Below are 44912 nucleotides of genomic sequence, written 5' to 3' on the forward strand. Positions count from 1 at the left end.
TTTCAAATTTATTAAAAATGTTTGTGTTTTTACCCTGTTAAAAAAAATTTTAAAAATTTTATATGTAGAGTTGAGATATACAAATAAAAAATAGATGGTTGTTATTTTCTTTCTTTCTAGCTTTATTTAGATAATATTTCAAATTTATTAAAAATGTTTCTATTTTTACCCTGTTATTTGTAAAAAAATTTAAAATTGTCATATCTTCAAAAATATCAATAAAAATAGTTGATAAATAATGACAATAACATACATAAAATTAAAATAAATTTAATTGCTATCCACATTAAAAAAAATAATTGTCCGCTGTTAAATTTTTATAAAAAAAATTTTAAAAATTTTATACGTAGAGTTGAGATATACAAATAAAAAATAGATGGTTGTTATTTTCTTTCTTTCTAGCTTTATTTAGATAATATTTCAAATTTATTAAAAATGTTTGTGTTTTTACCCTGTTAAAAAAATTTTAAAATTTTATATGTAGAGTTGAGATATACAAATTTTTACCCTGTTAAAAAAAATTTTAAAAATTTTATACGTAGAGTTGAGATATACAAATGAAAAATAGATGGTTGTTATTTTCTTTCTTTCTAGCTTTATTTAGGTAATATTTCAAATTTATTAAAAATGTTTGTGTTTTTACCCTGTTAAAAAAAATTTTAAAAATTTTATACGTAGAGTTGAGATATACAAATAAAAAATAGATGGTTGTTATTTTCTTGCTTTCTAGCTTTATTTAGATAATATTTCAAATTTATTAAAAATGTTTGTGTTTTTACCCTGTTAAAAAAAATTTTAAAAATTTTATATGTAGAGTTGAGATATACAAATGAAAAATAGATGGTTGTTATTTTCTTTCTTTCTAGCTTTATTTAGATAATATTTCAAATTTATTAAAAATGTTTCTATTTTTACCTTGTTAAAAAATTTTCAAATTTTTATATGTAGAGTTGAGATATACAAATGAAAAATAGATGGTTGTTATTTTCTTTCTTTCTAGCTTTATTTAGATAATATTTCAAATTTATTAAAAATGTTTCTATTTTTACCCTGTTAAAAAAAATTTTAAAAATTTTATATGTAGAGTTGAGATATACAAATAAAAAATAGATGGTTGTTATTTTCTTTCTTTCTAGCTTTATTTAGATAATATTTCAAATTTATTAAAAATGTTTGTGTTTTTACCCTGTTAAAAAAAATTTTAAAAATTTTATACGTAGAGTTGAGATATACAAATAAAAAATAGATGGTTGTTATTTTCTTGCTTTCTAGCTTTATTTAGATAATATTTCAAATTTATTAAAAATGTTTCTGTTTTTACCCTGTTAAAAAAATTTTTAAAAATTTTATATGTAGAGTTGAGATATACAAATAAAAAATAGATGGTTGTTATTTTCTTGCTTTCTAGCTTTATTTAGATAATATTTCAAATTTATTAAAAATGTTTCTATTTTTACCCTGTTAAAAAAAATTTTAAAAATTTTATATGTAGAGTTGAGATATACAAATAAAAAATAGATGGTTGTTATTTTCTTTCTTTCTAGCTTTATTTAGATAATATTTCAAATTTATTAAAAATGTTTCTGTTTTTACCCTGTTAAAAAAATTTTTAAAAATTTTATATGTAGAGTCGAGATATACAAATGAAAAATAGATGGTTGTTATTTTCTTTCTTTCTAGCTTTATTTAGATAATATTTCAAATTTATTAAAAATGTTTCTGTTTTTACCCTGTTAAAAAAAATTTTAAAAATTTTATATGTAGAGTTGAGATATACAAATGAAAAATAGATGGTTGTTATTTTCTTTCTTTCTAGCTTTATTTAGGTAATATTTCAAATTAATTAAAAATGTTTGTATTTTTACCCTATTACTTGTAAAAAAATTTTAAAGTTCTCATATCTTCAAAAATATCAATAAAAATAATCAATAAATAATCATAGGTTCACTGGTTATGTAGATTTTTAAATTATATGTATATTTTTTATAGATAAAAACTTTAAAATAACGGTATGTATTTTTATGTAACAACATTTGAATGACACTACTCAATATTATTGTTTTAAATATTCTTATTTGAATAGAAATTGTTATTTAGAAATTAAAAAAATTGAGGTAAGAGTATATTGAAGAGATAAAAACTTTAAAATAATGGTATGTATTTTTATGTAACAACATTTGAATGACACTACTCAATATTATTGTTTTAAATAGTGTTATTTGAATAGAAATTGTTATTTAGAAATTAAAAAAATTGAGGTAAGAGTATATTGAAGAGATAAAAACTTTAAAATAATGGTATGTATTTTTATGTAACAACATTTGAATGACACTACTCAATATTATTGTTTTAAATAGTGTTATTTGAATAGAAATTGTTATTTAGAAATTAAAAAAATTGAGGTAAGAGTATATTGAAGAGACAAAAACTTTAAAATAACGGTATGTATTTTTATGTAACAACATTTGAATGACACTACTCAATATTATTGTTTTAAATATTCTTATTTGAATAGAAATTGTTATTTAGAAATTAAAAAAATTGAGGTAAGAGTATATTGAAGAGATAAAAACTTTAAAATAATGGTATGTATTTTTATGTAACAACATTTGAATGACACTACTCAATATTATTGTTTTAAATATTGTTATTTGAATAGAAATTGTTATTTAGAAATTAAAAAATTGAGGTAAGAGTATATTGAAGAGATAAAAACTTTAAAATAACGGTATGTATTTTTATGTAACAACATTTGAATGACACTACTCAATATTATTGTTTTAAATATTGTTATTTGAATAGAAATTGTTATTTAGAAATTAAAAAAATTGAGGTAAGAGTATATTTGAAGAGATAAAAACTTTAAAATAATGGTATGTATTTTTATGTAACAACATTTGAATGACACTACTCAATATTATTGTTTTAAATAGTGTTATTTGAATAGAAATTGTTATTTAGAAATTAAAAAAATTGAGGTAAGAGTATATTGAAGAGATAAAAACTTTAAAATAATGGTATGTATTTTTATGTAACAACATTTGAATGACACTACTCAATATTATTGTTTTAAATATTGTTATTTGAATAGAAATTGTTATTTAGAAATTAAAAAAATTGAGGTAAGAGTATATTGAAGAGATAAAAACTTTAAAATAATGGTATGTATTTTTATGTAACAACATTTGAATGACACTACTCAATATTATTGTTTTAAATAGTGTTATTTGCATAAAAATTGTTATTTAGAAATCACAACATATTGAAATAGTTTGAACATTTGATAATTCCATGAAAAGTTTTAAGCACTAATTTTTACCGTATAAATTTTGAATATCGTTACCAAATCGAAAAATTGTTGTTATTAAAATGATGCACAAGTGTCATAGGTTCACTGGCTATGTAGATTTTTAAATTATATGTATATTTTTATACGTATAAAATTTTCACTGTTAAAATAAATCAATTATTTTGTATGCGTATACTTATATACATTGAATATAAAATTCATTATTCTGACGCACATAAAATGAACTTTTATTTGAGAGATATTTGATTTCGATTCAAAAAATATGGGAGAAGCGGGAGTGCCAATAGCTATTCTGGATAATTGTGTTGTCAACATGAAATTTATTATTTATTAGTTCAATGATAGGATAATAATTGTGATATAATAACACTTATTATATATTATTCCATCAAAAGTTTTAAGCACTCATTTTTTGCGAAAAAAAATCGTATACCCTTATCTAATCAAAAAAATTTTTATGCCACAATGATGCCAACACTCTATAGGCTCACCACTAGTGTAGTTTTTAAATTTTGGCAACTCCCAATATTTTTACTGTCAAAATAAATCAATTTTTTTGTATGTGTATCATTGCGAACAACTTATAAAAAAAGCATTATCTTGAAGCCCACAACATGCGCTTTCACTTTATGGATATTTTAAAAATGTAAAATAGAAGGCGTCAGACATCACTGAAAATTTCTAATGAGGATGTTTTTATAATCAATATGAAATTTGGTATTTATTATTGATATAATATTAATCGCAACATATTGAAATCGTTTGAACATTTGATAATTCCATGAAAAGTTTTAAGCACTAATTTTTACCATATAAAATTTGAATATCACCTTCAAATCGAAAAATTGTTGTTGTTAAAATGATGCACAAGTGTTATAGGTTCACTGGCTATGTAGATTTTTAAATTATATGTATATTTTTTATACATATAAATTTTCACTGTTAAAATAAATCAATTATTTTGTATCTATATACTTATATACATTGAATATAAAATTCATTATTCTGACGCACATAAAATGGACTCTTATTTGAGAGATATTTGATTTCGATTCAAAAAATATGAGAGAAGCGGGAGTGCCAATAGCTATGCTGTATAATTGTGTTGTCAACATGAAATTTATGATTTAATAGTTTAATGATAGGGTAATAATTGTGATATAATAACAGTTATTATATATTATTCCATCAAAAGTTTTAAGCACTCATTTTTTGCGAAAAAAAATTTTGTAGCCTTATCTAATCAAAAAAATTTTTATGCCACAATGATACTGGTACTCTATAGACTCACCACTAGTGTAGTTTTTAAATTTTGGCAACTCCCAATATTTTTACTGTCAAAATAAATCAATTTTTTTGTATGTGTATCATTGCAAACAACTTATAAAAAAAGCATTATCTTGAAGCCCACAATATGCGCTTTCACTTTATGGATATTTCAAAAATGTAAAATAGAAGGCGTCAGACATCGCTGAAAATTTCTAATGAGTATGTTTCTATAATCAATATGAAATTTGATATTTATTATTGATATAATATTAATCGCAACATATTGAAATCGTTTGAACATTTGATAATTCCATGAAAAGTTTTAAGCACTAATTTTTACCATATAAAATTTGAATATCGTTACCAAATCGAAAAATTGTTGTTATTAAAATGATGCACAAGTATCATAGGTTCACTGGCTATGTAGATTTTTAAATTATATGTATATTTTTATACGTATAAAATTTTCACTGTTAAAATAAATCAATTATTTTGTATGCGTATACTTATATATATTGAATATAAAATTCATTATTCTGACGCACATAAAATGAACTTTTATTTGAGCGATATTTGATTTCGATTCAAAAAATATGAGAGAAGCGGGAGTGCCAATAGCTATGCTGTATAATTGTGTTGTCAACATGAAATTTATTATTTAATAGTCCAATGATAGGATAATAGTTGTGATATAATAACAGTTATTATATATTATTCCATCAAAAGTTTTAAGCACTCATTTTTTGCGAAAAAAAATCGTGTACCCTTATCTAATCAAAAAAATTTTTATGCCACAATGATGCCAACACTCTATAAACTCACCACTAGTGTAGTTTTTAAATTTTGGCAACTCCCGATATTTTTACTGTCAAAATAAATCAATTTTTTTGTATGTGTATCATTACGAACAACTTATAAAAAAAGCATTATCTTGAAGCCCACAACATGCGCTTTCACTTTATGGATATTTTAAAAATGTAAAATAGAAGGCGTCAGACATCGCTGAAAATTTCTAATGAGGATGTTTTTATAATCAATATGAAATTTGGTATTTATTATTGATAGAATAGTAATCGCAACATATTGAAATCGTTTGAACATTTGATAATTCCATGAAAAGTTTTAAGCACTAATTTTTACCGTATAAAATTTGAATATCGTTACCAAATCGAAAAATTGTTGTTGTTAAAATGATGCACAAGTGTCATAGGTTCACTGGCTATGTAGATTTTTAAATTATATGTATATTTTTTATACATATAAATTTTCACTGTTAAAATAAATCAATTATTTTGTATGCGTATACTTATATACATTGAATATAAAATTCATTATTCTGACGCACATAAAATGAACTTTTATTTGAGAGATATTTGATTTCGATTCAAAAAATATGGGAGAAGCGGAGTGCCAATAGCTATTCTGGATAATTGTGTTGTCAACATGAAATTTATTATTTATTAGTTCAATGATAGGATAATAATTGTGATATAATAACACTTATTATATATTATTCCATCAAAAGTTTTAAGCACTCATTTTTTGCGAAAAAAAATCGTATACCCTTATCTAATCAAAAAAATTTTTATGCCACAATGATGCCAACACTCTATAGGCTCACCACTAGTGTAGTTTTTAAATTTTGAGAACTCCCAATATTTTTACTGTCAAAATAAATCAATTTTTTTGTATGTGTATCATTGCAAACAACTTATAAAAAAAGCATTATCTTGAAGCCCACAACATGTGCTTTCACTTTATGGATATTTCAAAAATGTAAAATAGAAGGCGTCAGACATCGCTGAAAATTTCTAATGAGGATGTTTTTATAATCAATATGAAATTTGGTATTTATTATTGATAGAATAGTAATCGCAACATATTGAAATCGTTTGAACATTTGATAATTCCATGAAAAGTTTTAAGCACTAATTTTTACCATATAAAATTTGAATAGCACCTTCAAATCGAAAAATTGTTGTTGTTAAAATGATGCACAAGTGTTATAGGTTCACTGGCTATGTAGATTTTTAAATTATATGTATATTTTTTATACATATAAATTTTCACTGTTAAAATAAATCGATTATTTTGTATCTATATACTTATATACATTGAATATAAAATTCATTATTCTGACGCACATAAAATGGACTTTTATTTGAGAGATATTTGATTTCGATTCAAAAAATATGAGAGAAGCGGGAGTGCCAATAGCTATGCTGTATAATTGTGTTGTCAACATGAAATTTATGATTTATTAGTTCAATGATAGGATAATAGTTGTGATATAATTATAGTTATTATATATTATTCCATCAAAAGTTTTAAGCACTCATTTTTTGCGAAAAAAAATTTTGTAGCCTTATCTAATCAAAAAAATTTTTATGCCACAATGATACTGGTACTCTATAGACTCACCACTAGTGTAGTTTTTAAATTTTGGCAACTCCCAATATTTTTACTGTCAAAATAAATCAATTTTTTGTATGTGTATCATTGCGAACAACTTATAAAAAAAGCATTATCTTGAAGCCCACAACATGCGCTTTTACTTTATGGATATTTTAAAAATGTAAAATAGAAGGCGTCAGACATCGCTGAAAATTTCTATTGAGGATGTTTCTATAATCAATATGAAATTTGGTATTTATTATTGATATAATATTAATCGCAACATATTGAAATCGTTTGAACATTTGATAATTCCATAAAAAGTTTTAAGCACTAATTTTTACCATATAAAATTTGAATAGCACCTTCAAATCGAAAAATTGTTGTTATTAAAATGATGCACAAGTATCATAGGTTCACTGGCTATGTAGATTTTTAAATTATATGTATATTTTTTATACATATAAATTTTCACTGTCAAAATAAATCAATTATTTTGTATGCGTATACTTATATACATTGAATATAAAATTCATTATTCTGACGCACATAAAATGAACTTTTATTTGAGCGATATTTGATTTCGATTCAAAAAATATGAGAGAAGCGGGAGTGCCAATAGTTATGCTGTATAATTGTGTTGTCAACATGAAATTTATGATTTAATAGTTTAATGATAGGATAATAGTTGTGATATAATAACAGTTATTATATATTATTCCATCAAAAGTTTTAAGCACTCATTTTTTGCGAAAAAAAATTTTGTAGCCTTATCTAATCAAAAAAATTTTTATGCCACAATGATACTGGTACTATATAGGCTCACCACTAGTGTAGTTTTTAAATTTTGGCAACTCCCAATATTTTTACTGTCAAAATAAATCAATTTTTTTGTATGTGTATCATTACGAACAACTTATAAAAAAAGCATTATCTTGAAGCCCACAACATGCGCTTTCACTTTATGGATATTTTAAAAATGTAAAATAGAAGGCGTCAGACATCGCTGAAAATTTCTATTGAGGATGTTTCTATAATCAATATGAAATTTAATATTTATTAGTGATAGAATAGTAATCGCAACATATTGAAATCGTTTGAATATTTGATAATTCCATAAAAAGTTTTAAGCACTAATTTTTACCATATAAATTTTGAATATCGTTACCAAATCGAAAAATTGTTGTTATTAAAATGATGCACAAGTGTCATAGGTTCACTGGCTATGTAGATTTTTAAATTATATGTATATTTTTTATACATATAAATTTTCACTGTTAAAATAAATCAATTATTTTGTATGCATATACTTATATACATTGAATATAAAATTCATTATTCTGACGTACATAAAATGAACTTTTATTTGAGCGATATTTGATTTCGATTCAAAAAATATGAGAGAAGCGGGAGTGCCAACAGCTATGTAGGATAATTGTGTTGTCAACATGAAATTTATTATTTATTAGTTTAATGATAGGATAATAGTTGTGATATAATAACAGTTATTATATATTATTCCATCAAAAGTTTTAAGCACTCATTTTTTGCGAAAAAAAATCGTGTACCCTTATCTAATCAAAAAAATTTTTATGCCACAATGACGCCAACACTCTATAGACCCACCACTAGTGTAGTTTTTAAATTTTGGCAACTCCCAATATTTTTACTGTCAAAATAAATCAATTTTTTTGTATGTGTATCATTGCGAACAACTTATAAAAAAAAGCATTATCTTGAAGCCCACAACATGCGCTTTCACTTTATGGATATTTTAAAAATGTAAAATAGAAGGCGTCAGACATCACTGAAAATTTCTAATGAGGATGTTTTTATAATCAATATGAAATTTAATATTTATTAGTGATATAATAGTAATCGCAACATATTGAAATCGTTTGAACATTTGATAATTCCATGAAAAGTTTTAAGCACTAATTTTTACCATATAAAATTTGAATAGCACCTTCAAATCAAAAAATTGTTGTTGTTAAAATGATTCACAAGTGTCATAGGTTCACTGGCTATGTAGATTTTTAAATTATATGTATATTTTTTATACATATAAATTTTCACTGTTAAAATAAATCGATTATTTTGTATCTATATACTTATATACATTGAATATAAAATTCATTATTCTGACGCACATAAAATGAACTTTTATTTGAGCGATATTTGATTTCGATTCAAAAATATGAGAGAAGCGGGGAGTGCCAATAGCTATGCTGTATAATTGTGTTGTCAACATGAAATTTATGATTTATTAGTTCAATGATAGGATAATAATTGTGATATAATAACAGTTATTATATATTATTCCATCAAAAGTTTTAAGCACTCATTTTTGCGAAAAAATTTTGTAGCCTTATCTAATCAAAAATTTTTATGCCACAATGATACTGGTACTATATAGGCTCACCACTAGTGTAGTTTTTAAATTTTGGCAACTCCCAATATTTTTACTGTCAAAATAAATCAATTTTTTTGTATGTGTATCATTGCGAACAACTTATAAAAAAAGCATTATCTTGAAGCCCACAACATGCGCTTTCACTTTATGGATATTTTAAAAATGTAAAATAGAAGGCGTCAGACATCGCTGAAAATTTCTATTGAGGATGTTTCTATAATCAATATGAAATTTGATATTTATTATTGATATAATATTAATCGCAACATATTGAAATCGTTTGAACATTTAATAATTCCATAAAAAGTTTTAAGCACTAATTTTTACCGTATAAAATTTGAATATCGTTACCAAATCAAAAAATTGTTGTTATTAAAATGATGCACAAGTGTCATAGGTTCACTGGCTATGTAGATTTTTAAATTATATGTATATTTTTATACGTATAAAATTTTCACTGTTAAAATAAATCAATTATTTTGTATGCGTATACTTATATACATTGAATATAAAATTCATTATTCTGACGCACATAAAATGAACTTTTATTTGAGCGATATTTGATTTCGATTCAAAAAATATGAGAGAAGCGGGAGTGCCAATATCTATGCTGTATAATTGTGTTGTCAACATGAAATTTATGATTTATTAGTTCAATGATAGGATAATAGTTGTGATATAATAACAGTTATTATATATTATTCCAGCAAAAGTTTTAAGCACTCATTTTTTGCGAAAAAAAAATTTTGTAGCCTTATCTAATCAAAAAAATTTTTATGCCACAATGATACTGGTACTCTATAGACTCACCACTAGTGTAGTTTTTAAATTTTGGCAACTCCCAATATTTTTACTGTCAAAATAAATCAATTTTTTTGTATGTGTATCATTACGAACAACTTATAAAAAAAGCATTATCTTGAAGCCCACAACATGCGCTTTCACTTTATGGATATTTCAAAAATGTAAAATAGAAGGCGTCAGACATCGCTGAAAATTTCTATTGAGGATGTTTCTATAATCAATATGAAATTTAATATTTATTAGTGATAGAATAGTAATCGCAACATATTGAAATCGTTTGAACATTTGATAATTCCATAAAAAGTTTTAAGCACTAATTTTTACCATATAAAATTTGAATATCGTTACCAAATCGAAAAATTATTGTTATTAAAATGATGCACAAGTGTTATAGGTTCACTGGCTATGTAGATTTTTAAATTATATGTATATTTTTTATACATATAAATTTTCACTGTTAAAATAAATCAATTATTTTGTATCTATATACTTATATACATTGAATATAAAATTCATTATTCTGACGTACATAAAATGAACTTTTATTTGAGCGATATTTGATTTCGATTCAAAAAATATGAGAGAAGCGGGGGTGCCAACAGCTATGTAGGATAATTGTGTTGTCAACATGAAATTTATTATTTATTAGTTTAATGATAGGATAATAGTTGTGATATAATAACAGTTATTATATATTATTCCATCAAAAGTTTTAAGCACTCATTTTTTGCGAAAAAATCGTGTACCCTTATCTAATCATTTTTTTGTATGTGTATCATTGCGAACAACTTATAAAAAAAGCATTATCTTGAAGCCCACAACATGCGCTTTCACTTTATGGATATTTTAAAAATGTAAAATAGAAGGCGTCAGACATCGCTGAAAATTTCTAATGAGGATGTTTTTATAATCAATATGAAATTTGATATTTATTATTGATATAATATTAATCGCAACATATTGAAATCGTTTGAACATTTGATAATTCCATGAAAAGTTTTAAGCACTAATTTTTACCATATAAAATTTGAATATCGTTACCAAATCAAAAAATTGTTGTTATTAAAATGATGCACAAGTGTCATAGGTTCACTGGCTATGTAGATTTTTAAATTATATGTATATTTTTATACGTATAAAATTTTCACTGTTAAAATAAATCAATTATTTTGTATGCGTATACTTATATACATTGAATATAAAATTCATTATTCTGACGCACATAAAATGAACTTTTATTTGAGCGATATTTGATTTCGATTCAAAAAATATGAGAGAAGCGGGAGTGCCAATAGCTATGCTGTATAATTGTGTTGTCAACATGAAATTTATGATTTATTAGTTCAATGATAGGATAATAATTGTGATATAATAACAGTTATTATATATTATTCCATCAAAAGTTTTAAGCACTCATTTTTTGCGAAAAAAAATTTTGTAGCCTTATCTAATCAAAAAAATTTTTATGCCACAATGATACTGGTACTATATAGGCTCACCACTAGTGTAGTTTTTAAATTTTGGCAACTCCCAATATTTTTACTGTCAAAATAAATCAATTTTTTTGTATGTGTATCATTGCGAACAACTTATAAAAAAGCATTATCTTGAAGCCCACAACATGCGCTTTCACTTTATGGATATTTTAAAAATGTAAAATAGAAGGCGTCAGACATCGCTGAAAATTTCTATTGAGGATGTTTCTATAATCAATATGAAATTTAATATTTATTATTGATATAATATTAATCGCAACATATTGAAATCGTTTGAACATTTGATAATTCCATGAAAAGTTTTAAGCACTAATTTTTACCATATAAATTTTGAATATCGTTACCAAATCGAAAAATTATTGTTATTAAAATGATGCACAAATGTCATAAGTTCACTGGCTATGTAGATTTTTAAATTATATGTATATTTTTTATACATATAAATTTTCACTGTTAAAATAAATCAATTATTTTGTATGCGTATACTTATATACATTGAATATAAAATTCATTATTCTGACGCACATAAAATGGACTTTTATTTGAGCGATATTTGATTTCGATTCAAAAAATATGGGAGAAGCGGGAGTGCCAACAGCTATGTAGGATAATTGTGTTGTCAACATGAAATTTATGATTTAATAGTTTAATGATAGGATAATAGTTGTGATATAATAACAGTTATTATATATTATTCTAGCAAAAGTTTTAAGCACTCATTTTTTGCGAAAAAAAATCGTATACCCTTATCTAATCAAAAAAAATTTTATGCCACAATGATACTGGTACTATATAGGCTCACCACTAGTGTAGTTTTTAAATTTTGGCAACTCCCAATATTTTTACTGTCAAAATAAATCAATTTTTTTGTATGTGTATCATTGCGAACAACTTATAAAAAAGCATTATCTTGAAGCCCACAATATGCGCTTTCACTTTATGGATATTTTAAAAATGTAAAATAGAAGGCGTCAGACATCACTGAAAATTTCTAATGAGGATGTTTTTATAATCAATATGAAATTTGGTATTTATTATTGATATAATATTAATCGCAACATATTGAAATCGTTTGAACATTTGATAATTCCATGAAAAGTTTTAAGCACTAATTTTTACCATATAAAATTTGAATATCGTTACCAAATCAAAAAATTATTGTTATTAAAATGATGCACAAGTGTCATAGGTTCACTGGCTATGTAGATTTTTAAATTATATGTATATTTTTTATACATATAAATTTTCACTGTTAAAATAAATCAATTATTTTGTATGCGTATACTTATATACATTGAATATAAAATTCATTATTCTGACGCACATAAAATGAACTTTTATTTGAGAGATATTTGATTTCGATTCAAAAAATATGAGAGAAGCGGGGGTTCCAACAACTATGCTGTATAATTGTGTTGTCAACATGAAATTTATTATTTATTAGTTCAATGATAGGATAATAATTGTGATATAATAACAGTTATTATATATTATTCCATCAAAAGTTTTAAGCACTCATTTTTTGCGAAAAAAAATCGTATACCCTTATCTAATCAAAAAAATTTTTATGCCACAATGATACTGGTACTATATAGGCTCACCACTAGTGTAGTTTTTAAATTTTGGCAACTCCCGATATTTTTACTGTCAAAATAAATCAATTTTTTTGTATGTGTATCATTGCGAACAACTTATAAAAAAAGCATTATCTTGAAGCCCACAACATGCGCTTTCACTTTATGGATATTTCAAAAATGTAAAATAGAAGGCGTCAGACATCGCTGAAAATTTCTATTGAGGATGTTTTTATAATCAATATGAAATTTAATATTTATTAGTGATAGAATAGTAATCGCAACATATTGAAATCGTTTGAACATTTGATAATTCCATAAAAAGTTTTAAGCACTAATTTTTACCATATAAAATTTGAATATCGTTACCAAATCAAAAAATTGTTGTTATTAAAATGATGCACAAGTGTCATAGGTTCACTGGCTATGTAGATTTTTAAATTATATGTATATTTTTTATACATATAAATTTTCACTGTCAAAATAAATCAATTATTTTGTATGCGTATACTTATATACATTGAATATAAAATTCATTATTCTGACGCACATAAAATGAACTTTTATTTGAGAGATATTTGATTTCGATTCAAAAAATATGCGACAAGCGGGGGTTCCAACAGCTATGCTGTATAATTGTGTTGTCAATATGAAATTTATGATTTATTAGTTCAATGATAGGATAATAGTTGTGATATAATAACAGTTATTATATATTATTCTACCAAAAGTTTTAAGCACTCATTTTTTGCGAAAAAAAATCGTATACCCTTATCTAATCAAAAAAATTTTTGTGCCACAATGATACTGGTACTCTATAGACCCACCACTAGTGTAGTTTTTAAATTTTGGCAACTCCCGATATTTTTACTGTCAAAATAAATCAATTTTTTTGTATGTGTATCATTGCGAACAACTTATAAAAAAAGCATTATCTTGAAGCCCACAACATGCGCTTTCACTTTATGGATATTTCAAAAATGTAAAATAGAAGGCGTCAGACATCGCTGAAAATTTCTATTGAGGATGTTTCTATAATCAATATGAAAATTAATATTTATTAGTGATAGAATAGTAATCGCAACATATTGAAATCGTTTGAACATTTGATAATTCCATAAAAAGTTTTAAGCACTAATTTTTACCATATAAAATTTGAATAGCACCTTCAAATCAAAAAATTGTTGTTATTAAAATGATGCACAAGTGTCATAGGTTCACTGGCTATGTAGATTTTTAAATTATATGTATATTTTTTATACATATAAATTTTCACTGTTAAAATAAATCAATTATTTTGTATGCGTATACTTATATACATTGAATATAAAATTCATTATTCTGACGCACATAAAATGAACTTTTATTTGAGAGATATTTGATTTCGATTCAAAAAATATGAGAGAAGCGGGAGTGCCAATAGATATGCTGTATAATTGTGTTGTCAACATGAAATTTATGATTTATTAGTTCAATGATAGGATAATAATTGTGATATAATAACAGTTATTATATATTATTCCATCAAAAGTTTTAAGCACTCATTTTTTGCGAAAAAAAATCGTGTACCCTTATCTAATCAAAAAAATTTTTATGCCACAATGATACTGGTACTCTATAGACTCACCACTAGTGTAGTTTTTAAATTTTGAGAACTCCCAATATTTTTACTGTCAAAATAAATCAATTTTTTTGTATGTGTATCATTGCGAACAACTTATAAAAAAAGCATTATCTTGAAGCCCACAACATGCGCTTTCACTTTATGGATATTTTAAAAATGTAAAATAGAAGGCGTCAGACATCACTGAAAATTTCTAATGAGGATGTTTTTATAATCAATATGAAATTTAATATTTATTAGTGATATAATAGTAATCGCAACATATTGAAATCGTTTGAACATTTGATAATTCCATGAAAAGTTTTAAGCACTAATTTTTACCATATAAAATTTGAATATCGTTACCAAATCGAAAAATTGTTGTTGTTAAAATGATGCACAAGTGTTATAGGTTCACTGGCTATGTAGATTTTTAAATTATATGTATATTTTTTATACATATAAATTTTCACTGTTAAAATAAATCAATTATTTTGTATCTATATACTTATATACATTGAATATAAAATTCATTATTCTGACGCACATAAAATGAACTTTTATTTGAGCGATATTTGATTTCGATTCAAAAAATATGAGAGAAGCGGGAGTGCCAATAGCTATGCTGTATAATTGTGTTGTCAACATGAAATTTATGATTTAATAGTCCAATGATAGGATAATAGTTGTGATATAATAACAGTTATTATATATTATTCCATCAAAAGTTTTAAGCACTCATTTTTTGCGAAAAAAAATTTTGTAGCCTTATCTAATCAAAAAAATTTTTATGCCACAATGATGCCAACACTCTATAGGCTCACCACTAGTGTAGTTTTTAAATTTTGAGAACTCCCAATATTTTTACTGTCAAAATAAATCAATTTTTTTGTATGTGTATCATTGCGAACAACTTATAAAAAAAGCATTATCTTGAAGCCCACAACATGCGCTTTCACTTTATGGATATTTCAAAATGTAAAATAGAAGGCGTCAGACATCGCTGAAAATTTCTATTGAGGATGTTTCTATAATCAATATGAAAATTAATATTTATTAGTGATAGAATAGTAATCGCAACATATTGAAATCGTTTGAACATTTGATAATTCCATGAAAAGTTTTAAGCACTAATTTTTGCCATATAAAATTTGAATATCGTTACCAAATCGAAAAATTGTTGTTTTTAAAATGATGCACAAGTATCATAGGTTCACTGGCTATGTAGATTTTTAAATTATATGTATATTTTTATACGTAATAATTTTTCACTGTTAAAATAAATCAATTATTTTGTATGCGTATACTTATATACATTGAATATAAAATTCATTATTCTGACGCACATAAAATGAACTTTTATTTGAGCGATATTTGATTTCGATTCAAAAAATATGAGAGAAGCGGGAGTTCCAACAGCTATGCTGTATAATTGTGTTGTCAACATGAAATTTATTATTTAATAGTTCAATGATAGGGTAATAATTGTGATATAATAACAGTTATTACATATTATTCCATCAAAAGTTTTAAGCACTCATTTTTTGCGAAAAAAAATCGTATAGCCTTATCTAATCAAAAAAATTTTTATGCCACAATGATACTGGTACTCTATAGACTCACCACTAGTGTAGTTTTTAAATTTTGGCAACTCCCAATATTTTTACTGTCAAAATAAATCAATTTTTTTTGTATGTGTATCATTGCGAACAACTTATAAAAAAAGCATTATCTTGAAGCCCACAACATGCGCTTTCACTTTATGGATATTTTAAAAATGTAAAATAGAAGGCGTCAGACATCGCTGAAAATTTCTAATGATGATGTTTCTATAATCAATATGAAATTTAATATTTATTATTGATAGAATAGTAATCGCAACATATTGAAATCGTTTGAACATTTGATAATTCCATGAAAAGTTTTAAGCACTAATTTTACCGTATAAAATTTGAATATCGTTACCAAATCAAAAAATTATTGTTATTAAAATGATGCACAAGTATCATAGGTTCACTGGCTATGTAGATTTTTAAATTATATGTATATTTTTTATACATATAAATTTTCACTGTTAAAATAAATCAATTATTTTGTATGCGTATACTTATATACATTGAATATAAAATTCATTATTCTGACGCACATAAAATGGACTTTTATTTGAGAGATATTTGATTTCGATTCAAAAAATATGAGAGAAGCGGGAGTGCCAATAGCTATGCTGTATAATTGTGTTGTCAACATGAAATTTATGATTTAATAGTTCAATGATAGGATAATAATTGTGATATAATAACACTTATTATATATTATTCCATCAAAAGTTTTAAGCACTCATTTTTTGCGAAAAAAAATCGTATACCCTTATCTAATCAAAAAAATTTTTATGCCACAATGATACTGGTACTCTATAGACTCACCACTAGTGTAGTTTTTAAATTTTGAGAACTCCCAATATTTTTACTGTCAAAATAAATCAATTTTTTTTGTGTATCATTGCAAACAACTTATAAAAAAAGCATTATCTTGAAGCCCACAACATGCGCTTTCACTTTATGGATATTTTAAAAATGTAAAATAGAAGGCGTCAGACATCGCTGAAAATTTCTATTGAGGATGTTTCTATAATCAATATGAAAATTAATATTTATTAGTGATAGAATAGTAATCGCAACATATTGAAATCGTTTGAACATTTGATAATTCCATGAAAAGTTTTAAACTTCATTTTTTTAAAAAAAAATGGAGGCAATATAATCGTCCAAAATTAATAAAATTGGTATCATTAGGATGCCAACACTCTAATTAACTTGAATAAATTGGTTTTCATACTGTCATTACTACCAAAAAATAGGTCATTTTGGAATTGTTATTTTTAGCTGTAAATATTTTTAAATTTGTATATGCTACTAACAGCTAAAACGCTATGGTCTATTGATAATGTGGTATTAATCGGCACCACCAGTTATGATCCTATAAAAAGTTTTGGATTTTGAAAAAATCATTTTTGAAAAATGGAGGTAATATAGTTGTCCAAAATTAATAAAATTAGTATCATTAGAATGGCAACACTCTAATTAACTTGAATAAATTGGTTTAGGCGCCGCCATTGCTACCAAAAAATAGGTCATTTTTTACTCGCTTAATTTCATGTATAAATATTTTTTAAAAATATACATGCTTGTGACCCGTAAACCTCTATAGTGTAGTGATAATCTAGTATTAACATGTAGTAACAGATATAATCCTATGAAAAGTTTTGGATTTTGAAAAAATCATTTTTTGAAAAATGGAGGCAATATAATCGTCCAAAATCAATAAAATTGGTATCATTAGAATGCCAACACTCTAATTAACTTGAATAAATTGGTTTAGGCGCGGCCATTGCTACCAAAAAATAGGTCATTTTTTACTCGATTAATTTCATGTATAAATATTTTTTAAAAATACACATGCTTGTGACCCGTAAACCTCTATAGTGTAGTGATAATCTAGTATTAACATGTAGTAACAGATATAATCCTATAAAAAGTTTTGGATTTTGAAAAAATCATTTTTGAAAAATGGAGGCAATATAATTGTCCAAAATCAATAAAATTGGTATCATTAGAATGCCAACACTCTAATTGACTTGAATAAATTGGTTTAGGCGCCGCCATCGCTAACAGAAAAATATTTTTACCGGAAAATGCTATATTTTGCTATAAATATTTTTAAATTTGCACATGCTGCTAACAGCTAAAACGCTATGGTCTAGTGATAATGTGGTATTAATTGGCACCACCAGTTATGACGCTATAAAAAATTTTGGATTTTGAAAAAATTATTTTTGAAAAATGGAGGTAATATAGTTGTCCAAAATCAATAAAATTGGTACCATTAGAATGGCAACACTCTAATTAACTTGAATAAATTGGTTTAGGCGCCGCCATTGCTACCAAAAAATAGGTCATTTTTTAATCGCTTAATTTCATGTATAAATATTTTTTAAAAATATACATGCTTGTGACCCGTAAACCTCTATAGTGTAGTGATAATGTGATATTAACATGTAGTAACAGATATAATCCTATAAAAAGTTTTGGATTTTGAAAAAATCATTTTTGAAAAATGGAGGCAATATAATCGTCCAAAATCAATAAAATTGGTATCATTAGGATGGCAACACTCTAATTAACTTGAATAAATTGGTTTAGGCGCGGCCATTGCTACCAAAAAATAGGTCATTTTTTAATCGCTTAATTTCATGTATAAATATTTTTTAAAAATACACATGCTTGTGACCCGTAAACCTCTATAGTGTAGTGATAATCTAGTATTAACATGTAGTAACAGATATAATCCTATAAAAAGTTTTGGATTTTGAAAAAATCATTTTTGAAAAATGGAGGCAATATAATCGTCCAAAATCAATAAAATTGGTACCATTAGAATGCCAACACTCTAATTAACTTGAATAAATTGGTTTAGGCGCGGCCATTGCTACCAAAAAATAGGTCATTTTTTAATCGCTTAATTTCATGTATAAATATTTTTTAAAAATACACATGCTTGTGACCCGTAAACCTCTATAGTGTAGTGATAATCTAGTATTAACATGTAGTAACAGATATAATCCTATGAAAAGTTTTGGATTTTGAAAAAATCATTTTTGAAAAATGGAGGCAATATAATCGTCCAAAATCAATAAAATTGGTATCATTAGAATGCCAACACTCTAATTAACTTGAATAAATTGGTTTAGGCGCCGCCATCGCTAACAGAAAAATAATTTTACCGGAAAATGCTATATTTTGCTATAAATATTTTTAAATTTGCACATGCTGCTAACAGCTAAAACGCTATGGTCTAGTGATAATGTAGTATTAATTGGCACCACCAGTTATGACGCTATAAAAAATTTTGGATTTTGAAAAAATCATTTTTGAAAAATGGAGGTAATATAGTTGTCCAAAATCAATAAAATTGGTACCATTAGAATGGCAACACTCTAATTAACTTGAATAAATTGGTTTAGGCGCCGCCATTGCTACCAAAAAATAGGTCATTTTTTAATCGCTTAATTTCATGTATAAATATTTTTTAAAAATATATATGCTTGTGACCCGTAAACCTCTATAGTGTAGTGATAATGTGATATTAACATGTAGTAACAGATATAATCCTATAAAAAATTTTGGATTTTGAAAAAATCATTTTTGAAAAATGGAGGCAATATAATCGTCCAAAATCAATAAAATTGGTATCATTAGGATGGCAACACTCTAATTAACTTGAATAAATTGGTTTAGGCGCGGCCATTGCTACCAAAAAATAGGTCATTTTTTACTCGCTTGATTTCATGTATAAATATTTTTTAAAAATACACATGCTTGTGACCCGTAAACCTCTATAGTGTAGTGATAATCTAGTATTAACATGTAGTAACAGATATAATCCTATAAAAAGTTTTGGATTTTGAAAAAATCATTTTTGAAAAATGGAGGTAATATAGTTGTCCAAAATCAATAAAATTGGTACCATTAGGATGGCAACACTCTAATTAACTTGAATAAATTGGTTTAGGCGCCGCCATTGCTAACAGAAAAATAATTTTACCGGAAATTGCTATATTTTACTATAAATATTTTTAAATTTGTACATGCTGCTAACAGCTAAAACGCTATGGTCTAGTGATAATGTGGTATTAATTGGTAGCACCAGTTATGACGCTATGAAAAATTTTGGATTTTGAAAAAATCATTTTTGAAAAATGGAGGCAATATAATCGTCCAAAATCAATAAAATTGGTATCATTAGGATGGCAACACTCTAATTAACTTGAATAAATTGGTTTAGGCGCGGCCATTGCTACCAAAAAATAGGTCATTTTTTACTCGCTTGATTTCATGTATAAATATTTTTTAAAAATACACATGCTCGTGACCCGTAAACCTCTATAGTGTAGTGATAATCTAGTATTAACATGTAGTAACAGATATAATCCTATAAAAAGTTTTGGATTTTGAAAAAATCATTTTTGAAAAATGGAGGCAATATAATTGTCCAAAATCAATAAAATTGGTATCATTAGGATGCCAACACTCTAATTGACTTGAATAAATTGGTTTAGGCGCCGCCATTGCTAACAGAAAAATATTTTTACCGGAAAATGCAATATTTTGCTAAAAATATTTTTAAATTTGTACATGCTGCTAACAGCTAAAACGCTATGGTCTAGTGATAATGTGGTATTAATCGGCACCACCAGTTATGACGCTATGAAAAGTTTTGGATTTTGAAAAAATCATTTTTGAAAAATGGAGGCAATATAATTGTCTAAAATCAATAAAATTGGTACCATTAGAATGCCAACACTCTAATTAACTTGAATAAATTGGTTTAGGCGCGGCCATTGCTACCAAAAAATAGGTCATTTTTTACTCGCTTAATTTCACGTATAAATATTTTTTAAAAATACACATGCTTGTGACCCGTAAACCTCTATAGTGTAGTGATAATGTGATATTAACATGTAGTAACAGATATAATCCTATAAAAAATTTTGGATTTTGAAAAAAATCATTTTTGAAAAATGGAGGCAATATAATTGTCCAAAATCAATAAAATTGGTATCATTAGGATGGCAACACTCTAATTAACTTGAATAAATTGGTTTAGGCGCGGCCATTGCTACCAAAAAATAGGTCATTTTTTACTCGCTTAATTTCATGTATAAATATTTTTTAAAAATACACATGCTTGTGACCCGTTAACCCCTATAGTGTAGTGATAATCTAGTATTAACATGTAGTAACAGATATAATCCTATAAAAAGTTTTGGATTTTGAAAAAATCATTTTTGAAAAATGGAGGCAATATAATCGTCTAAAATCAATAAAATTGGTATCATTAGGATGGCAACACTCTAATTAACTTGAATAAATTGGTTTAGGCGCCGCCATCGCTAACAGAAAAATATTTTTACCGGAAAATGCAATATTTTGCTAAAAATATTTTTAAATTTGCACATGCTGATAACAGCTAAAACGCTATGGTCTAGTGATAATGTAGTATTAATCGGCACCACCAGTTATGACGCTATGAAAAATTTTGGATTTTGAAAAAATCATTTTTGAAAAATGGAGGCAATATAATCGTCCAAAATCAATAAAATTGGTATCATTAGGATGGCAACACTCTAATTAACTTGAATAAATTGGTTTAGGCGCCGCCATTGCTACCAAAAAATAGGTCATTTTTTACTCGCTTAATTTCATGTATAAATATTTTTTTAAAAATACACATGCTTGTGACCCGTAAACCTCTATAGTGTAGTGATAATCTAGTATTAACATGTAGTAACAGATATAATCCTATAAAAAGTTTTGGATTTTGAAAAAATCATTTTTGAAAAATGGAGGCAATATAATTGTCCAAAATCAATAAAATTGGTACCATTAGGATGGCAACACTCTAATTAACTTGAATAAATTGGTTTAGGCGCGGCCATTGCTACCAAAAAATAGGTCATTTTTTAATCGCTTAATTTCATGTATAAATATTTTTTAAAAATATACATGCTTGTGACCCGTAAATCTCTATAGTGTAGTGATAATCTAGTATTAACATGTAGTAACAGATATAATCCTATGAAAAGTTTTGGATTTTGAAAAAATCATTTTTGAAAAATGGAGGCAATATAATCGTCTAAAATCAATAAAATTGGTACCATTAGGATGGCAACACTCTAATTAACTTGAATAAATTGGTTTAGGCGCCGCCATTGCTAACAGAAAAATATTTTTACTGGAAAATGCAATATTTTGCTAAAAATATTTTTAAATTTGCACATGCTGCTAACAGCTAAAACGCTATGGTCTAGTGATAATGTAGTATTAATCGGCACCACCAGTTATGACGCTATAAAAAATTTTGGATTTTGAAAAAATCATTTTTGAAAAATGGAGGCAATATAATTGTCCAAAATCAATAAAATTGGTACCATTAGGATGGCAACACTCTAATTAACTTGAATAAATTGGTTTAGGCGCCGCCATTGCTACCAAAAATAGGTCATTTTTTAATCGCTTAATTTCATGTATAAATATTTTTTAAAAATACACATGCTTGTGACCCGTAAACCTCTATAGTGTAGTGATAATCTAGTATTAACATGTAGTAACAGATATAATCCTATAAAAAGTTTTGGATTTTGAAAAAATCATTTTTGAAAAATGGAGGCAATATAATCGTCTAAAATCAATAAAATTGGTATCATTAGGATGGCAACACTCTAATTAACTTGAATAAATTGGTTTAGGCGCCGCCATTGCTAACAGAAAAATATTTTTATCGGAAAATGCAATATTTTGCTATAAATATTTTTAAATTTGCACATGCTGCTAACAGCTAAAACGCTATGGTCTAGTGATAATGTAGTATTAATCGGCACCACCAGTTATGACGCTATAAAAAGTTTTGGATTTTGAAAAAATCATTTTTGAAAAATGGAGGCAATATAATTGTCCAAAATCAATAAAATTGGTATCATTAGGATGGCAACACTCTAATTAACTTGAAAAAAGGGGTTTAGGCGCGGCCATTGCTACCAAAAAATAGGTCATTTTTTAATCGCTTAATTTCATGTATAAATATTTTTTAAAAATACACATGCTTGTGACCCGTAAACCTCTATAGTGTAGTGATAATGTGATATTAACATGTAGTAACAGATATAATCCTATGAAAAGTTTTGGATTTTGAAAAAATCATTTTTGAAAAATGGAGGCAATATAATTGTCTAAAATCAATAAAATTGGTATCATTAGAATGGTAACACTCGAATTTACTTGAAAAAAGGGGTTTGGGCGCGATTATAGCTATTAAAAAATATATATAAGAGTGAAGATATTTTTGTATGGTTTATAAAAGAGAGGATTCACTATGAAAGTATTTGATATTGTTAAATAAGGGTAGTTGGTAATGAATAAAAAAATGTATTGTTATTTAAAATATATGAGAGGGAGGGGGTTGCTCAAAAAAAAAAAAAAAAAAGAACAAGAGAGTGTTGTTATTGATAAAAAATAATTGAAAATGAAAGTGAATTGAAAAGGTTTTTAATTAAATATCAAAGTTTGTTGAAAAAAAAATAATAAAGAGTATAAGTGAGAATAGCGATATGAGAGAAAAAAGAAGGGAGGAGAAAAAGATGTAGAAGAGTTGAATAATAGCTAGAAGGGAAAGGAGAGATCGCTGTGAAAGAGAAAAAGTGATAAAGAGAGGAGATAATGAAAAGAAAGGGGGTTAGTGTAAATGTATAAAATAAAAAAAAAAAGGGTGTATAAAAAAAAATTACAGATAGAATGAGAAAAGGAAAGGAAGAGAAAGAAAAGAAGAGTGACGGGAGGAGAAGCAAAAAGAGGAAGGGGGGAAAGAGGAGAAGAGTGTTGAAAGGGAGAGAAAGGGAGAGAGAGAAAGAAAGGAGAATAAAGAAAGAGAAGGAAAGAGAAAAGAAAGGGAAAGAGGAGAGAGAAAGAGGTGGAGAGAGAGAGAGAGTGGAGAGATAAAGAGATAAAGGTGAAAAAAAATGACATGGTAAAAACATGGAAAGAAGAGGAGGGGAGAAAGAAATGAAAAGAACAAGCTAGAGAGAAGTGAAGAGATAAAGGTGAAAAAAAAGAGAGAGAGGAGAAACAGAAGGGGGAGAGAGTGAAAACAAGTGAAAAGAGAGCAGGTGAAAAAAAAGGGGGGGGAAGGGAACAAGTGAAAAAAAAAAAAAGGGGGGGAAGGGAACAAGTGAAAGAGGAGAAAAGTGAAAGAGGAGGGAGAAAATGAAAGAGGAGGAGAAATGCAAAGAGAGGAGGGGAGAGAAAATGAAAGAGGAAGAAGGAGAGAAATTTCAAGAGAAGAGTAAGGTGGTAAAATCATTATTAAAAAACATATATATAAAGAGAAATCGTGATATGTAAGCGGGCTGAACCTCAGGTGATCGCAACAACAAGGCTGCTCTACACCTTACAGTACCCCATATCTATTTAAGTCGTCTGCATATGATCTATATAGAACAGAGTCTCATGGTTGAAATATGAAAGGCTCTCTAGAGAAAAGTAGCTGCTGTGAGCTAGGTCACAACAGCAGAACAAATCTCTCTATGGTTGCACTTGTTAACACTGTTCTCCCCATTGATTAGAATAAATAGCTCTCTCTCTAGGTCTGCTTCTAGCTTAGAGGCGTTCAGCTATAAGCAGGCATATGTTAGCGTTGCTTCATTGGCTTGTCAACCAGAAGCATTACCAATTATATGAATTAATGGTTCCTCTCGTACTGAATTAAATTACTATCAAAGCTACTTGCATCTCTAGAACAGTATTAGAACTGCTCTATATTACTAGACTCGGCAGTAGGGTAAAACTAACCTGTCTCACGACGGTCTAAACCCAGCTCACGTTCCCTTTTAATGGGTGAACAATCCAACGCTTTATCAATTCTGCTTGATAATGATAGGAAGAGCCGACATCGAAGGATCAAAAAGCGACGTCGATCTGAACTCTTGGCCGCCACAAGCCAGTTATCCCTATGGTAACTTTTCTGACACCTCTAGAATAAAAAAAATGGTTATATACAGGGTTATATATCAGCATTGCTGCCTTACCCCTCTAAAGGATCGATAGGCCATACTTTCATAGTTATTACATTTACTGAACATCATAATCAAGTGTACTGTTTAGCCTTTTCCTCTACAAAAGGTTTCTGTCCTTTTTGAGTACACCTTTGGACACTTGCGCTATCATTTCACAAATGTGCCGCCCCAGCCAAACTCCCCATCTGAAAATATTGAAGAAAACTCGGTATCAAGAGCGAGAGAGACTGCTAGCTATCACTAGAGAAAGCTCGTGAGTGGTATGAAAAAGAGCTGCTCAGTTATTGCTAAATGAGCATCTCCACACACCTTGAACTCTCGAACAACTCTAATAAAAGTCACTAACAGCTTCATCGCACTTGCATATGTGCATCACAATGTGAACTGCTTACACAGTTCACCCTCGTTGCCATCTCCTTAGTAAAGCAATGATTACGGTAGTGGTATTTCATTATCGCCTTGCAGCTCCCACTTATGCTACACCCTTAATATCACGTCACAAATACAAACTAGAGTCAAGCTCAATAGGGTCTTCTTTCCCCGCTGTCTATTTTATCCGGCCCGTTCCCCGGACTGTGGTTTCACTAGCGTGTAGATAGGGACAGTAGGAATCTCGTTAATCCATTCATGCACGTCACTAATTAGATGACGAGGCATTTGGCTACCTTAAGAGAGTCATAGTTACTCCCGCCGTTAACCCGCGCTTGGTCGAATCTCTTCACATTGACATTCAGAGCACTGGGCAGAAATCACATTGAGTTAAAGACATTTTCAATCCTCAAAAAGTTCTCAATGCTTTGTTTTTATTAAACAGTCGGATTCCCCTAGTTAGTAACAGTTCAAAATTAAAAGTAAGTGAACGCACCAAGTAGTGAGACCCCTTACTCCACTCCACACATAACGAGCTACAAGTATCACCGTTGCCAGTAACACCTACAACTCGCTACGCTTAAAATGAAGCGGTAGCCTCCTTAATGCGCTCCTTTCATTTGAGCCAACCCTTTTCCCTAAGTTACAGGTCTATTTTGCCGACTTCCCTTACCTACGTTATGCTACTTCGCCAGAGGCTATTAACCTTGAGGACCTGATGCGGTTATGGGTACGAAATGGTCTGAAAATGAATGGAATTGTTCCACAAGACATCATTTTTCAAGGGACATTAGCGATACACAGTTCATGGAAGTGATAAACATACCGATGAAAGTACACCTAGCACCTCACAGGGAGATCATAAAAAATGAGCTCCTATTAAGGCAAATGAATAGTGCATCTCAGAACAAATCTAGCTCAACACTATTCGGAGAATGCAACTACACTACTATTGCTAGCAGTAAAGCACACCCTACACGCCTTTATACAGAAAAGATAACTCTGTATTGGAACGCTAATGCCGTTATGACGTTCATTTGAGTCGCCTCTTCATATCCAGACGAACCACACCAATATATTGCTATACCAGAATGACCCTCACCATGTACAGGAATATTAACCTGTTTCCTTTTCGAGCACCAGGAGGGACTCTAGAAGAATCTCTCCTTGTTGACCATTTCGGACTGCTCTTAAGATCGACTAACTCCTGGCTTAATACAATTGCCAGGAAAACCTTCCTCACATCGGCGGTCAAGGTTCTCACTTGACTAGTTGCTACTACCACCAAGATCTGTACTAACGCATGATCAAGACAGGATCACTCCTTGTCTCCTTCATTTCGCTTCAAAAAAAGTATGCGTCACACAAGCTTACAACTAGCAGCATAATTGTTATTGCTGCTAGTGTCATTTATATGTTATACACTTTCAGCGCCATTAATTTTCAAGGCTATTGCATTTGCCAGGTGAGTTGTTACACATTCCTTAGCAGATTCCGACTTCCATGGCCACTGTCCTGGTGTCTTAATACAACAACACTTTTTATGGTATCTAATAATGAGTGTACAATCAGGCACATTTAAAATGACTTTCGGTTCATCCCGCATCACATATTCTGCTTACCAAAAAATGTCCACAAATAGAAAATATCATTCAAAGATGCAGTGCTATACGACCACTACACCTATCACACCCATTTAAAGTTTGACAATGAGTTGAGAAAGTTTCTCTCCCAAATCCCCTAATCATTATCTTTACCAGATGTAACTGTTTTTCTACTGCTATCCTGAGAGAAATTTCAGCTTGAACCAGCTACTAGATGGTTCGATTAGTCTTTCGCCCCTATACTCATATTTGACAAACGATTTGCACGTCAGTATTGCTACGAACTTCCATCAGAGTTTCCCCTGACTTCATTCTACACAAGTATAGTTCACCATCTTTCGGGTCACAACATATAGACTACAAATGACGTCCAAGTAAAGATTAACAATTGACGCCTTCGAGTATGCCACCCTCAATAAAGAGAGAGAGTTTCTACCCTCTTACTTTCATTACGGATATTGGTTTAATAAACCCTTATCCTTGCCCACATGTTATACTCCTTGGTCCGTGTTTCAAGACGGGATAAAAAAGCCACGTCCAGCACTTGATTAGAGTGCTTGGAACAACCGTATCACTCACTCAAATGTTGAGCTTGCAGCACCTAAACAACACCCATTATCAATGCACTTCTAAGAGTACATCAATAAGAGCATTATATAGATATTACAATCACAATGATTAAGAGAGTGCATTGGCTCAAATACACAGCTCTACCGGGCAATACTTCCCCGAGTAACAACTCACCTAATCTAACACAAGGATAGACCGACAAGCTTCCTCTAGAGAGATTCTGCACCGGGACAACTGTGCATGTTGTTTCGCATTAATTAAGAGAGAGCTGGTATTGCTACCAAGACAACTCCCCTTTTTAGCTTGACGCTGCTTTTTAGGTTCTCACTGATCAATTTCACATTCTTATGTTTAACTCTCTTTTCAGAGTTCTATTTCAATTTTCCTTCACAGTACTTGTTTGCTATCGGTCTTGTAGGTATATTTAGCGTTAGGTGCCATTTACCACCTATATAAATTTCATACAGCAATCCCAAGCTGTACTACTCTTAAGAGTGAAAAGTAAGAAACAACAGAATATAACCTTACGAGACTATCACTCTCTATGGTGCCGTTTTCCAACGAACTTGAGGTTATACATCTATCGCTATCTCTACACTCCCATAAATTACAACTCTTGACCAGCTTGCACCAGTCAAGATTTTAATTTTGCGCTATGCCCGTTTCACTCGCCGTTACTAAGGGCATCTCATTTGATTTCTTTTCCTCCGGTGAATGATATGCTTAAGTTTACCGGGTGAATTGCAACGAGAAGATGGTCTGAAAGAGTAGAAGAGCTTCCATTTGATATGGAAAGAGAAGCACTTATATAAAATACAAGCTCATAGTAACCTCAACTAGATTTAACATATCAACCTAGATACAACAAGTTGAATTTAGGTCAAAAGATGATGAATCTATCATTGTTAAGGTAAAACAAATGATACTTCTCTATATATATATATACTCTCCATTTTACAAGAGGTTATTTAGACATTGATACTAGCAAAAAATATTGGTAGTATAACTGAAAACGTATTATGTTGTTAAACCTCTCTTCCGTTGCTAGTGTATCCATGAAAGATACACTGCCAAGTGCGTTCGATATTTTGATGAATCACGAATAACCGCATCTCATATTAATTAACGTATTTCGCTACGATCTTCATCAACCTACAAGCCAAATGATCCCTCGACCAGTGACTGTACATTTAAAAAATGTTGAGTACATAATTGTTACATATATATTATAAAAAGAGTTCTATATAAGAAAAAAAACCAGTGCCATTTCTGAACACCGTTGACTTGTAGATACAATTAAGTATCTATTTAGCCATCTATCAGTATACTTTTCAGCACACTTTACGCATGGGTATCCATATATATATTTACACAAAAAGTGCTATATATATACTCCACCTGTAGCGCTTGATTTTTTTTTGTCGTGTATATATTATTAATGATCCAACCGCAGGTTCACCTACGGTTACCTTGTTACGACTTCTCCTTCCTCTAAATTATAAGATTTGTTGCAATTTGAAGCAATCACCATTGCTGATGACCGCGACTCCTTGCAACTCATCGGACAATTCAATCGGTAGGAGCGACGGGCGGTGTGTACAAAGGGCAGGGACGTAATCAGCACAGGTTGTTGACCTGTGCTTACTAGGTATTCCAAGTTGAAGATGAAAAATTACAAGCATCTATCCCAGATATGGTTAAAAAGATTCACTAAGGATTAGCCAGATATTTCTATCAAGCTTTTGCTGCCTCTCAACAGATTGCTCTGTTTCAAAACAACTAGGACCCTCTGAACTTTACCATTGTAACACGCGTGTCGCCCAGAACATCTAAGGGCATCACAGACCTGATATTGCCTTTAACTTACATTGATTGAACATCAATAGTCGAAATAAGAAGTCACATGCTGCAAGAGTAAACCCTCACAACAGCCACTAGTGGTAATTATAACTGGCGATGACATCTGAAAGGGGAACATGCCCTTCTTCCAGAGACACCAACTATATTTGACATTGCCACTAGAGCACTATTTATCTCTAAAGGTCTCGTTCGTTAACGCAATTAAGCCGACAATTCATATCACGAACTAAGATCGGCCATGCACCACCACCCATAGAATCATGAAAGATCTCTAATCTGTCAATCCTTATTATGTCCTGACCTGGTGAGTTTCCCCGTGTTGAGTCAAATTAAACCGCAAGTTCCACACCTGGTGGTGCCCTTCCGTCAATTCCTTTAAGTTTCAGCCTTGCGACCATACTCCCCCCAAAGTCCGATCACTTTAATTTCTTACGAAATTCAGGGAGAGACCTTATATGAATGCTACTATTGCTAGTAACACTCATGCGAAGTACCTTTTTTATGAAGAGCGCATATTTATGCACTCCTCCCTATCCTTTGTCGACATTGTTTATGGTTAAGACTACGACGGTATCTGATCATCTTCGATCCCTTAACTTTCGTTCTTGATTAATGAAAACACCCTTGCAAAGTGCTTTCGCATTAGTGAGTCTTTCTACAGTCTACGCATTTCACCGCTCGTGTAGAAATACTAATTGCCCCAATAGTCCCTTTTAATCATTAAAAAGGCAAGACACAACAATGTTGCCACTGCTGTGAAACGCATCTTACCTCTTTCATCTTCTATTATCCCATACTCTATTATTCAATGGACAAACGTCCTGCTTTAAACACCCTATTTTACTTATGGTAATGTGAGTAAGAACGGTCAACGCGTAATCTTTCAATTACGTGTAGTGCTACTTACTCAGGAGGGACCAGAGTGAGCTCCAAGATGAATTTATTTCACCCAGGAGCTCGCCTCTAGCCACACCTAAACTACGAGCTTTTTAAATACAGCAACTTAAATATACGCTACTGGAGCTGGAATTACCGCGGCTGCTGGCACCAGACTTGCCCTCCAGTTGATACTAATTAATTTGTTTACATTGTACTCATTACAATCGGCTAATAGGTTTCCCCATTATATGCCGTCGTTATTTTTTGTCACTACCTCAACGTGTTGTTATTGGGTAATTTGCGCGCCTGCTGCCTTCCTTGGAAGTGGTGGCAATCTCTCTAGGCCCCCTCTCCAGAATAAAACCCTTATTCTCTGTTACCCGTTATAATCATGGTAATCCACTATATTACCATCGACAATTGATAGATAAGAAATTTGAATGAAGCGGTGATCGCTCACTCTGCTATTTAGTAAACTGTGTCTCATCTCAATTTTGCGTCTCTTTAGCCTCCAGTTAATGCAGGGATTCTGATTGCTCAGTCTCCCCTTTTTGCATGTATTATCTATAGCTTTCCCACAGTTATCCACATAACAGAGAAACTGTTTCAAGTTTCCACGTTCAAATAAATTATAACTTTTTTAATAAGCTGTTCACAGTCTCGTACATACGTGTTACTTATACTTACATTTGCATGGCTTAATCCTTTAAACAAGCATATATGTCTGGCGGGATCAACCAGATATAGTTATATGAATGAAGATGCATAATGAATAACATCAACAAAGTGATGATATTCAATATACAACAGCACTCTTATGAAAATTATATATATATATATACACATAACCTATCACCATATGTGAAAAAAATTTTTAACACCTTTATCACATTGTTACATTCATAAACCCCATGTTTATATAAATAAAGACAACAGGTACTCTCCAACAGTAATAATATATGAGAACGTCAGTAAACATAATACGCAATAGCAAGGTTTTGACGACAATACTGTTTTATGGATCTATGTGCATTGCCACTACTCCAGTATTCGCATCCAGCAAATTGGTCGGACTATCCACACTATTAATTATAGCTCTATTAGTCACAGCAACTGGAGTACAGGATCTCGTTTTCAATACCCAGTTCGTAAAACCTTTTGCACTATAATTAAAAGCGGTATGCCAAGCAAGGGAGACGCTACTATTTTACTTCATAGTTATCATATAGCTTTTTTTGATTGCTCTATCATTACTGTTTTTAAATACAACTATATAACCAACCAATAGTCTCTTTATTTATATTTACATATTGTCAACTATTTAACAATGATCAATCAATGAAAAAAAAATCTTTCATGATAATAGGCGGTCCCAACTACACCGCTTTAAAAACAAGCGTGAGCATTTGTGGCCTACAATAGTGTCGTTCACTTTATATTTGAACATTTCTATTCAAATATAAAGAGTAACTAATTGATAACACGCACCCATTCTTTTCAATAACAATAAATTGCTTTATACAGCATCACCTGTTTTATAAAGCATACGATATCAATTAAGAATGATATGTTCATTCTTATTCATTAGAGAACAATAGTACAATTTTTAATACAATATAAAAGATCTTTAGGCTACATCATCTCATACACCTGCCACCAACCATCCAGTAAAACAAGCACAGTTATGTTTTACCAAGACAATTTACCCATTCGGGAGCGTCAACACCGTATTATAAGTACAGCTGCGATGAGATTTACGTGATTAAGCCAAAAACAGGATAATATAGCCTGAAGCACTATAAAATAGAATGGGTTACATGATAAAAATCACTATCCATTTCACGCTAACCTATTTTACAATGCAGCTAAACATCCTATAGAATTTAAAAAAAATTTTTTTTATCACCATGATTTCTCATGATGATAAACAAGAATCATCGATGCAACAATTAACATTATTTAAACCCAATCATTTGTAGAGAGAGCATAGTCTATATTTTTCAATAAACCATGTATAGGTACCGTGTTAAAATACCCGTTTCATCTACTATTGTTAGGGTTACTATAAACCTTTATTGAAAAAGTGACATATACCAGTACTCATTTCATTTTTCATACTAGAAGCTAATTTGATAGTGTTGCTTCGTTTTGAAAAAATCATTTATACCACACATGCCACCGTAACAATATGTACACTCGTTACTTTCTTTACCCACAACGGATACAGATCATCTTACACCGATCTTATAGTCGATGCGACCAGCTGTATAAGTCCCGGAGGCTGGACAATGAGCAGTTTCATCCCACCTGGATTACCGTTGTGAATGGTTATTTTCATATGGCCAGGGCCAAAAGAGGTACGCCGTATATGTACGATAACCATTCGAGTGCTGATGTATTTACCCACCTATACTATCCCTATGTGGCTGCCATTAAAGAGATTTATATCTCATGCTATACGATTCATCATATTACTATTGTTATTTATCTACACAACACAATTGGCACTGTATGAAATAATAGGTATACTGCATGTGTAACGCTGTTATACAATTAACAATAACAGATAATGAGAGAACCTTCTTTGCGTTGGTTGAGAGCTCCTCCTGAAAAAGCGAGGATTGCACAACAACGCAACACACACAATGCATTTACGGCCGTCTTTATCACACACCCCTAATGATAGGTGAACCTATAGGCGATTATTTATCAATAATAGCTGTAATCACTGCATTTCAATGCCTCTCCCGAAGGATTGGCCTTCATACAGTCATTCAACACCATTATTGAATTTTTTACGCTTCTAGGACGCGGTATAATAGAAATGTGCTTTAAATAACGATCCTGATACACAACACCACTATCCACTTTATTCACACTGCATATACCTCACCCCTGTATTACCATATACAGAGATTCAGTACTTTATACTTTACCTACATTACATCTTTTAAAAAAAAAAAATGCAGTGATTACAACGCTTCATCTTAGTGGAAATCCTATACCCATTATAACACACCAACATACCAACTGCTTAATGTTGCATTAAACAGGGCTACCTAGTAATATAATTATTTATATAACACAACCAATCTCTCCACCTAATGCTTGTTCGTCACTGCGACTGTAAAACAGCCCGTCTTGACGCTTTCCACACTAAATGGTGACAACAACATGGTGTCATATATTAATGAGCACCTTCTGCGATTTGATTGCAATACACCATTAACTGGCGGTCTCACCCATAGCATACCTCCCGCACGCTTTCACGTGGTAGAGCATATGCCTAGTGATTAACCAGATATACGAAACACGGAGTAGTCTCACAATGCACCACATAAAGGTGTCCACGCTCGTGAAACATGCTTTCAATATATGCATCACGATTGAGCGTCTCCTGACGCGGCAACCGATTACTGCATGTTGCACTGCAATCAAACCCTCTTGTTTAGCTCTACCACCATGCCCTAAGAGTGTTATTTGACAACAGTACAACACACACACGCATAACATATATACCCATACCCTATAACCGACAGCAACACATTGTATGATTGATAGCAGCACTATCAGTACTATCAAAAGGCAATGCATCACTGAAGCGAGCGCCGAACCATATACTCTTAACAGCTTTCATCCACCATGCATTAAGAATATCAGCGCGACGACCGTATGCTATATAGATACGGCGTCAACCAACAATAGCGATCACCTCCCCATGCGTGATGAGGCGCGAGACACACCAACGTTTTGCAGCCCAATGTTATGATGCCGATAAAATAACAGCGTCTCAGGAGGATACAGCTATCCGTCGTTCTGCCATATAAAATATGCCAGCGTCTCGTATAGCGAGCACCCCGTCGTTCTGATACCCCAACAGCATCTCTCGGGCGCGAGACACAGCGGCCTCCCACGCGATAGAGCGACAACGACCATGCATACCCCATATCCACCAACGTACCGTCGACTGATATAAATAACAGCCCTCGGGCGCGCGAGCAGGTGTGATACGCATGGGCGTGCGCGTGCTATAAAATATACAGCGACGCGCGAGCGTAATGACGGTCCTTTATATAGTAACATTGTTAAAATAACGCGTTACGTATAAAAAAAAACACATCTGTAACAGTTCCCATCAGAAATGATGGAAAAAAATTATGCAAGGCGTTTTTAGGGCCCGAAAACAGAAAATCTCAAACCCAACCCAACCCAACTTTAACCCAACCCAACCCACAGACCACAACCCAACCAAACCACCAGTGCTCTTTTAGCATCCCCATTTCATTACACTCATTATCAATATTACCGTAACAATATTAGCCACTAGTGCTATCTCACAACATATATCAATCGTATATAGTATTTTCGGTTATTTCTTATCATTTTAATTTTCCGATTTAATAAATCAACCGAAAATCACTCAATGCACAGTCATTTTAAAACCACACCATATACACTATTATTGCCCACTATCATATCTATAGATTCACGTCAAAAAAATTTTTTTTAACCGATTTCAACGAGAAAAACAGTTATATTAGACGACGATCATATAATTTTTTCACATATATATATTAAACACAATATGTGAATAAGATTCACGTCAAAAAATTATTTTAGTTTTGGTCAACGGAAATTCAAAATTTCGGTTCGAAAAAATAATTTTTTTAATTAAATTTTAATTCAATTTAAGAAAGTACGGTAAAATTTTTTAAATTCGTTCTTTTAACGTAAAAATAACTTTTTTATATATTTTGAGTTATATATAATCCATTCCGCACATAAAAAATTTTTTTTACCGTAGTCGGGAAAAAATGTTGACTTTTTTTATTTTAACGTAAAAATAACTTTTTTATATATTTTGAGTTTTATAGAATCCATTCCGCACATAAAAATTTTTTTTATTATTGGAGCGATTATTTATCATATTATTTATCATATTATTTCTCAGGGTAGCTGGAGTCAATGTTATTGAAAGCCTCTCCTGAAAGAACGAGATTGATAGAATGATGCAACACCACCCATGAATTTTTTACGCTTCCTGGACGCCGGTTCTTTTTTACGCTTTAAGGAGACGGTTTGATGAGGGCGCTATAACAACAATCTCCTTATAATAATCATTGAAAGCCTCTCCTGAAAGAACGAGATTGATATAATGATGCAACACCACCCATGAATTTTTTACGCTTCCTGGACGCCGGTTCTTTTTTACGCTTCCTGAACACCGGTTCTTTTTTACGCTTCCAGGACACCAGTTAGTTTATGCGTAAAAAAGAACAGGCGTTCAGGAAGCGTAAAAAAGAACAGGCGTTCAGGAAGCGTAAAAAAGAACAGGCGTTCAGGAAGCGTAAAAAAGAACCGGTGTTCAGGAAGCGTAAAAAAGAACCGGCGTTCAGGAAGCGTAAAAAATTCATGGGTGGTGTTGCATCATTATATCAATCTCGTTCTTTCGGGTGATGCTTTCAATGCTTATTCTAAGGAGATTGTTGTTATAGCGCCCTCATCAAACCGTCTCCTGGAAGCATAAAAAAGAACCGGCGTTCAGGAAGCGTAAAAAATTCTGGGTGGTGTTGCGTCATTATATCAATCTCGTTCTTTCGGGTGATGCTTTCAATGCTTATTATAAGGAGATTGTTGTTATAGCGCCCTCATCAAACCGTCTCCTGAAAGCGTAAAAAAGAACCGGCGTTCAGGAAGCGTAAAAATTTCACGGCAGTGTTGCGTCATTCTATCAATCTCGTTCTTTCGGGAGAGGATTTCAATGCTTATTCTAAGGAGATTGGTGTTATAGCGCCCTCATCAAACCGTCTCCTGAAAGCGTAAAAGAACCGGCGTCCAGGAAGCGTAAAAATTCATGGGTGGTGTTGCATCATTCTATCAATCTCGTTCTTCAGGAGAGGCTTCCTGAACGCCTGTTCTTTACGCTTCCTGAACGCCTGTATTACCATCCCCCGCCGCGTTACCAAAGCGGGTGGTTCATTATTTTTCACATATGGAAAATCTCGTTTAACGGGAATCGACATTTATCAAAACTCCTTCAATAAGTAAACCCCTATATCTAGTACTATGATTTGAGATTACTCTCTGCTTCATATCAAGTGTTTGGATTGCTCTGTTTTATGCTCAAAGTTTAACCGTGACGTTTGATTTCTTTCAAGTGTCTCATAACGATACATTAGAAGATAATCTCTATCAAATAGCATACCCAGAGATCAAATAAGTGATATTTATTCATTGGACGACCTCTTCAACTTGATATATTGGCGATCGCTGTTCATCCAAAAAAAAAAATTTTTTTTATGCACTATATATGGAAAATCTCGTTTAACGGGAATTGATATTTATCAAAAACTCATTCAATAAGTAAACCCCTACATCTAGCACTATGATTTGAGATTACTCTCTGCTTCATATCAAGTGTTTGGATTGATCTGTTTCACGGTTAAAATTTGACAGTGATGTTTGATTTCTTTCAAGTGTCTCATAACGATACATTAGAAGATAATCTCTATCAAATAGCATACCCAGAGATCAAATAAGTGATATTTATTCATTGGACGACCTCTTCAACTTGATATATTGGCGATCGCTGTTCATCCAAAAAAAAAAATTTTTTTTATGCACTATATATGGAAAATCTCGTTTAACGGGAATTGATATTTATCAAAAACTCATTCAATAAGTAAACCCCTACATCTAGCACTATGATTTGAGATTACTCTCTGCTTCATATCAATTGTTTGGATTGATCTGTTTCACGGTTAAAATTTGACAGTGACGTTTGATTTCTTTCAAGTGTCTCATAACGATACATTAGAAGAAAATCTCTATCAAATAGCATACCCAGAGATCAAATAAGTGATATTTATTCATTGGAAGACCTCTTCAACTCGATATATTGGTGATCGCTGTTCATCCAAAAAAAAAATTTTTTTATGCACTATATATGGAAAATCTCGTTTAACGGGAATTGATATTTATCAAAAACTCATTCAATAAGTAAACCCCTACATCTAGTACTATGATTTGAGATTACTCTCTCATATCAAGTGTTTGGATTGATCTGTTTCACGGTTAAAATTTGACAGTGATGTTTGATTTCTTTCAAGTGTCTCATAACGATACATTAGAAGATAATCTCTATCAAATAGCATACCCAGAGATCAAATAAGTGATATTTATTCATTGGACGACCTCTTCAACTTGATATATTGGCGATCGCTGTTCATCCAAAAAAAAATTTTTATGCACTATATATGGAAAATCTCGTTTAACGGGAATTGATATTTATCAAAAACTCATTCAATAAGTAAACCCCTACATCTAGCACTATGATTTGAGATTACTCTCTGCTTCATATCAAGTGTTTGGATTGATCTGTTTTATGCTCAAAGTTTAATAGCGACATTTGATTTCTTCAAGTGTCTCATAACGATACATTAGAAGATAATCTCTATCAAATAGCATACCCAGAGATCAAATAAGGGATATTTATTCATTGAAAGTTGTCTTCAACCGATATATTTTGATCGTTGTTCATCCAAAAAAAAAAATTTTTTTATGCACTATATATGGAAAATCTCGTTTAACGGGAATCGACATTTATCAAAAACTCATTCAATAAGTAAACCCCTATATCTAGCACTATGATTTGAGATTACTCTCTGCTTCATATCAATTGTTTGGATTGCTCTGTTTCACGGTTAAAAATTAATAGTGACGTTTGATTTCTTTCAAGTGTCTCATAACGATACATTAGAAGATAATATCTATCAAATAGCATACCCAGAGATCAAATAAGTGATATTTATTCATTGGACGACCTCTTCAACTTGATATATTGGCGATCGCTGTTCATCCAAAAAAAAAAAATTTTTTTTATGCACTATAGTATGGAAAATCTGTTTAACGGGAATCGACATTTATCAAAAAACTCATTCAACAAGTAAACCCCTACATCTAGCACTATGATTTGAGATTACTCTCTGCTTCATATCAAGTGTTTGGATTGCTCTTGTTTCACGGTTAAAATTAATAGTGATGTTTGATTTCTTTCAAGTGTCTCATAACGATACATTAGAAGATAATATCTATCAAATAGCATACCCAGAGATCAAATAAGCGATATTTATTCATTGGATGGCCTCTTCAACTTGATATATTGGCGATCGCTGTTCATCCAAAAAAAAAAAAATTTTTTTATGCACTATATATGGAAAATCTCGTTTAACGGGAATCGACATTTATCAAAACTCATTCAATAAGTAAAACTCTCACATCTAGCACCCGCGATTTGAGATTACTCTTCTGCTTCATATCAATTGTTTGGATTGCTCTGTTTTATGCTCAAAGTTTAACAGTGATGTTTGATTTCTTTCAGTGTCTCATAACGATACATTAGACGATAACTTATCAAATAGCATACCCAGAGATCAAATAAGTGATATTTATTCATTGACGACCTTCTTCAACTTGATATATTGGCGATCGTTGTTCATCCAAAAAAAAAAATTTTTTTATGCACTATATAAATGGAAAATCTCGTTTAACGGGAATTGATATTTATCAAAAACTCATTCAATAAGTAAACCCTACATCTAGTACTATGATTTGAGATTACTTCTGCTTCATATCAATTGTTTGGATTGCTCTGTTTCACGGTTAAAATTAATAGTGACGTTTGATTTCTTTCAAGTGTCTCATAACGATACATTAGAAGAAAATCTCTATCAAATAGCATACCCTGAGATCAAATAAGGATATTTATTCATTGGATGACCTTCAACTTGATATATTGACGATCGTTGTTCATCCAAAAAAAAAAAAAATTTTTTATGCACTATATATGGAAAATCTCGTTTAACGGGAATCGATATTTTTATCAAAAACTCCTTCAATAAGTAAACCCCATACATCTAGCACTATGATTTGAGATTACCTCTGCTTCATATCAAGTGTTTGGATTGCTCTGCTTCACGGTTAAAATTTTAACAGTGACCTTTGAAGGTCGACTTACCCTACTAGGATCAAATAAAAATTGTTGACTTATCATCAATCTGACCTCCTAGGGTAGCTCTATTCCATGCTATTCACGCTTTTAAAACAAAAACACCTGGTATGGTGCAGTTTTCTACAGTAAAAATTTTATATGGGAGGGGAGTGCTTTCACCTACCTTTGATCCGTGGCCTACGGGTCCATGCTTGTGAGTGAAGTTGCTCAGAATCGAAAAATACTAGGATCCCGACAGGCAACTCGATGAAACAAAATTTTGCACTTTTTTTTTTTTTTCCAAAAGCACTATATACTTAATTTTTGTGAAACTCTGGACCTCTCTTGTTGAGTATATTTACTTTTCTTCAATTCCAACTTCTCCAGCACTCTCAGCATCACTAGAAGGCCCCTACCGTTGAAAATTTTTTGGTTAGTTTCAACCTAGTCGATAGCTGTAAGGTCTCGTTATTTTGCTAAGCGCACTTTTGGCCTATAGAGTTGTTTCTTTACATCCCAACTTTCTTTGGCCTTATTGCTATGGCAAATACCTACCATTAATGTATTTATTTTAAGTTTGATAGGCCACTTATAATAGCTGGAAGGTCTCACCGTATACTGAAAAATGACATGACCACCTTTTTCGATCGACCCGAGTCACCAATCTTTTTGTAGAACTAGTGATGCTGGCAAACCAAGGAAATTAGAATGTTTCAAATCATGCTTGGTGCTAAGGGGCATTAGAGTGTTTCACTTTCGCCGCCTTTTATAGGATGATATGTCTCTGAGTACGTAAGCTGAGAAGCCTGAAACATCCATTAGATTGCCGAATGGTGTTCAAGTCATCCGCCAATTACGATTAATGATATGTATCTCGAAGCTCTCAACTCACTGGAATTGACCCAGTCTGGGGCATTGTTAAAATAATTTCATACAAATTTGAGTCTCTAGTGAGAATAGGTGGGTGCCCTGATTCTTGACCTTGACAAATGGCAATGTTGCAGAATAGAGAATGGTGAGTCTTTTTATGAAGATCGCATCTCTATCATCTACCTATAGAAAGATTTACTGTCACCTATAAAAATAAGTTGTTTTATATGCTGAAAAAAAACTTTTTTCTAAGTTGATTATATGGAGGTGTGTGAGGAAATTAGCTAAACAGTGGATAGGAGATATGGGGTTCCAACCTTCAATATAATATAGCACAACATCTAGTGTTTATATAGAAACTATGGAGATGCCTCATGATGTTGGGATGCTCTTGTAAGGAGTTGCCCTTTTTTTTTTTAAGCCACATAGCAAATCTTTCTATAGGTAGATGATAGAGAGATGATCTTCATAAAAAAGACTCACCATTTCTCTATTCTACAACATTGCTATTTATCAAAAATTGATCAGAAATTGAGCTCTATTCTCTATTAGAGACTCCAAATTTATATGAGGAGAATGATGTTTAATATGCCCCTGACCAATCTTCTTCCAGTGAGTTGAGGCTTCGAGACACACATGCCATTAATCGTACTTGGCAGATGGCAGACCACCATTCTAATCTAATGGATGTTTCAGGCTTCCTGAGCTTACGTACTCAGAGATAGACATCATCCTATAAAAGGCGGCAAATGGAAACACCCAAACCCTTGCCCGACAAGATCAAAAAGAGTTGAGACATTCTAATTTCCATTAGTTTTACCTGCATCAGCCAGTTCTGGACAAAGGATTGGTGACTCAGGTCAATCGATTTCTACGTGGTCATGTCATTCGCCATGTGCCATATATCGAGGATCTCGTTTAACGGGACCCATTATAGATCAAAAATTTTTCAATAAGTGAATGCCTACCTCTTACTAGCATCATTTTGAAATTGGTTTTGGCTTGATTTTCGATCTCTGCATTCTCCTGTTTCACGGTTAAAATTTAACAGGAACTTGCAACGGTCGACTTACCCTACTAGATCAAATAAAATTGTTGATTCTATCATCAATCTGGACCCCCTAGGATAGCTCTACCCCATGCTATTCACGCTTTTAAAACAAAAGCACCTGGTATGGTGCAGTTTTCATGCAAAATTTTATATGGAGTGGAGTGTTCACCTACCTTGATCCGTGGCCTACGGGTCCATGTTTATGGGTGAAAGCTGCTCAGAATCGAAAAATGTGTACTACAGGGATCCCTGACAGGGCAACCTCTCGATGAAACAAAATTTTGCATCTTTTTTTTTTTTCCAGCACTATATACTTAATTTTTTGTGAAATTTTGGACCTCTTTGCTGAGTATATTTACTTCTTTCTAATTCCAACTTTCTCCAGCACTCTTAGCATCACTAGAGGCCCCTACCGTTGAAAAATCTTTTGAGTTAGTTTCTAACTCTAGTCGATAGCTTTGGTCTCGTTATTTTGCTAAGCGCACTTTGACCCATGCCGTTGCTTCTTTACATCCCAACTTTCTTTAAGTCTCATTTTCATGGCAATACCTACCATTAATGTATTTATTTTAAGTTTGATAGGCTAAATTCTATAATATTTGGAAGGTTCCCACCGTATAACAGAAAAATGACATGACCAATTTCTTTTTTCGATCGACCTGAGTCACTAATCTTTTGTAGAACTAGTGATGCTGGTAAAACTAATGGAAATTAGAATGTTTCAAATCATGCTGCTCTTTATGGGCAAGGGTTTGAGGGTTTCAATTCTGCCGCCTTTTATAGAGAGGATGTCACGATATATCTCTGAGTACGTAAGCTCGAGAAGCCTGAAACATCCATTAGATTACCAGAATGGTGTGTCTTCTGCCATCTGCCAATTACGATTAATGGCATATGTATCTCGAAGCTCTCAACTCACTGGAATTGAATTGGTCTGGGGCATGTTAAAAATAATTCTCCTCATATAAATTTGAGTCTCTAGTGAGAATAGAGCTCGTTCTGATCAATTTTTGATAAATGGCAATGTTGTAGAATAGAGAATGGTGAGTCTTTTATGAAGATCGCATCTCCCATCATCTACCTATAGAAAGATTTAATGTCACCTATAAAAATAAAGTTGTTTATATGTTGAAAAAAAATTTTTTCTGTTGATTATATGGAGGTGGTGGTGAAATTAGCTAAACAGTGGATAGAGATATGGGGTTCCAACTTTCAATATAATATAGCACACAATATTCTAGTGTTTATATAGAAACTATGGAGATGTCCCATGATGTTGGGATGCTCTTGGGATGAGTTGCCTCTTTTTTTTCAAAGCTTCACAGTAAATCTTTCTATAGGTAGATGATAGAGAGATGCGATCTTCATAAAAAGACTCACCATTCTCTATATTCTACAACATTGCTATTTATCAAAAATTGATCAGAACGAGCTCTATTCTCATTAGAGACTCAAATTTATATGAGGAGAATTATTTTTTTAACATGCCTCAGACCAATTCAATTCCAGTGAGTTGAGAGCTTGGAGATGCACATGCCATTAATCGTAATTATGGATGGCAGACACCATTCCCCTAACGGCACGGATGTTTGTAGGCTTCTCGAGCTTACGTACTCAGAGATATATCATCCTATAAAAAGGCAAGGCAAAATTGGAACACCCAAACCCTTGCCCGCCAAGATCAGTAAGAGGCGAGACATTCTAATTTCCATTAGTTTTACCAGCATCACTAGTTCTACAAAGGATTGGTGACTCCAGGTCGATCGATTTTACGTGTGGTCATGTCATTCGCCATGTGCCATATAGAGGATCTCGTTTAACGGGACCCATTATAGATCAAAAAAATTCTTTCAATAAGTGAATGCCTACCTCTACTAGCAAGCATCATTTGAAATTGGTTTTGGCTTTACTTTCGATCTTTACATTCTCCTGTTTCACGGTTAAAATTTAACAGTGAACTTGCAACGGTCGACTTACCCTACTAGGATCAAATAAAATTGCTGGATTCTTAGTCATCAATCTGACCCCTAGATAGCTCTACCCCATGCTATTCACGCTTTTTTTTAAACAAAGCACCTGGTATGGTGCAGTTTTCACATGTGTACCCTTATATGGGGGTGCTTTCACCTTACCTTGGATCTGTGGCCTACAACCATGTTTATGGGTGAAAGCTGCTCAGAATCGAAAAATACTAGGATCCCGACAGGCAACTCGTTGATGAAATAAAATTTTGCACTTTTTTTTTTCCAAAAGCACTATATACTTAATTTTTGTGAAACTCTGACCCTCTTGCTGAGTATTCACTCCTTTCAATTCCAACTTTCTCCAGCACTCAGCATCACTTCAGAGGCCCCTACTGTTGAAAAAATTTTTGAGTTAGTTTCAACTCTAGTCGGTAGCTGTAAGGTCTCGTTATTTTGCTAAGCGCACTTTTGGCCTATATAGAGTTGCTTCTTTACATCCCAACTTTCTTTGGCCTTATTTTCATGGCAATACCTATCATTAACAGTTTATTTTAAGTTTGATAGGCCACTTATAATAGTTGAATAAGTCCTCGCATACGAAAATGACATGACCAATTCTTTTTCGATCGACCTGAGTCACTAATCTTTGTAGAACTAGTGATGTTGGTAAAACTAATGGAAATTAGAATGTTTCAAATCATGTTGACCTTTATGGGCATGGTACTTGAGGTTTTACCCTTTGCCGCCTTTTATAGGATGATATATTCTGAGTACGTAAGCTCGAGAAGCCTGAAACATCCATTAGATTACCAGAATGGTGTTCGCCATCTGCCAATTACGATTAATGGCATGTGTATCTCGAAGCTCTCAACTCACTGGAATTGAATTGGTCTGGGGTACGTTAAAAATAATTCTCTCATAGTAAATTTGAGTCTCTAATGAGAATAGAGCTCTCGTTCTGATCAATTTTTGATAAATGGCAAATGTTGTAGAAATAGAGAATGGTGAGCGTGGTATGAAGATCGTGCATCTCTCTCATCCATCTATAGAAAAGATTTACCATGGCCTATAAAAACAGGGGCAGCTTATATGTAGAAAAAAAAAAATTTTTTCTAAGTTGATTATATGGAGGTGGTGAGTGAAATTAGCTAAACAGTGGATAGAGATATGGGGTTCCAACTTTCAATATAATATAGTTCACAATATCTAGTGTTTATATAGAAAAACTATGAGATGCCACATGATGTTGGGATGCTCTTGTAAGGAGTT

Annotated in this window: 2 protein-coding genes and 2 rRNA genes; 2 read left to right on the forward strand and 2 right to left on the reverse strand. The window is 31.0% G+C overall.

Annotation, left to right across the window (positions count from 1 at the left end):
- The first annotated feature begins 24210 nt into the window (after positions 1–24210).
- Positions 24211–24414, forward strand: coding sequence for a hypothetical protein (locus IPM51_15440; protein ID MBK9285692.1), 204 nt, complete (start codon positions 24211–24213; stop codon positions 24412–24414).
- A gap of 546 nt (positions 24415–24960) precedes the next feature.
- Here the strand turns inward: IPM51_15440 and IPM51_15445 are convergent.
- Both IPM51_15445 and IPM51_15450 read right to left on the reverse strand, forming a co-directional pair.
- Positions 24961–29219: ribosomal RNA gene (locus IPM51_15445) — 23S ribosomal RNA — on the reverse strand.
- Positions 29220–29461: 242 nt separating this feature from the next.
- A 16S ribosomal RNA gene (locus IPM51_15450) occupies positions 29462–31518 on the reverse strand.
- Together the 16S and 23S rRNA genes form the textbook arrangement of a ribosomal RNA operon.
- A gap of 4513 nt (positions 31519–36031) precedes the next feature.
- Here IPM51_15450 and IPM51_15455 point away from each other — a divergent pair.
- Positions 36032–36226, forward strand: a complete 195-nt coding sequence (locus IPM51_15455; GenBank protein MBK9285693.1) for a hypothetical protein — start codon at positions 36032–36034, stop codon at positions 36224–36226.
- Positions 36227–44912: the final 8686 nt, after the last annotated feature.

This window comes from Sphingobacteriaceae bacterium (assembly GCA_016715905.1).
Lineage (GTDB): Bacteria > Bacteroidota > Bacteroidia > B-17B0 > Aurantibacillaceae > Aurantibacillus.

Excerpts from the sequence above, each read along its gene's own strand:
- IPM51_15440 (MBK9285692.1), top strand. The coding sequence starts at position 24,211 with ATGAGAAAAGGAAAGGAAGAGAAAGAAAAGAAGAGTGACGGGAGGAGA.
- IPM51_15455 (MBK9285693.1), top strand. The coding sequence starts at position 36,032 with ATGCGTAAAAAAGAACAGGCGTTCAGGAAGCGTAAAAAAGAACAGGCG.